We start from the raw sequence: 57,671 nt of genomic DNA, 5'->3' as shown, positions 1-57,671 counted from the left end.
TCTCAAATTTGGTATCCTCAAATTTACCGACCTGCTTGTGTTTAATTTGTTGTATCATTTCGTACTAGCCTTACTTTTAATTTACTTAATAATGGTATTTTACTTTGTAAGTATTATGTTTTATTTTATTACTTCAATATTGTTTTTTGTGCTATATTGTAATTTTAACACTTGTTTTTACTTATTTATTGATAATATACTTTCCATATTTTTAATATTAATTACATTTCCTTACTATTGTGATGCTAATTGCTGATGTGCACCATGTATAATTTCCATGTGGGAATTATACATTGCACCAATATTCAATTTGGTTTTTAACACCTCAATTTGGAATTCATCGAATAAAAGGTAAAAATTACTTTAAGATAGGTAGTTTAAAAAGCTTTTTATACCAACAGCACAGAAAAGGCAACGAACAACATTAAAAAGGAGATAACAGTTTTTATGTTTTTGATTTTTAAAAATTATTTTGGTTATTCTTTCGAATAGTTATATTTTTTCACAATAATTGTAATCTGATATAATAAATAGATGTATAGAAGCTACTGATGAATAAACAGGGAACCATTGCAAAGAATACTATTGCTTTTAAGTATCATTTCTTTTTTTGGGTAAGTTATTTTCTAATTAATTTTGTGAGATGGGGTAGTTATTTTAATGATTATGCCTACTCTTTGAAATCTAACCTGGTAGAGTTCCCGCTCCATATTCTTATCGTATATTTTAATATCTATTATCTGATTCCAAAGTTGCTTCTAAAAAGGAAGTATCTCCCTTATTTTACAGTGCTGCTTCTTGCTTTGGGGGTGCATTATAGTGTTAGGACAGGACTGAATTTTTATTTGGTTTCTGAAGATATATGGCCGGAAGCTATAGGGGTGCAAAAGCCATTTAGGTTTAATCATATTTTGGCAGTTAGTATTGGTGAATTGTATGTGTTGAGTTTAACGGCAGCCATAAAATTTACAATAGAATTTTTAAACGAACGGACTAAAAATCAACAATTGAGAGAATTGCAATACCAGACCGAGCTCAAGTATTTAAAAGCACAGATGCAACCTCATTTCTTTTTTAATACCCTTAATAATTTATACGCCCTGACCTTAAAACGTTCTTCTGAGGCTTCCGATGTGGTTGTTCGACTATCGGATTTCATGAAATACGTTATCTATGACGCTAAGAAAAAAGAGGTGCCATTACTAAAGGAAATTGAATATATCGACAACTATATTGCTCTTGAAAAATTGAGACATGGATTGAACTTTGAAGCTAACATTAGTATCACCGGGGATATGGATGATGTTTTGGTGCCACCTTTGTTATTTTTACCTTTAGTGGAGAATGCCTTTAAGCACGGGGGCAATAATCAGGAGAGACATAAGATTGCCGTAGATTTTAAAAAGCTGGAGAAACAACTGATATTTACCATTCAAAATTATTACGATCCTGAGCTGAAGCAACAACAGCCGGGAGGGATTGGTTTGGTGAATTTGACAAGACGATTACATATGCTGTATAAGGATCGCTATACGCTAAAAAATCAAACGGATAAAAATGAATATGTTGTGACTTTAATAATTCCGATTGCATGAATATAAATTGCCTAATCATAGACGACGAACCTCTAGCGGTTGAGGTACTAGAATCACATTTGAAAGAGTTTTCAAATGCGGTAGTGGTTGGGGTTTTTAGTAATCCTATAGATGCTTTGCCGGCTTTTAAGCGACCTGATATCGATGTGGTCTTTATGGATATCAATATGCCTAGAATGAATGGATTGGAGTTTTTACGAAATCTTAATACACACCCTTTAATTATCATTACCACCGCATATAGAGAGTATGCTATTGAGAGTTATGAACTAGAGGTGTTGGATTATCTGGTAAAACCGATTCCTTTTAATAGGTTTTTAAAGTCTTTCAATAAATTAAACGCGCGCTTGTTGCAATCTAAAGGATTGAAACAGATTGGGGATTTTGATCAAGATCCTCATATCTTTTTAAAGGTTGATAAGAAACTGATCAAAATATTTTTAAGCGAAATATTGTATATCGAAAGTTTAAAGGATTACATCAAGCTTCACAGTAGAGAAGGGACTTTTATTTCCCATAAATCTCTATCGAGTATCAGTGAAGAACTTCCTGCGGAAAACTTTATCAGAGTACATAAATCATATACCATTGCTATTGACAAAGTAAAATCCATTGAAGGGAATCTTATTGAAATTGCAAATAAGAAAATCCCTATTGGTAGGAATTATGTTAAATATGCAAAGGAGCGGATATTAAACGACAAAGGAAATTTTCTAACAGAATAATAACTCAAAAGAAACTATTAACTAAGTATTATATAACTCATGACAACTACCTCACAAAAATCGAGCAGTCTAGTCCCTATGCTGATCATAGCGGGATTATTTTTTATTTTTGGTTTCGTTACCTGGATCAATGGAGCTTTGATTCCATTTATGAAAACTATTAATGAACTTACAGACGCACAGTCCTATTTGGTGGCCTCGGCCTCCTATATTTCTTTCGTTGCCATGGCCTTGCCCTCATCCTTCATTATTGCTAAATTAGGTTATAAAAAAGGAATGTCTTTAGGGTTGATTATCATGGCCATTGGAGCACTTGTTTTTATCCCGGCTGCAGAGGCCCGTACATATTGGGTGTTTTTGACCGGTATTTTTATTCAAGGATTGGGAATGACCATCCTTCAAACTGCTTCTAACCCTTATATCACAATTCTGGGGCCAATCGAAAGTGCGGCAAAACGAATTTCTATTATGGGAATTGCCAATAAATGTGCAGGTGCTTTAGGATCTTTAATTTTTGGAGCCTTGTTGTTATCTGGAATAGATGGAGTTCAAGAGAAATTAGCCGTTGTAGGTGATGCAGAAAAGAATGTGTTGCTACAAGAGATGGCTGACTCAGTGGTCTTACCTTATATTGTTATGGCAGTGGTTTTATTTGTGCTGGCATTACTGATCATCAAAGCACCTCTTCCTCACGTAGAGCCAGATGAAATTGAAGAAGATGAAACAACAGAGGGTGTGAAGACAAAAAAGACAAGTATTTTCCAATTCCCACACCTTTGGTTAGGGGTATTGACCTTGTTTTTATATGTAGGAGTTGAGGTGATCGCAGGTGACACTATTATTTCTTATGGAATTTCATTGGGTATGTCCGGTGCTGAAGCCAAGACCTTTACCTTTATGACTCTTATGGCCATGGTAGGTGGTTATATACTAGGTGTGATCTTAATTCCAAAATACCTTAACCAGACTACAGCACTTAGAATTAGTGCAGTATTAGGGATTGTATTTGGTATAGGTATTATCAGTACGACAGGATTTACCTCAGTGCTGTTTGTTGCTGCTCTTGGTTTAGCAAACGCATTGGTTTGGCCCGCAATTTGGCCATTGGCACTAAAAGGCCTTGGAAAGTTTACAGAAACTGCATCAGCCTTGCTGGTTATGGCTATTTCCGGAGGTGCAATTATCCCACCACTTTATGGATATTTGGTGGATCAAAGTAAGAACGAATTGATTGAAAGTGGCGTAGAGCAGTCTGTTGCAATGGCTGACGCTGCAACATCTAGTTATTGGATTTTATTCCCTTGTTATGCTTTTATATTGTTTTATGCCATATATGGGCATAAGGTAGGATTGAAGAAATAACACCACTAAACAGATAATTATATTAAAGTGTAGTATAAGGAGACCTCAATCATTGATTGGGGTTTTTTTTATTCAATTCGTAAAATAGGTTGGCTTAGCTTTCTCAACTCTTGCCTTCTGATTTACTTGATGATTATTTGGTGTTTGGATAATAAAGCAAGAGCTCCATTAGTAGAAAAGATCGCATTTTTCAGTTTATTCTTGTCAGGATCCATATGGATGTTATAGGAAGAGTATAGATTGGCTTTTTCAAGGTTTGTGTTTTCAAATAACGCATTTTTCAAACCACAATTCTCTAATAGGGCTTCGCTTAAATTGGCATCTGAAAAATCAGTCTGCTCCAGATTGCATTTTTTGAATCGGGTACCCTTGAGGTCTAAATTTTGGAAGGATGAATAGCTCAAATTACATTCTTCGAAATCAAAGGAAAGTAGAAAAGTAAGGCACTCAAAAAAATGTAAACCGATAAGCTTGGTTTGGAAGAAGCTTACTTCCTTAAATGAACAATTCTTAAGATGGGCTCCGCTAAAGTCACAGTTGTCAAACTCACATTCTACAAACTGTGTGTTACTCAGATAAACCTCACTAAATATGCATTTAGAAAAGCTGCAGTTGTCGAACTCTCCTGTATTAAAAGGCTTGGTTCTGAAGTCTATGTTTTCAAAGACTTCGTCCGTGAAATATGGCGATGTGGTCATTTGTATTTAAAAAGCCACGTTGGTATAACGTGGCCTTATTTTATTTTTGGTTTTTTAGTGTGTGGTTTATTGGATAACTCCTCCACAGCTAATTCTGCTACCTGCATCACCGCTTGGTTGTGATGTGAAGTCATCAGTTCCTTGGTGAACAATAACTGATTTTCCAAGAATGTCTTTTTTCTCATCTCCACATCCGATACACCATTGGTCTGTTTCAAAGGTGATGGTTCCGTTTCCGTTTGCGTCAGCTGTGAAGTTTCCGATATCACCTTTGTGATATCCTTCAGCATCTCCCCATTTACCATGTTTTTCAAAAGTAGGGTTCCAGTGTCCTCCGGCAGAGCTACCGTCTGCAGCACTACAATCAGCTTTTTCGTGTAAGTGGATAGCGTGATCTCCAGGATTAAGACCGTCAAAAATTGCGGTCATGGCTACTTTTCCGTTTTCTTCTTTAAAAACTACGTTTCCGCTTACATTAGAATCGCTCTTAGATTCCATTGCAACCTTAACTTTTTTAGCTTCTGCTTTTTTCTCAGGAGCCGCCGCCTCTGTGGTGGTGCTTTCTGTTGTTACAGAATTGTCCTCTTTTTTGCTGTTTTGTTTACAACTTACACCTAGAACTAGGATCGATGCCAGTAGTAATAGTTGTGTTCTTTTTAAAATCATAGTATTTAAAATTAAAATTATTTAGTTGTTTTAAATGGTTGTCTTGCTTTAAGCTGTTTTTGGGCTACTGCCCTAAAAACGAGCGTATACAATAAAAATCAAATGTTAAATTTAATCTAAAGTAAGAAGAAGTTAAGAGTTATTAAAATTTCATGCGCAAATTAACGAAGTTTTCACAGTGTACTATGGTTGATTTCACTGATTAGGCCACGTGTTTACTTGGGTTAACGAGCTGTTGACATGGATGATAAATGGTTTTATACTATTGGTTTATGTTTTTTTCGTTTTGCTTTACTGATTCTGTGTACAGGGTTTATTCCCCCCAAGCCAAAATGTTTAATACAAATTTAATTTTGAGGCAATTGACTTTAAAACAATCTACAATGGATTAGTGATAGATTTTACCTTAAGATCAGTTTCAAACTTTGGTATTGAGATTAATTAAAATTTAGTAATTAACTTTAACTGAAAATTCGATTTCCATGAAATATATAGTGTGTCAAGAACCTTCCAGTTTTGAATTAAAAGAAAAAGACTTAACAGCTAAAAAGCCCGGGGAGGCTCTGTTGAAGGTTCGTCGCGTTGGTATTTGTGGAACCGATTTACACGCCTATGCCGGAAATCAGGCATTTTTTAATTATCCTAGAATTCTCGGACACGAACTGGCTGCGGAGATCCTTGAAATTGACCAAAATGACAAAGGTTTAAAACAAGGGGACAAGGTAATTGTAATGCCCTATGTAAGTTGTGGAAGCTGTATTGCATGTAGGCGAGGTAAAACCAATTGTTGTTCTAATATTAAAGTGTTAGGTGTTCATACCGATGGTGGTATGCAGGAAGTCATTTCTGTTCGCACTGATCTATTAATTCAAACCAATGAATTGGAATATAATGAAATGGCTATAGTAGAGCCGCTGGCTATTGGGGCACACGCGCTTAGAAGATCCGATGTGCAGGCAGGAGATTATGTTGTCGTTATCGGTTGTGGTCCGATAGGGATAGGACTTATGAAGCTAGCTCAGCTTATTGGGGCTAATGTTATCGCCTTAGACGTGAATGAAGATCGTTTGCGTTATACCGTGGATCAGATTGGAGTTCAACATGCCTTTAATGTACTTGAAGATCCGGTAGGAAATATTTACAAACTTACCAATGCAGATATGGCTACTGCAGTATTCGATGCTACCGGAAACAAAAGAGCCTTAGAAACAGGGGTTGATTATATGGCACACGGTGGGGAATTTATCTTAGTAGGACTTTCTAAAGATGAGCTCTGTTATTCACATCCTAAAATTCACGCTAAGGAAACGACACTTAAATGTAGTCGAAATGCTACCTTGGAAGACTTTGAATTTGTAATCAAACACTTAAAAGAATTTCCGACTTCGTCCTTTATAACGCATGAGGTTCATTATACAGAAATGATTTCTAATTTTGATTCGTGGTTGGAGCCTAAAACGGGGGTGATCAAAGCTATGGTTCATTTTGACTGAGATTTAAGTATATACTCTTCTGTCAAAAGAATAATCATTCACATCGACCGAATTACTCTTTTGAAGTATAAAACAATTGAGGTTTAAAACGCTTTGCGAGTAAACCTGTTGCTGATTCAAGGTTAATATCTACAATTAATACCCCGGTTTGGCCATAGGTTTGATGTTCAAGGCAGTTACCATCCGGATCAATTATCGCCGTGGTGGATTCTGGATATTTTGAGGCGTAATTAACACTTGCAAAATATATAGTGTTTTCTAAAGCACGCATCATCATTGCCCGTTCGTAATATGGGTTTTCAATAGCACCAAAGATTTTCGGAATTGTGCCCTTATCGTTACTTCCGCTGTAGTGCGGGTGAAAGACGATCTGTGCCCCATTAACGGCACACCATCGCACGGATTCCGGATAGCGAAAACCTTCATGACAGATGGTAATACCAAATTTTAATCCATCTATTTCGAAAATCTGTCGTTTTTCCCCGGCAGCCCATATTTCATCCTCACTGGGATCCAATTGATTTTTTGTCTGGTATCCAAGTACTTCTCCATTTCTATCTATCACATATGCTAAATTATAGATCCTATTATTGATATATCCATCCATTGGCAGTATTATGGCTATATGGTTTGTCTTTGCAATGTCTTTTGCTGTATTTAATCCCTGTTGTAAAGCCTTAGGGGACCGATCTTCTATGGGGTACCCCATACCAGGGTAACCGGGAAGAAAGGATTCTGGAAAGCACACAATCTTCGCTCCCCCCAAAGAAGCCTCACGAGAGAGTGATTCGAGTAATTTCAACCCATGTGCAATGGAGTAGGGGAATGGCGGTGATGCGAGCGCGATTTTCATTGGTTTTAATTGGTATTTAGAATTTTATTATCTTTTGTGTGAAAAATTACAACTCTCTTCGCTGAAGGTCTGTATGCAAACCCGTTGAAAACCTGAACTTTCATTAGGAAAGGAGTATGTAGATCAAGATCGTTAAAAAGATTAGCGTTATGCCTGTGATTTTGACATAAGGCCATGATTTTTCCTCTATACCTGCTTCCATCGCCGGGTGGAATTGTTTAACCGGAAATAGTTTAGAAACTGTAAACATGATTATAAAGTTTAAAACAAATTCAATACCCCACAGGTGTACAAAATGGATATCGGATTTAAGAATAAAGGTAGTCAAAATGTAAAAAGTAAAGCCGAAAAATAAGCCGACTTTCGCGGCCAAAGCATTAATTTGTTTGAAAAATATTCCTGCGATGATTATGGAGGAAATCGGAATGAAAAATATTCCATTTAGCTGTTGTAATAGCTGGTATAAACCATCTGGAGCATAGGCCACCAATGGAGCAACCGTAATAGCGATGACAGCTAAAATCACAGATGACAATTTTCCGTATTTTACTAGTTTGGTATCCGATGCATTTTTATTTATTATTTTTTTATAGATATCAAGGCAAAAAATTGTGCTCGCTGAATTTAAAACACTGTTAAATGTACTGAGTACGGCCCCTAGTATGACAGCAGCAAAAAGACCGTAGAGGTAGGTGGGCAATATCTTTTTTACCAAAAGGGGGTAAATTAAATCAGGAGTGTCGTAGTATTGATCTTGAAAATAATAATACGCAATAAGACCGGGTAAAACAATGATTGCGGGGACAAATAATTTTAATACACCTGTATATATAAGGCCTTTTTGAGCCTCAACTAAGTTTTTAGCTCCAAATGCCCTTTGTATAATGGACTGATTCATTCCCCAGAAATAAAGTTGATTAATCATTAAGCCAGTAAATAAGACAGAGAAAGGCAACACTGAATCAGGTTTCCCTATAATATCAAATTTATCGGGTGCAAAATTATAAACCGTGCTTAACCCGTGAAACATGTCGCCATTACCGATTTCTAAAAGTGCAATTATGGGTATTAACAGCCCCCCTAACATCAAACCAATCCCATTTAACGAATCCGAGTAAGCTACAGCTTTCAGGCCTCCAAAAACAGCATATAAGGAGCCTATCACACCAATAACCAAAACGGTATAAATAAGAGATTGCGCTTTGGAAATGCTGAACATTGTAGAGAAGTCAAACACACTCTCTATATTAATTGCTCCAGAGTATAAAACAATTGGCAATAGTGTAATTACAAAGGAAGACATTAACAAAAATGCAACGATGGATCGGATAGTACTGTCAAAGCGTTTTTCTAAAAATTCAGGGATTGTAGATAACCCCATTTTTAAGAATTTAGGAATAAAAAATATGGCTGCAATAACAAGTGCTATGGCAGAAGTAACTTCCCAAGCAATAATAATAATCCCGTTTTTATATGAACTTCCGTTCATTCCTATGAGATGTTCGGTGGAAATGTTGGTCAATAACATTGATCCAGCAATAATAGGACCTGTCAAACTTTTTCCTGCCAAAAAATAACCTTTCGTGGTTGTAAATTGATCCTTTCTGAGCTTATACGTGGTATAAAGTATAACCAAAAAAGTAAAGCCGAAAAAGCCTAGATAAGTATAAAGCATTTAAATTAAGTTCAGTTAACCTCCAGGAGTATGTTTAGAATTTTAATACATTAGGAAGGTATTTTTTAACAAGTTCTTGGTAATATGGTTTAAGAGACTTGACATCCGGTTTTACAGGTGCTTTGGTGTATAAATCATACGGATTAAATTTTTTAACCCATTCAAACATTTCAATGTCTTTTTGATTCATCAAATGCATATAAGCATTTTCACGATGTTGCGAATAGAAGGAGTGATAGCGTATTATATATAAAGCCGACTCCGGTAAATAGGGTTTCATTATTTGGTATAAATACTCGTCATGGCCCCAACTCATTTTTACATTATCTAAACCACAATTTGGTGAATAAACACCGTACTTTGTGTTGTACCTTTTATCCGTTGAATCTGGATTTTCAGAGAAAAATTCGGGATAAACTATTTTTTTCGAAAATCTGCAACCCACCGGAAAGGTATCTCCAACAACGGCCCATTGCGGCTCTCCAAATAGGCACAGGACTTTGCCTACGTCATGTAAAAGCCCCGTGAGGACGAACCAATCCGGGTGACCATCCTTTCTAATAGCCTCAGAGGTCTGTAATAAATGTTGAAGTTGATCTAAATCTATATCGGGATCACTGTCATCTACTAGAGTATTTAAAAAATCAACGGCTTCCCAAAGGGACATTTCTTTTTTGTTAAACTGTAAAAATGTGTCTTCTTTTTGGCAAACAAAATCGTAGGTTTGATACTTATGGTTTAATTTATAAAATTCCCTGACGGTCTGCTGTCTATCAGAATCGATATAATTTCTGAATTCTTCTTTTTCTTTTATTGAAACTTCAGGATCCGGGTATCGTTCAATTAAATTGTCTTCCCAATCGTCTACATTGTGCATTGGGTTTGTTGAACTGTTATCTATTATTTTTCCCATGATTTTCAAGTTTATTTTACTTGGGTTAATGTATTTTAGAGACGGCATGAGAGTCGTCGGCTATAACAGCCTTCAGGCATCTTTGTATTTCTCTTAATATAGCCGGTAGTATAACTAGTAAATCGATTTACAATAAATTAAATACCGTTAGACCTTTTGGGTGTTCCATACCCTATGGGTCAACATCGATTGCTTATATAAAATGAACATAACAAACAGAACATTACTGTAAGTTTAATAAAAAAAACACAATAAAAATAGCGAATTACTATAAAATACATTAAATGATTGCTAATAAATTAATATGGAGTTCAATATTTTAGACCATTACAATTTAAACAGTATTTTAAGCAGGACTAGGATTCAACTGCCTGCAAATCAAGAGGTAAGGTTTGTTTTCTTACCCAAATGATTGATTGAGCCACAAATCTTATGCTTTTAGTTGGGTTCTTTCTTTAAAAGGAGCTAAAAAGCATTATTTAAATTAGTAATTTTATGTCTATATTTCTGGGAGCAGCGATCCATCAGCCGGAAAATTAATTAATAGCTATTTACAACACATTTGAACATGTTTGAGTTTCTACAAAAAAAGATCAATGAAACCATCGATATAACGGACCAGGAATTTGAACATGCCAAAACGCTTTTTATTCCCAAAAAACTTCGCAAAAGGAGATTTCTTTTACAGGATGGAGATCCTTGTATTTATACTTGTTTTGTTGAAAAGGGTCTGCTGAGGAGTTTCCGAATAGACGACAAGGGAAATGAACATATCTTACAATTCGGGATGCAGGGTTGGTGGGTAGCCGATCTTTATAGTTTTCTTACCGGTGAATCTTCAGAATATAATATTGAGGCCCTTGAGGATAGTGAGTTGCTTTTGATCACTAAACCATCGTGGGACTTGCTGTTAAAAGAAGTGCCTGCCTTCGAGCGCTATTTCAGGATACTAATTCAAAATAACTTGATTGCTACCCAAAACCGATTAATGAGAAATATGACTCTCACCGCTGAGGAACGTTATTCTAAATTGATCCGTGAATTCCCCGACATTATCCAAAGAGTACCTCAACATATGATTGCTTCATATATTGGTGTTACACGAGAAACACTCAGTCGATTACGCGGTCAAATCAGTCATCAATAGTCAGGAATTAGATCTTCTCGCGTTAGCTTCACTTTGTATTCTTAATATCGCTGTATTCGGCTTCTCATAGACTGGGTCTGGGGTACACCAACTTCGTTAACAATCCTTTAAGTAAAAAGTGTGACATAGATCACGCTCATTTATTAACACAGGTCATTGGCCAAGGAGCTATAAGGGGCTAAGTTTGCATTGTAATTATTATTAATCATAAAATCAAATATATTATGGCACATTCTAAATGGACAATCGACCCAACACATAGTGAGGTAACTTTTAAAGTAAAACACCTTATGATTTCAACAGTAACCGGAAAATTTAAAGCATTCGAGGGATCGCTTGAATCAGAAGGTGAAGGGTTTGAAAAATTGCAAAATGTCGAATTCAAAGCAGATATTTCTTCCATTGATACCAACAACGAACAAAGAGACGAACATTTACGTTCTGCAGATTTCTTTACAGTAGATCAACATCCTGAGTTGACTTTTAAAGCAAGTCAATTTGATGTGAAAAATGAAACCTTAGATGGTGAACTAACTATAAAAGGTATCACTAAACCTATTACCCTAGATGTAGAATTTGGAGGCGTTGTCGTAGATCCTTACGGACAAACAAAGGCTGGATTAACCATTAACGGGAAACTAAGCCGAAAAGAATTTGGATTAACTTGGGACGGGGTGACCGAAGCAGGAAGTGTTGTGGTTAGTGACCAAGTAAGATTGAACTTAGAAGTTCAATTTGTAAAACAAGCATAAAAAGTAGCATAGCAATCTCAGGGATTTAAAGATTTTAGGTCTCTGTGATTGTTTTTAAAATCAATATCAATGTTGACAAAAACAATCGCAATATTAACAGGGCAGGAAGAATGTCCACTAGAGCTATTAAAAGTTTTAGGGGAGCAAAAACTTCAGTTGCTTTTTGTTTGCTCAGATCAGCAAAGGAAATTGAGGCTTACAAAACAATTCGAAGAGTTGGATACTCAGGCGGAGCTCGATTTTATAAGTTGTGAAAAGGAAGGATGCTGGGAGGCGGATGTAATCATACTCTATCAGCCAGCGGAGTTTTCATCGGAGATAATTGAAAGAATTAGGGAAGTAGCCACACAAAAAACAGTACTGGTAGTTTCACAAGGGCAGTCAAAAAAAGATACTCATAATTTTGAAGCGCTTCTTCCTCACTCAAAAGTGATAGCTATTGAATTAGCCGAACTTTCGGATGGGAATATAAATTCTTATTTTGAATTAACTGAACATAGAATCTCTGAAATTTTGGGTCATCAATAAAAATAAATTAGAACTATGGAAATTAAAATATGGTCGGACGTTAGATGTCCTTTTTGTTATATAGGAAAGAGAAAGTTTGAATCAGCATTAGAGAATTTTACACATAAGAATGATATAAAGATAAGCTGGAAGAGTTTTCAGCTCGATCCCAATTTAAAGACAGATCCTACGATCAGCACTATTGATTATTTCGTAGAGAATAAGGGAGTATCCGCTGAGCAAGCTGAACAAATGTTAAGTGGCGCAGCACAAATGGGTGCGGAGTCAGGATTAATACTTGATTTTGAAAATTCAGTATTGGCAAATTCCTTTAATGCCCATCGTCTTATTCAAATGGCAAAATCTAAAGGTTTAGGCAATGAGATAGAAGAAGCTCTTTTTAAGGCTCATTTTGAACAGGCAAAGAATATTGACAGCCAGGAAGAACTGATTGAAGTTGGTAGTTCCATAGGATTGGATTCAAAAGAAGTTGAGAAAATGTTGAAATCAGATGACTTTGCCTATGAGGTTAAGCAAGATGAATTAGAGGCTAGAAACATAGGAGTTCGTGGTGTACCTTTCTTTGTGTTTAATGACAAGTTTGCGGTATCCGGGGCACAATCTCCAGAAGTGTTTCTTCAGAACCTTGATAAAGCTTGGGAAGAGTTCTCTAAAGATAATAGCGGTCTCGAAATAACCGAAGGAGAATCTTGTTTTACTGACGGAACTTGTAACTAATTACTTAGATAAAAAAAAAGCATGAAAATAGCATTAATAGGCGCCACCGGGTTTGTAGGCGCAGAAGTATTAAAAGAAGCCCTAGATCGTAAACACAAGGTTGTTGCAATAGCCAGAAATACTGATAAAATTCAAATTAAGGATGATCTTCTTACTACCGAATCAGTAGATGTGAAGAATGTCGATGAATTGACAAGGGCAGTTTCGGGAAGTGATGTGGTTGTGAGTACATTTAATCCGGGGTGGACCAATCCCAATATATACGATGATTTCCTTGAAGGATCTAAAGCGATTCAAGAGGCAGTAAAAAAATCAGGTGTAAAAAGATTTATTGTAGTCGGTGGCGCCGGTAGTTTGTATCTCGATGAGAACACCAGAGTGATAGACGATCCTAATTTTCCGGCAGCAATTAAACCAGGGGCTTTGGCAGCCAGTGAGTATCTTGATATCTTAAGGAAAGAAGAGGATTTGGATTGGACCTATTTTAGCCCGGCCATTAGCATGGCTCCTGGAAAGCCTCAAGAAAGAAAAAACAAATACAGAACAGGACTTGAACATCCGGTTTTTGACCAGCAAGGTAACAGTGATCTTTCTGTTCAGGATACTGCAGTAGTTTTGGTTGATGAAGCAGAAAATGCTGCTCACATCAGACAGCGCTTTACTGCTGCTTATTAAGTCACTATAAGTGGACAAGGATTCTTACCGAATAATAATAACTTTTCATTATTGCTTGGTTAGTTTTTGGTCGGTTTATTTTCTGATGGACCCCTCAATGATGGGGTTGTGATACCAATGCAGCATCAATGGTTCAGTTTCTAATGAAGTCCACTTTTGATTCTTATATTCAAAGGCATACATCCGCTCTAGGGCGGATGTTGTTTTTCCATAGAAGAACAGCACAAGTTGATCTTTTTTGCGAAAATCAACCTCAAAGTATATTCCTAATTTTGAGATCATTGATTACTCTCACGAGGATAAAGTGGATGCGCCAAGTGGGACAGCCAGAGAATTAGCATATCGTCTTTCAAAAGTTCAAAAACCTAACAAATTTGTTACCGAAGAGGAATTGATTGGCGAAAAATCAAGTCGGGGAGCAAATATAAATGACGTTCAAATCCATTCTATCAGGCTTCCTGAGCACGTTATTTCTATAGAATCTATATTCGGTCTTAAAGACGAAAAACTGTCTTTACGACACGATTCGGGAGCAAGTGCGGTTCCGTATGTAAAAGGAGGGCTTTTGGCCATTGAAAAAGTTGGGACATTTAAGGGCTTGCCAAGAAGATTGGATAGTGTGATGGACTTTTAAAAACACCATTGCGTAATAAAGTTCTTTGAACAAGAGGATTCGCCAACAAATGAGTCGATTGGTACGATAGTTTATGATTTAGGGGTTGAATATCCACGACCTTTTGGTTAAGTGTTCAAAACCATAACCAAATAATTGCCTTTGGAATTCGGGGCTAGTTTTAATGGGTGTGCTTTTTACCAAATGGTAAACTATGGCCCAAGCCTTTCTTAACTTTGTATTAATGGAAGAATTGATAGCTTATATTTTACAGTTTGGCAATTTGAACGAACAGCAAATCGACCTTATCAAAAACAAAGTGACAGTGATAGAACTTCGCAAGGATGGGTATTTCTCTGAAGCCGGACAAATCCCTCGACAGGTTGGTTTTGTTGTGGACGGTGTTGTTCGCGGTTACTACTACAACTAACAGGGCGAAGAAATTACACGTTGCTTTATTTGTGAAAATAATTTGATGGTTGATTATGTCAATTTTGAGGCTAATGGTATTTCATCTGAATATCTAAAGGCTTGTACCGACTGTAAACTTGTTGTTTTTTCTAAACAAAACTGGGAGGATCTTTCCCGGATTATTGTAGGTTGAGATCTTATCAAAAACAAGATGGTACAACTGAGTATGTATCAAAAGTCCAGGAAAGGACCTGTTATTTCCCAGGACGCTACTACACGTTATCTTGAATTTATGGAAAACTACCCTTCGCTCATTAACAGGATTTCATTGACCTATATCGCTACTTACCTGGGCGTTACTTAACAATCATTAAGTAGAATAAGGAAAAATATCCGTGAGTAGCACTTCTTGCCAAATGGCAAGTCTTAGAGGTCCTAAATTATTGTTCTTTGTAACGGAAATTAAAAAATAAAAAAATGAACAAGACAATTTTTATTACAGGAGCCTCGTCAGGTTTAGGTAAAGTTACCGCTAAACTATTTTCAGAAAAAGGCTGGACAGTAATTGCAACAATGCGAAACCCTGAAAGGGAGACCGAACTTTCACAATTACCCAATGTACATCTTTTAGAATTGGACATTTGCAATGCAAATCAAATTATAGCTGTTGTTGCAAAAGCTGAGCAAATAGCTCCGATTGATGTATTGTTTAATAATGCGGGCTATGTTTTTGCCGGAGCATTAGAAGCTACTTCGGATGAACAATTAGAGCAACAATTCAACACGAACGTTTTCGGAACAATACGTCTGACCAGAGCATTTCTTCCTTATTTAAGAGCTAGGAAAACAGGAACAATAATAACGACAACTTCTTTAGGTGCCTACATTCCAGATCCATTTATGGCACTCTATTCAGCAACCAAAGCAGCATTAGAGAATTGGACTGAGGGAATGTCTTATGAATTGGACAGGATAGGTGTCTGTATCAAAACTATTGTTCCCGGATTTATGCAAACAAGTTTTGTCGGCAATGCTCAAATGGCACAACCTGGAGCCGCCTATCAGGAAGATTGGGAAAAAGTACTCAATGTTTATGCCAATCCAATTACTGCTGCCAATGCAGACAACCCTTCAGATATTGCCAAAGTTGTCTATGAAGCTGCAACAGATGAAAAAAAATCATTACATTATATTGCCGGAAATGACGCTACAACTAGATATAGGGAATTAAGCTTACAGGGAATAGATTCAATACTGGATACAAGAAAGAAAGTTTTTTTCGACAATTAGAAGATGGAAGAATTAATCAGCTATTTATTACAATTCGGTCATTTTAATCAAAAACAGATTGATTTGATTAAGGCTAAAGCGGAGGAAAGACTTTTACCGAAAGGGGAGTGTTTTTCCGAAGCTGGAAAAATTGCCAAACATCTAGCATTTGTGCAAGAAGGTGTTTTGATGATCTGCTATTACAATAATAAAGGCGAAGAAATTGTACATCATTTCGTAGATGAAAATCATTTTGTGGTAGACCTGGAAAGTTTCAACCACAAAATTTCATCTATGATTTACATTCGGGCAGTTACGGATTGTAAATTGGTTTCATTTACGTTTGAAAGTTTTAAAGAACTATCGGAAATTATAATGGATTGGGATAAGGTCGTCAATAAAATCACCATAAAAACACTGTTGGATAAAGTAAATGTAGAACAGCCGAAGTTAAATACCGATGCCAAAACCCGCTATTTGGATTTTTTGAAAAACTTTCCAAATTTAGCTAATAGAATACCACTGGTTCATATTGCATCATATCTAGGTGTTACGGCCACTTCTTTGAGCAGAATCAGAAAAAACATCCGTTAGCATCACTTTTTACCAATTGGTAAATGACTTCATTTTTAACCGGGCGACCTTTGTGGCGTAACATTAAAAAAAAATGAAGTCATCATTTATCGCGGGCGCCAAGCTGAAAGGAAGAAGCTCTAGACGGTTACAGCAAGAGTTTCCTAAGTTTGTTGAACAAACGCTATTGGGGGCGTCATTCTGGGCTATAGGATTTGAATATTGGAGTACAGGGAATATTACTGATAAAATGGTGAATGAGTATTTGGAGCATCATAGGAAATCGACTTTAGTCAGATTTAAAAACCTATGGAACTATAGTTCATAGTGGTTTAGTCGGTTATTCTTTTCCTTAAATCTATTCTTTCATGCAATATTCTCGTTATTTCAACATAATTTTTATTCAAAGTTCTATAGAATAGTATATGTCGATTTGCCTTCATTCCGAGAAGTTGCTTTGATATTCCTTTGTATATTTTTCCTAAATCTGGGATTTCCGCAATTTCTTGACAATTAGAAATTAATTCACCATAATATTTGTCTGCTTGATTTTCCGACCAAATCTCAAATGTATAATCCCAAATCTTTGATAAATCCTCGACCGCTTTATTCGTCAATTTATATTCAGCCATTCGAGCGCTTTTCCGCTTTTAGAGATTTAAGATGTTTCTTAGGATCAAAGTCGTGAGCAATTCCACTGTCAATTCCTTCTTGAATAGCTTTTTTCAGTGCAATCACTTTACTTTCCTCCTCTTCTAATAGTCTCAATCCTGCACGAATGACCTCACTAACGTTTTTAAACCTTCCTTCCCTTATGCTATTTTGTACAAATTGGTCAAAATAATTTCCGAGTGATATCGATGTGCTTTTATTCATTTGAATACAAATTTAGTTCTAATCAAATATACCAAAAACTGGTATAATAAAACAAATTTCTCAAATCGCACACAAAACAGAGCTATAATCATTGATTGTAAGTATTTTATTTAAACCCCTATATATCAAGTTTTTAATATCCAAATAGAGCTATGGTATACGACAAAAATTATGTTTAATGGATTTTTGTCGGTTTTCTACTCCCTGCCCTAAAGCCGGCCCGAATGGCGCAGTTGGGTAGGGGTGGAACGCGGGAATTCAGACGTCTTATGAAGTGAGGTGCAAACCGATTTTCCTGGAATTATACCAAATTGATTTAGTCGGTAAAAAGGCGACTGAAAAGGAGCCAATACCTATGGAAGAAGGAAAAACAATAGAACAGATTGGGTTTGTGGCAGAAAGCCTCCTAAAGGGTTCATTATCACAATAACAAAAGTGATAAAATAACACGGTTCTTCATCACTGACAAGCAGTTGATTTTATATGGTTACGATACTGTTTTAGATTATACCACTGCTCACCAAGTATACCTTGTAAGGCTCGGCAATTTTAGCTAGAGCTCTACATAACCTAGAGGCTGTGATCTACAATCTATATTGATGGATTCTCTTCGAAACTAATTTTTTATCTTATATTAGGCTAGACCTAATTTAAATGATTCGTATTGAAGCTTTTTATACCCTACGTGCTACTGTTGTTTTGTTGGGGAATGTTCGCTCAAGAGCTTCCGCCAATACAAAATTATACTCCGAAGAACTATAATGGGGAGTATCAGAATTGGGGGATATCTCAAGGCTCCTCTAAAATTATATACATAGCCAATCATTCTAATCTTTTGGAATTTGATGGCATTAAATGGCGTAGTTATAAATTACCATCCGCATCTATTATTCGATCAGTTGAGGTCGTAGGAGATCGTATTTATACAGGCTCCTATAGGGAATTTGGGTTTTGGACCAAGGGGCAGAGTGGTCAGCTGAGTTATACATCGCTTTCTGACCTTTTGGAATCACCAGTTTCCCAGGACGAGGAATTTTGGGATATTTTAGCTGTTGATCATTGGGTTCTATTCCAATCCCTGGATCGAATTTACATCTATGATTTAGTAGAACAAAGCTTCAAGATTATTGAGGCAAGTTCGGCTAAAGCAAAACTTCATTTAGTTAAGGACAAGGTATACTTTCAAAAGGCTAGACAGGGTCTATTTACTTTAGAAAAGGGCAAATCCATTTTAGTGAGTGACCATCCTGTGCTTAGAAACCGGTCTTTGATCGGGCTTTATGATTACAAGGGGAAACTATTGCTTATTACGGATCAGGCAAAATGGTATCTATACGATTTTAAAACTCTTACTCCATTTGAAACAGATATAGATAGTTTTGATCTCAGATTGTACAGTAGTATTCGCCTAGATGATGGAACATTTGTGCTTGGCAGTATTTCAAATGGATTTTATCGTTTAGACCACAACGGAAATATGATCGGAAATGTAAATCAATCCAAGGGTCTAAATAACAATACAGTGCTTTCGCTTTTTGAAGATGCAGATCACAATTTGTGGTTGGGACTTGATAACGGTATTAGCGTTGTCAATCTGTATTCTCCCTTTAAAGAATATATTGATAAGCTTGGGAAATTGGGAGTTGTGTATGCCGCTTTGAAACATGAGGATTATTTGTATCTGGGTACAAATCAGGGATTGTTCGTAAGAAAAACAAATGGGTCTGAAGACTTTAAAATGATCAAGGGTACTCAAGGGCAGGTTTGGAATCTTCAACGTGTTCATCAAACCCTATTTTGCGGCCATAATAGTGGGACTTTTGTGGTTCATGGTGACCAAGCAGAATTGGTCTCTGATTTTAGGGGAACTTGGGGAGTAAAAGCTGTTGCACAGCGTGAAGACCTTGTTTTGCAAGGAAATTATAATGGATTAAGTGTCCTGGAAAGCGTAAACGGGCAATGGTCCTTACGCAATGTAATAGAAGGGTTTAATACCTCTAGTCGCTTTTTTGAAATAAACGCTCTGGATGTAGTAGTGAATCACGAAAAAAAAGGACTTTTCCAACTTGTTTTGGATTCCACGCTGCACAAAGTTTTAAAGGTTGATAATGTGCCGGCAATAAGTCACAGTTCTAATATATTCCAATTTGAGGATCTATTGTATTATAAAACTTTTACCGGTATTTATTCCATAGGCGATCAGTTGACGGATATCACACTAGATAGTACAATGACAACTATGGCCTTTAAGGAAAACCAAAAACCCATTAGTATAATAATTCCGGACCCCTCATCACAACGACTTTGGTACTTCACGGAAAACAATATAAAATATTTCTCTCAGAGTAGTCTGAGTGGTACATTAAACGATTTTAATATTTCCATACCTAATACCCTAAGCAATAATTTAGGAGTCAGTGGATTTGAAAACATTTCAAAGCTCGCTGAGGATGAGTATCTTATCGGAAGCTCAAACGGGTATATATCATTAGATCTAGAGAGAGTTTCTCCTGCAATATACCATATTGCCATTAATGAGATTCAATACGGGAATTACCAAAATGTTTCTAGCCCAGCGCTGCTTAATGAAGAAGGAGTATTCAAGTATACACATAATAACTTAAGATTTCAGTACAGTGTTCCGGAGTTCGACAAGTATACCGATGTGCGGTATCAGTACAGGTTAGAAGGTCAGTATGAACAGTGGAGTCCATGGTCGGAAAAAGCAGAGGTTAGTTTTATGAATCTTCCATTTGGGGATTATACCTTTAGTGTTAGGGCTTTGGTAGGGAACAATCTTAGTAAGAATACCGCGAGCTATAGTTTTACCGTTGAAAGGCCTTTGCTTCTGTCTAATGTAGCGTTAATACTTTATGCGCTTAGTTTAGGGCTGTTGTTTTTCCTTATACACCGGATCTATAAAAGATACTATAGAAAAAAACAAGAAACGCTAATTCAAAACAACCAACAAGAGTTAGAACGCCGAAACCTTCAAGAGAAGGAGCGCATTAGTCATATTCTTAATGAGAAGTTACACAATGAGATTGAAAACAAAAACAGAGAACTTGCTATTTCAACGATGAGTATCTTGAAGAAAAATAAGTTTTTATCATCCCTTAAATCTCAACTCAATTTGATTCCTGAAAAGGACAAGAGGATTAAACTCGTACTCCGAGAGATTGACAACAATATCAACAGCGAGGATGATTGGAAATTCTTTGAGGATGCTTTTAATAATGCTGATAAAGATTTCCTTAATCGTATCAAAGCCAAACACGATAGTCTGACCAATAACGATCTGCGACTTTGTGCATACCTAAGGTTAAATCTATCTTCAAAAGAAATTGCGCCTCTGCTGAATATTTCAGTGAAAAGTGTGGAAATGAAGCGCTATAGGATTCGGAAAAAATTAGACCTTCCTCATCAAGACAATCTAACAGACTATATTTTAAACTTCTAATCCAAACTACTTTGGACAGAAGCATCCTCTACAAATGTAAAATCAACCTCTACATTGACTCTACAACGAGTATATATTTTTGTTTTTCACTGCGGTGTTATGATACTTCTGAACTCTTATGTTTTATGGATTTATTGCATTTTCATAGGCTTTTCTGAGGATAATTAATTTTTACTCCCCTCTAAATGCTTTATGTAGGTTTTTTATAGAGGTCGCTTTTTGAGTAACAAAATCTTTAGCAGCTATATTTACCTCTCTAACTAAAAACTCTAAAAATCTAAAAGATGAAGTATGGCATTCTAACCATAGTACTATTACTATGTACGGCCTTTGGTTTTTCACAAACTAAGACTGTGAGTGGGACAGTATCCGACAATACTGGACCAATACCTGGAGTGAACATCCTTGTTAAAGGAACCACTACAGGTGTTGTAAGTGATTTTGATGGAAATTTCACTATTGATGGGGTTTCCGAAACTGATGTTCTTGTATTCAGTTATATTGGATTCGTAACACAAGAAATAACTGTGGGTGACAAGCAAGTCATCAATCCATTGCTGGTGGCGGACTTTCAAGCCTTAGACGAGGTCATCGTCGTAGGCTATGGTACGCAACGAAAAAGCAATGTAGTAGGCTCTGTGGCCAGCGTTGAAGTGGAGGAGGCGACAACCGTTCCCACCACCAATGTTTCCGAAATGCTTCGTGGAAGGGCAGCTGGTGTACAAGTTAATCTTGGTGATGCCAGACCGGGAGGAAATTCTGACATTGTTATTCGTGGTAATGTTTCAGTAGCTCCCGGTGGAAATAGCCCGCTTATTATTGTAGATGGACTGCCTTATGATAACCTTAATGATGTAGCTCCGGATAATATTGCCAATATTGAGATTCTTAAAGATGCTGCTTCTACAGCAATTTACGGATCTAGAGCTTCCAATGGTGTTGTCCTTGTCACTACAAAGAGAGGTAAGGTGGGTAAACCTAAAATCGAATACCATGGTTATACTACCATTCAGAGCCTTACCAAAAATTTCAATCAATATAACGGACAACAGTATATTGACTTAAAAAGAGAAGCCAATAGAAATAGGTTTACAGGAGATTACCTGAATGATGAGAATATCTTTTCTCCTTTTGAACTGGAGGCCATAGACAACAAAAATTTTGTTGACTGGGAAGATCTCGTATTAAGAGATGCCGTGATCCAAAGTCATTCTCTTAGTTTCTCTGTAGGAACGGAGCAAACCAAAATATTTTCCAGTGTTAATTATTTTGATCAACAGGGGATTATCCCCAATTCGGGCTACAAGAGAGGATCTTTTAAATTGAACTTGGAACAACGACTCACCGATAAGCTATTGTTAAGAGGGATTTTGAATTATCAAAATGCCAAACAAGATCGTGAAACCGGAGGACTTAATTTCACTACTATTACGCCTTTAGCAAAACCTTTTAACGATGAAGGAGCATTAGAAAAATATTATTTAGGACCTACTAACACAGCGGTAAATCCACTATGGGATCAACGAGAGTCCATGGATGAGAGTAAAATTAATTTAACCGATGTGAGCCTTAGTTTAGTATATGATATTGCACCTCAATTGAGTTATACCTTAAAAACATTTTTAAGGAACAGAAATACCAATAGGGGAATATATAGAAGTTCCTTGCATTCAGCAGGAGATGAAGGTAATGACGGTATTGGTGTCTTATCCAACACGCTATTTAAACAAGTCTTGGTAGAGAATATCGTGAACTACACCCCTGAGATCAACGAAAATCATTCGTTAGACTTTACTGCTGTGCAGGGATTTGATGAACAACGCACCGAATATACCCAACTGGATAAGTCAGGGTTTACCAATGACGCCTTAGGTTTTAATGGTAATGCCACTGTACTGCTCAACAGTATTAGAGATGTTTCTCAGCGTAGGTTACTCTCCTTTATGGGAAGGGTTCGCTATGGCTACCTTGATCGCTACTTACTCGAAGCTACAGCTAGGGCTGATGGTGCCTCCGTGTTTGCAGAAAACAACAAATGGGGTTACTTCCCGGCAGTTTCTGTAGCTTGGAAGATGCATAATGAACCTTTTATGCAAGGCGTTGATGCGATAGACCAAATGAAGTTCAGGGTCAGTTATGGTAATACAGGTAACCAGGGAATTAATCCGTTAGAATCGTTGGGGGTTGCAGACGATGTCCCTTATGTGTTTGGAGGTGAAACTGTGGCAGGATCAACGCCTTCCTCTCGATTGCCTAATCCTAATCTCAAATGGGAGACAACTACAACTTTGAATGCTGGGGTGGACTTTAGATTGTTCAACAACCTGTTTGAAGGTACATTTGAATATTATAAATCCAACACTAAAGATCTGTTACTGGATCGATCTATCGCTGGAACTACTGGTTTTAACGTCATGCGTTTTAATGCAGGAGAACTCGAGAATAGAGGGATAGAAGGCTCTTTAATGACCAATTTTTTTAGAGATGGTGACTTTAGATGGACCTTAGGTTTGATCTTCTCTAAAAATGAGAATGAAATCATTGCGTTAACTGGAGAACTTGACGACCAGGGTAATCCAATCGATATGACAGATACTTGGGGAAGAAGACTTTCTGTCGGTCAATCAATAAATAATATCTGGTTACCACAATATGATGGAATCTACCAAGAAGGAGATGATATCGCTAGCACAGGAAATCCACTGGCTCAACCGGGAGATGTTCGTGTGGTGGATCAAGATGGAAATGGACAAATCGACGATAGGGATAATGTTTTTACCACAGCAGATCCTGATTGGTATGGATCTATTACCAATACAATTTCTTATAAAAACTTTGACTTATTTGCAGATATTTATATTGTACAAGGCGCTACAAAGCTCAATCCTGTACTGGCCAATGGAGAACTTTGGAAAGGTGCAATAAATGGAATTCGTACCAAATATTACACTCCTGAGCACCCTTCTACAGCATACCCGCGTCCAAAACCGGATACGCATTTACATCTGTATTCTTTTGCAGTAAGAGAAGCTTCTTATGTCAGACTGAGAACCCTTTCCTTGGGATATAATATTCCCCATGAAAGTCTTTCAAAGTTTGGTATTCAGAGTGCCAATGTATACATCACGGGTACCAATCTATTTACTTCCACGGACTTTAGGTCGTATAGTCCAGAACAACCGCCTGTATCGGGCTGGGAGTCTGAATTCCCTGAAACACGGAATATCACTTTAGGCGTAAAACTAGGATTCTAAAAAAAACATCATGAAAAACAAACATTATATAGTATCATCAAAAGGGGTTTTTGCAGTACTGCTGTCCCTTGTTTTATTCACCTCATGTGAGAAGGATTTTTTGGAGGATAGTTTGCATTCAGACACCTCTGTTGATTTTCTATACTCCACAGCTGAGGGATTGGAATCAGCAGTAGTTGGCTTGTATTCCCTTAATAGAAATATCTACCAGGATCAAAGTCTCAACGGAACATACCCGCTAATTCTTCAAGCAAAGAGTGATTTGGGTGTCGGGATTACCGGTGAAGTTTCCCTGTACAGTAGATTACTTTGGGGAGCTAGCTTAGGAGATTATGGAACCACATCGGGAATTAACGCGCATTGGGTACATTATTACCGCTTAGCCGATAGAACTAATGCTATTATTAAGAGTGCTGAAAACTTGACTGACATTGGCCAAGATAGAAGGGATCAAATCTTGGCAGAGGCCAAGACCATGAGGGCACATGCCTTTTTCTCACTTTATCGCCTTTTCAATAATATCTATATTACCACTGAGCCAACAACACCGGAGAATGCCTTTGATGTGCCTCAGGATAAATCTTCGCCAGAAGAGATTTTTGCACTTTTACGATCTGATCTGGACTTCGCAATTCAACACTTAGATTATACGCCTGAACAGTTTGGACGATGGGGGCAAGGAGCTGCAAGACATCTCAGAGCTAAAGTAGCCATGTGGGAAAATGACTGGGCAGAAGCTGCAGCTCAGACTGATGCTGTGATCAACAGTGGATATCATTCACTGGTACCGACAGAACAAGTGTTCGCAGGAAGTTTAGATAATTCTGAATCACTTTTCACCGTCAATTTCATGAAAGAGACCATTGGAGGAGGTAGTCCTCATATTATGAGTTGGAATGTGGTTGCCGGTTATTCGGATGCTCCTGGAATGATACAGTCTGTAGAAAATGGAGGTGCAGGTGCTGGATTTATGTCGTTAAACCAGTATGTGATCGACCTTCTAAACGAAGATCCGGATGACAATAGAAAAAATGGCACCTATTATGTATTCGAATATGCCTATAATGATCCAACGGCGCTTCCTCCAGGAAAGGAATTAGGAGATCCTCTAGACTTATACGAGAACCACCCAACGGACCAAAATGAGTTTATGCTCTATTACAGAAGACAAAACCCGGGAGTATTAAAATTCTTTGATGAGAATGTGGAGCCCACAGATAGAAATCATTTCAAGAATATCATGATTTATAGATTGGCAGAAACCTATCTTATCGGTGCTGAGGCTCATATGATGTTAAACAACACCACTAAAGCTTTAGAATATCTCAACCAGGTTAGGGAGAGAGCAAATACAGACCCTGTTAACACAATCGATCTACAGGCAGTTTTGGATGAAAGAGCTCGGGAATTAGCCTTTGAAGGGCAGCGTTGGTTTACCTTGAAAAGAACAGGTAAGCTATATGAATTCTTATTGGATCATATGAATAATGATAATATGAATGAGTCTTATCCTGAAGGGAACCCTAAAGAGCTCTTGAGAGAGTACATGAAAAACTGGCCTATCCCTCAGCAACAGATGGATCTTTTAGGTCCAAACTATCCTCAAAATGAAGGGTATAACTAAGGGAATAACTCAGGATTAACTTAAATTCAAAAAAAAAATGAACATCCATAAAAACAATTATATACCAAACCAAAGCAAAGCAATTTTATCGCTGCTGTTGCTCTTTGGGATCCTTGTAAGTGTAGGGTCCTGTGATACTATAGATGATATGCCACCTCCATCAGCCTATGTTCCCCCAACTCCCGCACCTGAGCCGGAACCAGGGGCTCCATGTGAATTCGAGATTTATGTACCACTTTTAAGTGATGGCATCGATTTCGAATGCAAGGGAGCAGAGCCTACTTTTTTCGGAGAAAAGGATGGTTCCTTTACCCATGAGTTTGTAGCGAATCCGGATCCTTCCGGAAGCAATACTTCGGCCTATGTGGTTGCGTATAGCCAAACTGAAGGGGTAGAGCCTTGGGCTGGTTTCTTTTATGATTTGGCAGCTAAAGTTGATTTTACTGCCTTACAGACCATTAAGGTAAAAGTGTATGCTCCTGCTGCTGATCAAATCGTCCTTTTGAAATTTGAAAATTCTGCTGATGGATCAATAGCTAAAGAAGTTCAGGCAACTACAACGGTTGCAAATCAATGGGAGGAACTTTCTTTTGCTTTCTCACCAAGTGATACGGATAAATTCGATCGGATTGTTCTGTTCTTTGGTTTTAATGGTACGAAGGAGGCTCCATCTACTTACTATTTTGATGATATTACATTGGCTGAAGGAGCAGCCGAAGAACCGGGAGATTCTGATGCTCCAACTAGTGCTGCGCCAACACCAACTGCTGACGGCGCCCAAGTGATTTCAATTTTCAGTGATGCCTATACCAATGTGGAAGGAACGGATTTTAATCCAAATTGGGGACAATCAACACAAGTTACACAGGAACTCGTAGCGGGAGATAACACCCTTAAATTGGCAAATCTAAATTATCAAGGAGTAGCTTTAGCTTCAAGTATTGATGTTTCAGCAATGACTATGTTACATGTGGACTACTGGACAGCGGACTCCTCCACAATTAATTTATCACTAATAAGCACCGGTCCTGCTGAAACGCCTTATAGCTTTGCTGTCACAACAGGACAATGGGTGAGCCTTGATATTCCACTGAGTGAATTCTCAGAAGTGGTAGATTTGAAGGATATTATTCAGTTGAAGCTTGATGGTAATGGAACGATTTATCTGGACAACATTTATTTTCATGCACCCCCCGCAACAGGACCAACAGCTCCGGCTGCAACACCGACACTTGCAGCAGCGGATGTAATCTCACTATTCAGTGATGCCTACACCAATGTTAGTGTAGATACCTGGAGAACGGACTGGTCTGCAGCCACTTTAGAAGATATAGACATAGATGGCAATGCAGTCAAAAAATACAGTGATTTAAATTTTGTAGGCATAGAAACGGTAACAAATCAAATTGATGCCACAGAGATGACTCATTTCCATACAGATGTCTGGACAGGAGATGCAACGCAGATCAGGATAAAACTTGTTGATTTTGGGGCCAATGGAGCCTATGATGGCGGAGATGATGTGGAACATGAAATAACCATAGAAAGCCCAGAACAGAATACTTGGATTTCTCTTGATATTCCACTCAGCGACTTTACGAACCTAAGCACAAGAGCAAATATCGCCCAGTTGATCTATTCAGGCCAACCAGCTGGAACTATGACTTTGTTGGTAGATAATATATATTTTTACAAGCAATAGGTAAGATTAGGTTCCTTGAATACTATGGAATATTAGTTTAGAAAAGCTTAAGCTCTCTTCCAAAAGGGGGAGAGCTTAATTCTAAAATTTATAACGATGAAAAAAAAGAATAATTCACCTATTTATCAAATTTTTAAAATGAGTATATTCAGTATATCCCTTTTGACCCTGGTCTTCTCCTTAGCTTGCAGTTCTGGGGATTCTCAAACCGATGAGCTGCCATCTGACTTGGTACTTGAAGTCGCTATTCTTGGCGCCAATGATGCTAATGCTTTAGGAGATGGCTCTGGAAAAGTCACCATAACTGCAAGAGCAAATAATGCCACTAAATATGCTTTTAGGATTGATAGTGGTGACCTGATAGAAAGCCAAAGCGGAACTTTAGAACACCAGTTTAGTGAAATTGGTACCCGTTCCCATAATATAGCTGCATGGGCTTATTCCGCAAATGGGAAATTTATCACCAAGACCACAAATGTAGAGGTCTTTAAAAGCGATGAGAAATTTACAACCTTAATATTCGCTGATGAGTTTGAGTATGAAGGACGTCCCGATACCGAAAAGTGGCATCACCAAATCATCCCACCTGATAATGGGAGTTGGCATAATGGAGAACTTCAACACTATACCGATAGGGCTGAAAACTCTTTTGTAAGTGATGGTTCTCTTAAGATTAAAGCATTTAAGGAACAATATACATATCAGGGTTCAACCAAAGCCTATACTTCTGCACGTTTGAATTCTAAAATTGCCTTTACTTACGGTAAGATAGAGGTGCGTGCGAAACTTCCAAGTACTGCCGGTGCTTGGCCAGCAATCTGGACTTTAGGTGCAAATTCAAATGAGGTAGGGAATTACTTTGGTGATAAGTATGGTAGTGTAGGTTGGCCACTGTGTGGTGAGATCGATATAATGGAACAAACCGGTTGGGATAAAAATTCAACAATTTCACATTTTCATTGGGGTGATCTTAACACCAAGGAATATAATGACGAGGGAGGAGAGACCCCTATAGTAAATGCTTCGACAGAATACCATATCTATGCTTTAGAATGGGATGGCGAAAGCCTTAAAACCTATGTGGATGATACCCTGGTTTATGAATTTATCAATGGCTCTAATAGACCTTTTAATCATGAGCATTATCTTTTACTTAATATTGCCATTGGCGGCAACTTGGGTGGGGAAGTGCCGGAAGATTTTTCAGAAGGTACCTTTGAGATAGATTATGTAAGGATTTACCAGTAATTATTTAAAAATTGGATACTGGGTTTTGGCATCTGCTATAATCCTGTATCCAATTTCTAATATCGAAGTATAGACATTTCCGCTTCTTTTAACTTTTGGGAGTTATGAATTTGGTTATGGTGAACTACCCGCACATCGTTTTATTGTGTGGGTAGTCACATATTGATAGCCAACAACCTTGAGATCTTTAGATTTATGGTAAGAAGCACCGGATTGGATATATTGAGAATTGTTATCCTGCCCGATTTAATTTATTTCAAAAGTTCTTATTTTTCTGTAGAAGTGATTAATGGAATTTTGTCAGTTGGCCACTTACCGTCAACGATAGGGTAAGTAGTAAGCTTTTCTGGATCTACCACCACATGCTTTATGCGTTTTCTATGCCAGGTATATGCGATGTGTACCAATCCGTCTGTTGTTTGAATAATGGCCGGATATGAAAATTGTTTTCCTGGTTCGTCCAAGTAATCTATGACTAGGGCTGCTTCCCAATTTTTTCCGTCTTCGCTTACGGATAGATTTAATACCCCTCTTCCCTTGTGTCCCATTCCTTTTTGTTTTCTGGTTGAATGATTGTAGATTAATAACTGTCGACCATCTTTAAGTGTAACTGCATCGAGGCCTGAATTATTATTCGGAAGCTCTGTCAAGCTCATTTTTGACCAGGTTTTACCCTTGTCTTTTGACCAGGTTTCACTAATGTATTCTACTTCTGTTCGGGTTCGGCATAACATTTGAATACTTCCGTCTGTATAGGTTAATAAGGTAGGTTGAATAGCGCCTATGGTTTCAGCATCGTTTAGAGGACCTATAATGTTCCATGTTTTTCCGGCGTCAGTGCTGCGTTCAATATGGACTTTCCATCCACTATCTTCAGTACTCGATCCGGAAAGTATGGTACCATCTTCAAGGGTTATTGGTTTGTTTTTAACCGGGCCTATGACGTTTTTATCCAATCGCTGTGCTTGGCTCCATGTGTGTCCTCCATCGGTGGAAGTTTTTTGCATTCCCCACCAGGTGCTCGGACTTGGCCCTATTTTATAATATAAAGTAAGGGTGTCTTTTGAGTTTTGGAACAGCACGGGATTCCATGTAGGTAAGCGTTCTCCATCCTTTTGTACGCCATCTGCTATGCTTCGTGGAGCACTCCATGCTCCTCCTGGCTTTTTCCGTGAAAGTTTGATTTCCACGTCTGGATGTCGTTCTTTGGTGCCTCCGAAAAAGCTACATAGGAGATCACCGTTCTCAAGTTCCAGCATAGTTGCAGAATGGGCTGACGGAAAATCTGCAGTGTTGTATACAAATTCTTCTAATACAATACCATCTCGGTGTTTTTTTGGATTTTGAAGTTCCTTTGTATCTTGTTGCTCCTGAGTTTGTTTTTCGGATTTTTTAGTGGTCTCACACGATATGATTGCTGCTGCGGGTATGAGCATGCCGGCGATGAGACTAAGTTTTTTAAACGTTTTCATTGTAATTGTGTATTGGATTATCTTAACTATTTATTTGCGTGTTACTTTTATAATTCGGAACTCAATATATAATTTCCGGAAACGAGTTTTAGGTGAACGCGATTACCCTTAACTTCTTTAAGTTCTATACCATCTATTTTAGCTATAGGTTTTCCGTTCTCTTTGATGTTTTTGAGGTCTTTTGTCGGGAAATAGACCTCAGCAGAAGTGTTTGGAGGAATACGAATCTCCCATATGAATTTTTTATTGTTTTTCTTCCAACGACTTACTATTGGACCATGGATGGAGTTATAGCTGGCATTGACATAATTAAGCTCATTCACCATTATGGGATTCATCTGAATTTCTTTAAATCCTGGTTTTTTTGATTTGATTCCTGCTAGGTTTTCATAATACCAAATGATAAGATCTCCTAGAAGCATTACGTGATTGTAGGAGTTCATATTAGGTGCTGCGGTGTTGCCGTTCCACAGTTCCCATATGGTTGTGGCACCGTTTTCCACCATGTACCCCCAACTTGGGTAACTCGTGCTTGTGGCTAGGGTATAGGCAAGGTCTGCACGGCCATTTTCAGTGAGACATCGCATAATCCATTGGGTACCTATAACACCTGTGTTGAGGTGCCCATTATTTTCTTTTGTTATTTGATGGATAATGCGGTTAAACACTTCCGTTTTTTTGGGTTCGGGAACCAGGTCAAATTCAATTGCAAGAATATTTTCAGTAAGGCTTCCGTAACTGTTTTTATCCTTATTAAAATAATGCTGGTTAAAGGCTTTTTTTACTTTAAGGGCGAGTTGTTGGTATTCAGAAATATCGTTGTGATTTTCAGTTAAAGCCGCAAATTTACTCATCAGTTGTAGGAAGTAATAATGATAGGCGGTGGAGATGATTTTGCTGGGATGTTTAACATTTCCGGTCATTCCTCTTCCTTCTTCAATTGTAGCCGGGGGTGCTACCCAGTCACCATAACTGTCCTTGGTAAGTATATAATTTTCGTCCATGTATCTTTCTCTCATATATACCAGCCATTTTTTCATATGAGGATAATGGTCCTGAATTGGAGCCACAGTTCCAAATTGTCGATGGATCATATCCGCAATCATAAGGTAGGTTCCGGGCCAGGTCATATTATCACTATAATACATCCAAAAGGCCGGAGCCACATCCGCAATGGCGCCGTCGCTTTTTTGTGAATATCGGATATCATCCAGCCATTTACTGTATAATTTTTGATTGTCAAATATGAAACTTTCTCCATAGGCACTGGTGGGTCTGTCTCCCAACCAAGGCTGTCTTTCGTTGCGCTGTGGGCAATCTATAGGCATGCCCTTATAGTTTCCCCGTATTCCCCAATAGGCGTTTTTATAGACCTGATTTATAATTGGATTTGAGGTCTCAAAAGTGCCTGATTCTTCCAAGGCATCATTGACTACCCTTCCTTTGAAATTTTCAAGTGTAGGAGTATTTGGGAATCCGCTAATCTCCACATAGCGAAACCCGTGATAAATGAATGAAGGTTCCCAGGTTTCTTCTTCTCCTCCCTTAAGAATATAGACATCTGTAGATTTTGCGTCTCTTAGGTTGTCAACGTTCAGACTGCCGTCTTTGTTTAAGACCTCTGCAAAACGAAGCTTTATCTGATCTCCTTTTGAACCTTTTACTTTTAATTTTAACCAACCGACCATGTTTTGACCCATATCCAAGATGTAGGTGTCCGGTTTAAGCGGAGTTATGGAAATAGGTTTGATGGTTTCTACAACCTTCATATATTCAGTCATCTGAGCCTCAATGTTTCCCGAGGGCGCTAATACATATAGGGCGTTTGTCCAGCTGCTGTCATCGAAAGTTGGAGTGGACCATCCCGGCATTTCTTTTCTGGCGTCATAATGTTCCCCATCGTATTCATTATTGGAGCGGATGGGACCCTCAGCTGTCATTTTCCAGCTGTTGTCTGTTCGAAGTACCTCTGAGCTTCCGTCTGTGTATTCTACCAATACATTAAGTAGCATTTTTGGGTAGCCAAAATCTTTTATCTTATAAGGTTTATAATCTTGTCGCATGGTATAATACCTTCCGTTGCCAAGGATAGTTCCTATGGTATTCTCCCCGGTATGAAGGGCATCGGTAACATCAAAGGTATTGTAGAGTATGTTTTTAGAATAGTCGGTTGGAGCAGGCGCTAATACATGGTCACCTATTTTTTCTCCATTGATGTAGAGTTCATATAGTCCTAGGCCAATGATATAGGCTTTTGCACGTTTGATCTGTTTTGGGAGTTGGTAGGTTTTTCTGAAATATCGTGCTGACAGTTTTGAGAATTTTTCATCACGATCGCTGGGTGTAAGCGAATCCATACCGATCCATCGCCCTTTCCAGTCTTTAAAATATAGTAATCCCATGCTCCAATGCGATGCGGTACTCCAAGTATCTTCACTATTGCTTGTCCAAACTTTTACTTTCCAATAAACATCTTGGCTGCTCTGGAGGTTTTTTCCGCGGTATTGTATACCATTTGTCTCTGAGGAGTTTTGTTTCCCTGAATCCCAAAGATCAGCGGTATCTGAGGCTAGTTTTTCGGCTGATGAAGCGACCAGTATGCGATAGGCGATTTGATGGAGTCCACGACTTTCTCCTGCAATTTTCCAACTTAGTCGTGGATTTAAAGCGTTGATGCCTTCCGGATTATTCAGCATTTCAGTGCGAAGGTCGTATATTCTTATACCGCTTTCACCTTCAAAGGAAAAACAAGGTATAGAGCTAAACAACGCCAGGCTAAAGAGTAGAATCCTTAATTTCATAGTTTGTAAACATTAATCTTTAGATGGATTTATCTAATTTCCAACACAAGAATACTGAAATAACCCAAAAGACCTATCCTTGTGTGTCCTATGTAATGGATGGGAGTGCGAACAACTAAACAATGCGCATCAAGTTAAGATGAACGATGATTGATGTGACAATTTCGAGCTTTGGATGTTTTAAAAAGAGGAGGCGATATGTATGTTTAGTAGGTTAATCCAAAATGCCATAAAGGAATGACATTTAAAAAGCCACGTTCAATATCATCTTTAACCACATAGCTATTTTCAACAGATTTAAGTTGTTGATGACCTTTATTTTTACCGCCAAGTTCAAAGGTTGTTCCATGGACCGAAAAATCAGAACTTTTGGAGGTCAAAACGGTATATTTCACACGTAATTGATTTAAGAAAAAGGTTTCTCTTATATTGCCAATGTTCGGTTCTCCCTCGGATAATTGGTAAATCAGATTTGAATTGTCTAGATAAATTTTATCGACTTTCCCCAGTCCTCGGATACCTGCTGTATCACTTCTTAATTGAGCGATCATTCCTGCTTGTTCTATGTAATAGCAATAGTCGGATATGTTATTTCGACTAGCGGATAACATTTTGGCAATTTTGCTAAAGTTGGGTTTAAAAGGAACTCCATTGGAAATGATGGCTAATAATTGTTTTAATTTTCTACTAGTTGAAGCATTCATTTTGGCATATATTGGAATATCCACTTCGAAAGTATGATTAATGATTTGATTTAATCGAATCTGAAAATCCCCTTCCAATACGAAAGGATAGTACCCCTGTTTTAAATATTTTTTAAAAAGAGGAAGTGGTTTTTTTAATTCTGGGATGGCTACTTTGTGTACTAATATCTCTTCTGAAGAATAGGTTTTGGAATCAATTTTATGAAATAGTTTTAAGTACTCGCGAAATGACAAGCCTTGCATGGAATAAATTACGGCTCTTCGGCTCAAATCTGCCACACCTTTTTTGATGTCGAGAACAGAAGAACCTGTGAAAATAACTTTCAAATCTTTATGGTAATCATAGAGGAGTTTTAATTCCCTAGACCATTCCTTATATTAATGAATTTCATCAATTACTAATAATTTACCACCGTGGTAAATAAAAATGCACTATTTGAGTGCGTTTCTATTGATTTTTTGCATTGTGATAGTGCAATTTTAACCATATTTTGCACTGTAAGAGTGCGAATTGTGTTTTTTTATGATGTTTCGTGAAGTCACTTGGGTACCTACAGGATAGCGGGCTAAAAAAATAATTGGATATTGCCCCTATATTAACTTTGAGATCATGACTTTTAAATTAAAACTACTACTTTTTTGTGTTACGGCCTTTGTTTTTCACAGCTGTAATACAGCTGTGAAAAACAATAAAACGTTGACGGAAAGTTTAAATCACTTTCCACTGGACAGTCTACTGACTAAGGACCAAGTAGGTGCTGCGCATTTACCTGATGAAATCGCTCCGGTGGATGCTCCTTTTGATATGCCCGAATTTAAAAAGCCTGTATTTCCTGACCTTCGGGTATCCATCGCCGATCATGGCGCTATTGAAGATACTAAAGTTACTCAGATTATTCAATCTTTGATTGATTCGGTCAGTGATCAGGGTGGTGGTATGGTTGTTATTCCTAAAGGGAAATGGAAAAGTGGTCGAATTTCTTTAAAATCTAATGTGAATCTTCATTTGGAATCTGGTGCGGAACTTTATTTCAGCGGAGAATTGGAGGATTATCGCCCCGCTGTATTTACAAGACATGAGGGCGTCGAGGTAATGTCTCTTGGAGCTTGTATTTACGCCTACAAACAGGATAATATTGCGGTAACTGGTTCTGGAACTATCTATGGCCCTGATGAGGGATCGGTAAGAGCGCAAATGATGACTGAAGATGTTACAGAAAAATTTGTTCCCATCGATAAACCGGTGTCTGAAAGAATTTATGAAGGGTACAATGGTTCTTCTATTTTTCTTCCCATGATGATCTCACCGACCAGCTGTACCAATGTTTATATTGAAGGAGTGACGCTGGAGCGGACTGCATTTTGGAATATCGTTCCTGTGTATTGTGATGGGGTTATTATCCGTGGGGTTACCGTGAACTCTGTCGGAATTCCTAGGGGAGATGGTATTGATATCGAATCTTCAAAAAATGTGTTGATCGAGTATTCTACTTTAAATAATGGGGATGATTGTTTTACCATGAAAGCCGGTAGAGGTGAGGATGGATTAAGAGTAAATAAACCTACGGAAAATGTTGTAATTCGTTATTGTCTAGCCAAACAAGGGCATGGTGCTGTTACTGTGGGCAGTGAAACTGCCGGAATGGTTCGAAATATGTACATTCACGATTGTGTCTTTGATAATACCGGTGTAGGTGTACGTTTTAAAACACGCCGACCCAGAGGTGGCGGAGGTGAGAATCTATATTACAAGCGCCTGCGGATGAATCTGCACGGAACAGCTTTTAAGTGGGATATGTTAGGGCAACCGTTGTATGTTGGAGAATTGGCAGAGCGAATGCCTCCAAGACCTGTAAATCCTTTAACCCCGCAGTTTAAAAACATCTTTATGGAAGATATATTGGTTGAAAAAGCGGAAACTTTTGTTAAAATATACGGAATTCCGGAATCACCCGTGGAAAATGTAAAGATGGATCATATTAGGGTTTTGGAAAGTGATAAGCTGTTGACAATTAATGATGCTAATGGCATAGAGTTTAAACATATCAGGGTGCGGAGCTCGGATTCGTTAATGAATTTCTTAGATGCTCGTAATATAAAATTCAATGATGTTATTTTTTATGTGCCTGGAGATACTTTAATTGTGAATAAACAGGGAGATTTGACAAAAGGTATTGAGTTTGAAAATTCTCCCAATGTGATTAAACAAGACTAATGTCTAGTTTTACTGACTAAAAAAATAAATCAAATCTTATAATAAATCAATTATAAATGGGGCTTTCTTTTCAAATTAAACTCTTTATATCTGCAATAATACTTGTTATTACAGGGTGTAATCACTTGCTTGGTCAAGAAACAGAAACACTCTATTTATCAGGAACCGGAAGTGATCATACTGTCGAGTGGGACTTTAAAGTATCCAATGGAAGAAATTCCGGAAAATGGGCTCAAATTCCGGTACCCTCGAATTGGGAGCAATTCGGGTTTGGTACGTATAGTTACGGACATACCGATGAGAAGGATAGGGGAAAAGAGGTGGGCTTCTACAAACATAGTTTCAGCGTCCCAAAGGATTGGAAGGATAAAAAGGTGGAGATTGTTTTTGAGGGCTCTATGACGGATACCCAGGTAAAAATAAACGGTAAGCTTGCAGGAGCAATTCATCAGGGGGCCTTTTATCGATTTAAATACGATATCAGCAAGCTTTTAAACTTCGACGATTCTGAGAATTTGCTGGAGGTTCGTGTGGCAAAACATTCTGAAAACGAATCTGTGAATACCGCTGAGCGCAAAGGGGATTTTTGGATTTTCGGCGGGATATTTAGACCAGTATACCTGAGCGTAAAACCTGTCAAAAATATTGAGCGAGTGGCTATTGATGCCAAGGCGGATGGAATGCTGACTGCTCAAGTTTTTTTAGATGGTTCTATAAAAAAAGGGGAAGTAGTTGCGCAGGTTTTCGACGCAGCACATAAGGCTGTCGGTCCGGAGTTTTCAGCGGATATATCATCTAAATCGACTTCGCTTATACTGCAGCAGCAATTCAAAGGAATAAAAACCTGGAACCCCGAGGATCCTAATCGTTATTCCATTGTCTTTAATTTGCGCATTGATGGGGAAGCCGTTCATGAATTTGACGAAAAATTTGGATTTAGAACCGTAGCGTTGCGAAAAGGTGATGGCATTTATGTCAATGGGGTTAAAATTAAATTTAAGGGCGTAAACCGACATACCTTTTGGCCAACCACCGGCAGAGCCTCCAGTAAAAAGCGAAGTATAGCAGATGTGAATCTGATAAAAGATATGAATATGAATGCGGTGCGTATGTCGCATTATCCACCAAATACGCATTTTTTGGATGTTGCAGATTCTCTAGGCTTGTTTGTGTTGAATGAACTTGCAGGCTGGCATGGTTCTTATGATACGCCTACAGGTAGCAGATTGGTAGAGGCGATGGTTAATAGAGATGTAAACCACCCTTCCATTGTGTTTTGGAATAATGGTAATGAGGGTGGACACAATACGGATCTTGATGCTTTATTTCAGCATTTTGATATTCAAAAAAGGGACGTTATTCACCCCTGGCAGCATTTTAATGGTATGGCTAATGAACATTACAGACCTTATAATTATGGAGTGGGTACATACTGGAATGGACGTGAGGTTGTTTTTCCTACTGAATTCTTACACGGTTTGTACGATGGGGGATCCGGTGCAGGTTTAAACGATTATTGGGAGCTCATATGGGATAACCCCAGAGCAGCCGGAGGATTTTTATGGGTCTTTGCTGATGAGGGTATAGAGCGAACGGATACTGGAGAGATCGATACCTATAACGGTTCGGCTGCGGATGGTATTCTGGGTCCTTTCCATCAAAAGGAGGCAAGTTTTTACACCATTAAAGAACTCTGGGCTCCTGTACGTTTTCAGAATCTATATCTAACTAGTAGTTTTGACGGGAAATTGCCTTTGGAAAATCGTTATTTATATACTAATCTCAAGGAACTTAGTTTTAGTTGGACGTTGAAGAAACTACCCTTACCGAATAATAAGGGTTTATCAAAACAACTTCGCGGTACGATTGCTGCTCCTGATGTAGCGCCAGGACAAAAAGGCAAGCTTTCGTTGGAGCTTCCATCAGACTGGTTAGATTATGAGGTTTTATATGTGAATGCTACTGATAAACATGGTAGAGAACTATTTACCTGGAGTTGGCCTATTAAAACGCCTAAGGATGTTGTTTCTAGTCTTAATCCTACGGATGCTACCGGATTGGCTAAGGTGAAATGGAAAGAAAGTTCCAAAGAAATAACGGTTAATTCCGGGGAGTTCACCTTTGTGATCGGAAAACAGGATGGACAACTAAAGAAAGTCGAAAATAAAAACGGAGAAATTCCTTTTAACAATGGCCCTCACTTGAGTGCCGGTGTGGTCGATTTTAAATCGTTGCATACGGAACAATTTGGAGATAGCCTTGTGATTCGATCCTCTTTTGAGGAAAAATCTCGTATGAAAGAGTTTAGCTGGGTTTTTTATCCTTCAGGATGGGTAAAGCTAGAGGTGTATTATAAGCCCGAACACTATGATGTTGATTTTGATTATATGGGTGTGGATTTTTCATATCCTGAAGAACTGGTGGAAGGCATTGAATGGCTAGGTGAGGGACCTTATCGCGTATGGAAGAACCGGATGCACGGCACTAACTTTAATGTGCATCAAAAGGCATATAACAATACCGTTACTGGGGTGTCTCCTATGGTGTATCCTGAGTTTAAAGGCTATCATGCCAATCTGTACTGGGCAAAAATTAATTCCAAATCTCAGTCTTTTGTGGTGGCTACTGAAACTCAAGATGTTTTTTTGAGACTTTTCACCCCCGAATATGCGCAAAATGTTTATGAGGAGCGTACTTCGCCACCTTTTCCATTTCAGGATATTTCATTTATGCAAGCCATTCCAGCCATAGGAAGTAAAACCAATCAGCCTGAACGCCTAGGTCCTTCGGGTCAAAAGAACATTTTCTTCGATTATGGGACCTTTGACAATTGGAAACTCAGAAGTAAAAAAATGACCTTGTATTTCAACTTTTCATCTGGTTGGTAAAAGTGTTTTGCAATGTATATTCATGTAAGTAAAGGATAGGGTTCACTTAGGTTCTTCCTATTATTGGACTCTATTTTAAAATTAAATTTTCATAAACCATTGGTATCACCTATGTTTTTTAAATCTAAATATTGTATCGCGCTCGTGGCGTTGTTATGTTGCTTATCTGTAAATGCACATGAAATTTATGTTTCCACCAGTGGAAATGATTTAAACTCCGGAACTAAAGATCAACCGGTAGCTACCCTTGCCACTGCTTTGCGTAAGGTAAGGAATTTACGAAGGTTGCATAAGATAGCACCAAATGAACCTGTGGAAATCATCCTAAAGGCTGGGGTATATCAGTTGTATGAACCTATTTTAATTCGGAGTGAGGACTCTGGAACTCCAGGATCTCCAACAATTATAAGATCTGAAAGCGAGTCAAATGCTGTTTTGTCTTCAGGTGTGGAGCTTAGTAACTGGAAGCCTAACACTGCTCAGGTTCCAGGGATTCCTGAATCCATCAGTCGAGAGTTGTGGGTTACAGATATGCCTAAAACAGGGGGACGTACGCTTGATTTTAGGCAGCTTTGGGTGGATGGAGAAAAAGCCAAAAGAGCCACCAATCTTGGAGAAGAAGAATTAGACCGGATTTTGTCTGTAGACAATGAGAATGAAATTCTTTGGATTCCAACGCCAAAATGGGATTTTTCAAATGTGGAGGACCTGGAGTTTGTCATCCATCAGTGGTGGGCTATTGCGAATCTTCGCGTAAAGTCATTAGAGGTAAAAGGAGATCGTACGGCAGTGCGTTTTCACCAACCTGAAAGTAAAATTGAATTTGAACATCCTTGGCCGGCACCTTTTATCGACGATAAAAAGGAGTATAATGGAAACTCTGCCTTTTACTTTATGGGAGCGGCTGAACTTTTGGATCAGCCTGGAGAGTGGTATGTGGATTACAAGGCCTCCAAGCTGTATTATTATCCCAAATCTAAACAGCAGATCAACAGTTCTAAATTGGTGGTTCCTTCTCTTGAAACTCTTGTGGAAATAAAGGGAAACAGCAGTGTAAAGGTATCTAATGTTTATTTTAAAAATATAAGCTTTCAGCACAGTACCTGGATGCGTCCTTCTGAAAAGGGACATGTTCCTTTACAGGCGGGCTGGTCATTGGTGGATGCGTATAAACTTCAACAGCCGGGTACTGAGGATAAGGCGAGTCTGGAGAATCAGGCTTGGGTTGAAAGACAGCCTGCCGCAGTCGAGGTTTCCAATGCCGAGGACATAAAATTTGAGCGTTGTGAATTTAAACATATGGCAGCCACCGGACTTGATTATATTGTCGGGGTGTCAAATAGTAAGATTATCGGAAACGTTTTTAACGATATAGGCGGGACTGCTATTCAGGCAGGTTTTTTCGGTAGCCCTGATTTTGAGGCACACCTTCCTTATGTTCCAACTGATGAAAGGGAGGTCGTACATCATTTGGATATCGAAAACAATTATATTGAGGATGCAACCAATGAGGATTGGGGTTGTGTAGGCATTAGTATAGGCGTTGCTCATGATATTAATATATCTCATAATGAGGTCTTTGATGTGAATTATAGTGGAATCTGTGTCGGTTGGAGTTGGACAAAAACGATTTCTATAGCAAAGAACAATCGTATTTATGCCAATCGCATTCATCGCTTTGCCAAACAGATGTACGATGTTGGGGGTATTTATACCTTGTCAGCACAACCCAATACAGTGATTAGCGAAAATGCCATTTATGATTTAGAAAAGGCGCCGTATGCACATATGCCTGATCACCATCAATATATTTACTTTGATGAAGGCTCCTCTTACATTCTTGCGGAGAACAATTGGACGGAAAGAGATAAATTCTTTTCCAACAGTCCCGGTCCCGGAAATGAGTGGAAAAATAACGGTCCCAAAGTATCTAAAGAGATAAAGAAAAAAGCCGGTTTACAACCTGAATTTCAAAATATTAAGTTTTAATACCCATGGAAAATAAGAAATTAAGACTGGGCATCCTTGGTCTTGGAGAAGGAAGGAGTACCATGTCTGCTGCACTTTCAAGTCCTAAGGTCGATTTAGTTAAGATATGTGATCGCAATCTGGAGCTCTGCAAGCAAAGAGCTAAAGAGTTTGATTTTCATCAGTACACAACTGATTTTCAGGATTTGTTGGATGATGATTCTATTGAAGCCATAGCGATTTATACACCTGACCATTTACATGCAGCGCATATTAAACTTGCTCTGCAGCACCACAAACATGTGGTTTGTACCAAACCTTTGATAGACGATTTGAATCAGGCCGTTGAATTGCTTGAGTTACAGCAAAAGGTAGGGAAAAGAGTATTTGTAGGGCAAAGTAGCCGTTTTTTTGAACCGATGCGTAAACAGCGTTTGGATTTCGATGCGGGTCTTATCGGTGAATTGGTTACCGTTGAATCATATTATAATGCAGATCACCGTTGGTTTTTAGCAAAGCCATGGGCGCGGGAAGAACGCTTTAAATGGTTGTATGGTGGATTGAGCCACCCAGTAGATTTTATCAGATGGTATTTGCCGAATATTGATCAGGTGATGGGTTATGGGATGCTCAGTCAAAACGGTAAAGAAGGTGGATTAAAAAACGCCGATACAATGCAGTTTATTTTTAAATCTACTGATGGAAGAATTGCGAGAGTCTCGGGTGCATACGGCGGACCTGTTCAACCGGTGCAACGCGATAGTGAAATGAGCTGTATTTTGCGCGGTAGCCTTGGTTGTAGTCAAGGAGATTATATGGATCTTCGCTATGCCATAACGAATAAAAACGGAGAGGAGCATATTCAAACCTGGGAACACAAACTCAAGCATTTTTTTAGATTTGAGGGAAAGAGTCATCACGCAGGGGAGTACGAAAATTACTTAAACTATTTTGCTGATAGTATTCGGGAGGGCTTTACGGCATATCCGGATCTTAAAGAAGGTATTGGTACCATTGTGCTTCTCAAGGCCATGGAAAAATCACTAGCCTCCGGAGAACCTGAAAATATAGCAGCTGTCAGAGACCAATATCAACTGGAGAACTATCTAAAATAATTCACTTATATGAATGTTCATGAAGAATTAACCATCACTGATTTCATTGTTGTAGGGGCTTATATTTTAATTTTGGTGGGCATTGGGTTCTGGGTGAGTATCCGTCAAAAAAACAGCGGAGACGGTAATCTTTTTTTAGCCGGAAATTCATTGAATTGGACCAGCATCGGATTTACCATGTGGGGAACCAATGTAGGACCTTCCATGCTGATAGCTTCTGCCAGTATTGGATATACAACCGGAGTAGTGGCTGGTAACTTTGCCTGGTACGCCTTTATATTTATTTTTCTACTTGCGGTGGTTTTTGCACCCCGTTATATGGGCGCCAGGGTTCAAACTTTACCTGAGTTTATGGGGAAGCGCTTTGGGGATACCACTCGTGGTATTTTGGCCTGGTACACCATTGTGACGATTTTAATTAGTTGGTTGTCACTCACACTTTTCGCCGGAGGTATTTTGATTCAGCAGATGTTGGGAATTCCGATGTGGCTCTCGATCATAGTTTTGATTATCATAGCGGCGTTTTTCACCATTGCCGGAGGTCTAAAGGCAATTGCCTATACCAATGTATTTCAGATGGTATTATTGATTGTGGTGTCTTTGGCATTAACCATTACCGGTGTTTTTGAGGTGGGTGGACTGGACGGACTTTTGGCGAAAACTCCTGACCATTATTGGAATTTGTTACTACCCACAGATGATGCGAGTTATCCCTGGCATGCCATTTTGTTAGGTTACCCTGTAATGGGCGTTTGGTTTTGGTGTACGGACCAATCCATGGTACAATCAGTTTTGGGAGCAAAAAATAATAAACAGGGACAACTGGGATCTAATTTTACGGCCTGGTTAAAAATTTTGGATGTTCCCTTATTTATTCTTCCCGGAATACTTTGTTTCATACTCTATCCTGATCTTCAAAATCCGGATGAGGCTTATATGACCATGGTCACCAGTATGTTTCCGCAAGGAATGATAGGGCTGGTTATGGCAGTGTTAATTGCTGCATTGGTGAGCACCATTGATTCCGCCCTCAATGCTTTGAGCACCGTATTTACTATGGATGTTTATGTGAAGAAATACAAACCGGATGCCACCGGAAAACAAGTGGTAAAAATCGGTAGGGTGGTTACGGTTATCGGAGCGGTTATTGCCATTTTTATTACACTTGCCATCAATAGTATTAAGGGACTGAATCTTTTTGATATTTTTCAATCAATATTGGGCTTTATAGCCCCTCCAATGTCTGTGGTATTTTTATTTGGGGTATTGTGGAAGCGTTCAACTACCAAGGCTACAAATTTTATTTTACTGTTTGGAACCTTTTTAAGCCTTGGAGTCGGTGTCTTTTACCTCTGGATTTTTCCAGCGGCAGATTATCCTTTTTGGCCACATTTTCTAATGCTTTCTTTTTACATTTTTGTGCTGTTATCCATACTAATAGTGGTGATCTCACTACTTGATAAATCGCAACATCAGTTCAAAAGTACATTGGACTATGGTACACTGCCAAAACTGTCTCCTACAGCCAAGGTGTTATGGGTGAGTTTGTTTGTGGTTATGATAGGTCTTTATCTATTGTTTAACGGTCATTAGTACAGGAGCGGTTTTGATATCTAATAGAACTTTATTTTACCTAATTATTTTTATTGCCGAATCTTGGTAAACGACGTGTATATTTTATTTACAAATAACCTTCTTATTATATCTAAGTACATGATAAAAATTGTAAAATATTGATATTAAATTTTTTACACTCTGTTAATTGCACTCTAGACAAGCTTTGCACGGTATGTTAGAGCGTGTTATTACAAGTTCACATGTTACCGTAGCAGTCTTTGAATACCAATACTACCCTAGCCAAGGCTAAAAAGGGCGCTTACATCCCATCGACACTCCGTGATCAATGGGTTTTATACGCCGACTTATAAATCATGTCAGTACATTTAAATAGGCTGTGGAAACAAAAAAATCAAAGACAATTAATTTTACGTAAATAATTAATATATTTGTACGTAAATAATTTTGTAATGGATAAAAAGCTCACATTAAGTTTAAACGAAAATATTATTGAGACCGCTAAACTTTATGCTAAGTCTAATAATACGAGTCTATCGAAATTAATAGAATCCTATTTAGGAACTCTTACTGAACGAGAAAAAAAGAAAAATGAAATCACACCTTTGGTGAAAAGTCTAAGTGGAGTTATTTCAATAGATGATGATTTGGATATAAAAGATGAATATGCTAAATATTTAATTGAGAAATACAAATGAAAAAAATATTGATTGACACCAATATAGTAATTGATTTGCTATCACAAAGAAAAGATTTTTATAATGATGCAGCAGATCTATTTTCTCAAGCCGATAAAAAAGAATTGAAACTTACAATCTCATCCATAACATTTGCTAATACAAATTACATTCTCACAAAATTAAAATCAGCTAAAGAAGCGAGGGAGATTTTGAGAAAATTTAAAGTGCTCGTTGAACTATTAAGTTTAGATGATAAAATCACCGAACTTGCATTAAGTGATGAAAGTTTTCCAGATTTTGAGGACGGACTTCAATATTATTCAGCAATTGAAAATGAAGTGGATATTATTATAACGAGAAACAAAAAGGATTTTAAAAACTCCAAGTTACCAATTTTAACGGCTAAAGAATATTTAGCTAGCAAATAATTCTTATGGCTAACAGCGGAAATGAAAGTCTAAAATTAAACTCCCTAAAGCTCTGTTTGATTGGCTATTTAGAAAAAATTATTGGTGACCGCTGGTCTAGCCCTTAGTCGTACTCGACAGTTGTTTCATGAACAGGTATTTGAAGAAGTGGAGTGGCGATGTGCACAGGGCGTCAGTCTTTTTTTTAAAGCTATCATGCAACATATTTTGACCGTTTTTAGCTTACTATTTTTAACCTGAAACTAAGCTACATTGTAATTTAAAAGCCCTTAAAAGGACGTATATAAATAATTATTTTTACAGTGAAAGATAATAGCTTTCAGAATGGAATAAGCGGAAACAAAGGATATTTAATGCTTCACAAATTAAAACAGCAATAGATCATATTAAAAATTATTCTCATTTAGAGCAGCTAATTTTGAGTTCTGAATTGACTTTAAGAATTTCAAAATAACGACTCCAACTCAATTGGTCAGACACCGTCTGACCAATTGGAAATGTAAGGTAGAGCTTGCGAAATGTTTTAAGATTTGTTCGACTAAAACCTTTGCCAAACTCTAAGCTTAAATCTTTGGATAACTTATTGACTAGTTCACTTCCATACTCGACTTATTATCACCCTTTTGTTTAAACTCAACAATATACTTTCCGATATACCAATAGGTTTGTAGTAAAATAGTATTTATTGCACGAGCGGATTGCGTCCTCCTAATTTGTTGCAATAATTCTGCAATGGATGATTTTAATAATTCGTTAAGATTTGTTTTTAGGAATGATGTCTTTTTTATTCATTTGATTTTCGAATTAGTCTCAGTTCTATTGACTTCTCAATGCGTAGATAATATCATTATTACTTATTGCTTTAACCTCACACGTGTTTCTTTGTTAATTGTCGTTTCCCTAAACCCCCAAAACAATAGCTGCATCAATGTCCAGTTTTTTGCTGATTTCTCTAGCTACCTTTAAAGTGGGTTCACTTTTTCCTGTAAGGTATTCGCTAACTCTGGACGTACTAACTCCAATAAGTTCAGATAATCCTTTTTGATTCAGGCTCTTTTCAGCCATACGTAGTTTTATAATCTCAGCTAATGTAGGCTTTGCAACAGTATAGGTACGTTCTTCATAATCTGCAATAAGGTCAGATAATATGTTGAGTTCAATATAACCGCTTTCATCAGAATTTTCTATATTATTGCTGTCTTGTAAATGCACTTCCATGCGTTGCACGATAGTTTTGTACTCCTTCTCTGTTTTTATCATATAAACTTTTTTAGCATTAAATGAAATAACAGCCACGAGCCTATTATTGTTTCATTTTATGTTGAACACGAACCGGTGGTTTCCTACATAATCAGCACTATTAAAATCCTGCCTTAAATCATTGATATTATCCCAGTTTTTCCAGAGCATCCTTTCCTGTCTTACCAAACCAAATACAAAGCCCAGTACTATACCTTTAAATAGTACAAAGGCAAAGCTTGCAAAAATAATGCCCAGTTAGAAGTGAATGCACCACTTCTAAGTTCAACGATAAAGTACTGCAAACCATCCCTTAGCTGTAGAACAAACTTATGTGAAATTAATTTGTTTTACACCCCAAATCCAACTATTTTTAAACTATAATCGGTAGTTTTAAGGTAGACTGCCGCCGGTACCAACCTAGAAACAAACTATGAGACTACAAATACCATTCTTAGTTCTATTCTTATTTTCAGTAAAAACATTTGCTTGTTCCTGCTCATATAATCCTGATTTTAAAACAAAAGAAGATTTAAGCGATTATGATTTCATTGCTCACGTGAAAATTACTGAAATCAAAAAAGCCGAAAATATCGAAACGGACTTTTATATACACCTAATGGGTTTCGAAATTTTGGAATTATATAAAGGCGAAAATATAGAAAGCATTCTCGTATCAGGATCTCATCACTCCTTAGAAATAGGTTGGACATCCTGTGATTTAGGAGAAAGTATAGGTGATCAATGGATCATTTTCGGTTATTACAATGAGAATTTTAAAAAGTCTATTACTGGCTATTGCACTCGTTCCAAAAGGATAAAAATGTTTAATGGATATGAAAATGTTAAATATCCGAATGAGTTGACCTTAAAGAAAAAATTACAACAATTATTTGATAAAGAACAAATTGAACCGGAATACCAGGGGAAAAGATTAGAATATTATCAAAATGGAAATAAACAGTTAGAAGAATATTATGAAAACGGACTGCTAAATGGTAAGAGAAATATATGGTATCCAAATGAAGTTGTTCAAAGTACACAAAGCTATCTGAAAGGAAAGAAAAATGGGGTTTTTAAATGGTATTCAGGCAAAGGAAATTTAACTAAAATTGAAAAATTCGATAACGATATTCCCATTGACACTACAATTTTTTGGAGAGAAATAGATACTTCATATTTGCATTTGAAAATATATTCAGACTTAAATGGCGTTGACTTAAAACAGGCTAAAGAACTACTTTCCAAAAGAAAAATTTGGATAGAAAGAGTTTACAACGATAAAGGGCAGATATTGTCAAATATTGTCTTTCGTCAAAATGGAGAAAAGCAAGAAGAAACAATTTATTACCCCGACCAAGACAAGGAAATTGTTAGGTATTTTCATAAAAATGGAGTTTTAAGCTCTGAAATGTTTCGTGAAAAGGGAAAAACAACAGGGATTTATAAAGATTGGGACGGAAATGGAAGATTATTGAGGTCTTGGCAATATGATGAAAATGGGGAAATAATTGAAGAAACGAGGAAAAGATATTAAAAAGCTATGTGATTTTAAACCAGCATACGGCTTTATTTATAGAAACAACTCCTAAATTTAGAGAGCTTAATTGGGTTGAAGATAAAGGTAAATTTCGGATCCATATATATAAATATGATTTTCTCCCAAATCGGGTAATCCCCAATATTGACCAAGAACCAGCATGCTTCAGTGCATCCAGACACTGTACTATTTATGTCATACAGGTAGGTAGAGGATAAGCATCCATTGAATTTTTAGCAATTTTAGCGCTTAACTCTATATTGATGCGAAATTTTATTAAAAAATTAAAAGTTGAGTATTTACTTGGTATGATTTTACTAGCACTGTTTGTGGTGCCTACAAGTCTAAATGCTCAGGATAATTCTAAAAATACTGATGCGACCTGGATTTGGTATCCCGGTGATTATGAAATTTGGTTGAGTAATCAAATGCAAGCCAAAAGAACGGAGCGTGGGGCATTTTTCCCGCCGCTATGGCGTTATTACAGTCCTTATTCCCTGGTGACCTTTCGTAAGAAACTATCGCTTGATCAAAACGATGTGGTAGAAATCCATACAGAGGGTCAGGCTAAAATCCAATTGGATGGAAAAATGTATTACGGAGATCCTAAGGCGCTCGAAATCCCCGCAGGTGATCATATACTAACAATCAAGGTTTACAATCAAGAGGCAACACCCTCTTTATTTGTAAAAGGAAATAACGTGATTACCGACGCTTCCTGGGAGGTTACCTATGAGGATAAAGAATGGATTGATGCCAGTGGGCGAACCTCAGGAGAATCCGGTACCCACTGGGATCAGGTAGGGAGCTGGGATTTTGACAATAAGGAGGATTTGCCTTCAGAGTTCCGTTTGGAAACCAAACCTAAAAAGGCTGTTAAAATTACACCGCATAAGAAAGGATATCTTGTTGATTTTGGAGAAGAAACTTTTGGTTTTGTAAAACTTCACGGTCTGGAAGGCTCTGGCGATCTGAATGTATATTACGGAGAGTCAGAAGAAGAAGCTCGCTCTGAGGAGTTTTGTGAGACCTTGGATCGATTGGAATTTGATGGCAGTCAGGCTTCGGATTTTCTTATCGATCAAAGCAGGGCTTTTCGTTATGTCAATGTACAACCCGAAGACGGAATTCAATTGGATTCTGTATCCATGCTATATGAGTACTTGCCTTTAGAGTACAAAGGAGCATTTAACTCTTCCGATGAGCTGCTCAATGAAATCTGGGATGTTTCGGCCTATACCATGCATCTGACTTCCAGGGAGTTTTTTATAGACGGTATTAAACGAGATCGTTGGATCTGGTCAGGAGATGCGTATCAGAGTTATTTGATGAACTATTATTTATTTAATGATAACCCTTCGGTTAAAAGAACTACCTACGCCTTAAGGGGCAAGGATCCGGTGAACAGTCATATCAATACGATTATGGATTACTCCTTCTATTGGTTTATGGGGATCTACGATTATTATCTGTTCTCGGGGGATGAGGATTTTATAAAACAAATCTATCCTCGAATGAAATCCCTGATGGAATTTTGTTTAGAGCGACGCAATGCAAATGGAATGGTGGAAGGTTTGCCTGGAGATTGGGTATTTATCGATTGGGCTGATGGTCTGAGTAAGGAAGGAGAGGTAAGTTTTGAGCAACTTCTTTTTGCAAGATCTTTAGAGACTATGGCCATATGTGCTGAGATTAACGGGGAACCTGATGCTGTTAAGCGGTATAATGGTTTGGCTGAAGATTTAAAACAGAAGATTCAGACTGAATTTTGGTCCGATGAGCAGCAGGCATTTATTCATAACCGTGTTGAAGGGGAACTCACCGATAAGGTGACGCGATATACCAATATGTTTGCTATCTTTTTTGATTATGTGAATGCTGAAAAAGAGGCACAGATCAAAGAACATGTTTTACTTAATGACCAGGTGCAACAAATCACTACGCCTTATATGCGTTTTTATGAGTTGGAGGCTTTATGTGCCTTGGGCGAGCAGGAATATGTTTTGGATGAAATCCGAGATTACTGGGGAGGCATGCTAGAATTAGGAGCGACTTCGTTCTGGGAAAAATATGATCCCACAGAAAAGGGTGTTGAGCAACTGGCCATGTATGGACGTCCATTCGGTAAAAGTTTATGTCATGCATGGGGAGCAAGCCCGATCTATCTTTTCGGTAGGTATTATTTAGGTGTTCAACCTACAGCTCCAGGGTATGCATCCTATGAAATTCGTCCGAATTTGGGCGGTTTGAAATGGATGGAGGGAAAGGTACCTACACCTAAGGGACCTATTTCTGTATATGCGGATCGACGAGAAATTAAAATAAATGGTATAAAGGGAGCGGGTAAACTGATTTTTAAAAGTCGAAACACACCCAGTGGAGCTGCCGGAATTCAATCCCTTGGAGATGATGCTTATGAACTTGCCATTGAGACTGACCGGGAATATAAAATTAAGTACAAGGCGCTATAGTGCCTTATAAAATACGATTACATGTTTACAAAAAAATATTTTGAAGAATTTGAGGTGGGACAGACCAGATCAACTTTGGGTCGAACCATTACGGAGACTGATATAGTGATGCATGCAGGGCAGACAGGAGATTTTTTCCCGCACCATATGGATGCTGAGTGGTGTAAGACACAGGCGTTTAAACAGCGTATTGCTCACGGAACTTTAATTTTTTCGGTGGCTGTTGGTATGACGGCCAGTGTTATTAATGAGGTTGCTATGACCTATGGGTATGAACGACTGAGATTTATTAGACCTGTTTTTATTGGGGACACTATAAGAGTTCAAATTACGATCTCCGATAAACAACCTCATAAAAAACCTGCATTTGGATTGGTTACTGAAAAAGTAGAAGTATTAAATCAAAATGATGAGCTGGTAATGGTTTGTGAACATCTTTTACTAACAGAAAAAAGCGCTGATGAGTAAAGCACCAAAAATATTAAAAGGGATCACATGGGGACACAGTAGGGGCATACTTCCGCTACAAGCCTGCTCACAACGGATCAAGGAGCTGTATCCAGATGTAGAAATTCAGTGGAAACAGCGTACTCTACAAGAATTTGCTGATTATCCTATTGAAAAACTTACAGAACATTATGATTTGTTGATCATCGATCACCCCTGGGTGGGGTGTGCAGCCGACAACAAATGTGTGTTACCTTTAGATCAGTATCTATCCGCGGATTTTATGCAGAATCAACAAGACCACCAAGTAGGAGGTTCTCATGACAGCTACAACTATAAAGGACATCAATGGGCTTTGGCGATTGATGCGGCTACACCTGTAGCAAGTTATAGAGCGGACTTGCTTGAACAATATGAGACGCCTGTACCTACCACCTGGGAGGATGTATTACAACTGGCCAAAAAAGGAAAGGTGGCTGCGCCTTCAATACCGATTGACTTACTGATGAATTTTTATATGTTCAGCCAAATTCATGGAGAAAAACCTTTTACCGATACAGATAAAGTGGTCCCAGACAGTACCGGAGAATTGGTACTGGAAAGTATGAAGGAATTTTACAGTCTGTTAGATGAAGAGCTCTTTACTGCCAATCCTATCAAGGTAGCTGAGCTGATGAGTCGCACAAATCGGTTTTGGTATTGTCCTTTTGCATATGGGTATTCCAATTACTCCAGGGAGGGCTATGCGCAATATCCATTGCGGTATGCCAATATTGTCAGCTATAATGATGTTCCGATGCGAAGTACCTTAGGGGGGACAGGGCTGGCAATCTCCTCTTTTAGTTCCTATAAGGAAGAAGCGGTGCGCTTTGCTGAAATGCTGGCCAGTGAAAACTATCAACGCACTGAATATGTTATGCATGGAGGTCAACCTGGTCATCGGAAGGCATGGTTGGATCCTCGAAATAACATCCTTACAGCTGATTTTTTCCAAAGTACCATAGCTACGCTGGACAATGCTTATTTACGTCCTCGCTATCACGGGTATCTTGATTTTCAGGATGAGGCCGGGGATTATGTTCATGATTATTTACTGGGTAAAATATCGAAGGTCAAGTCATTGGAAAAAATAAATACTGCATATAGAAATAGCAAGAAATTAATCTATGGCAATTAAGCAGAATTCAAAGCCGCTAGATGGTATTTTGGTACTGGAGTTTTGCCAATACCTTTCCGGACCTTCTGCAGGATTACGTCTGGCGGATATGGGGGCAAGGGTGATTAAAATTGAAAACCCAAACAAAGGCGATCTTTGCCGGATATTACCCATAAAGGATCAATGGGTGGGAGATAATTCATTGCTCTTTCATACCATAAATAGAAATAAAGAAAGCTATATAGCCAATTTAAAGTCGGATACAGAGCTGGAATCAGTCAAAAAATTAATCGCCAAGGCGGATGTGCTTATTCACAACTTCAGACCTGGGGTAATGGAGAAACTCGGACTGGGTTTTGATCAACTAGATGCCGTAAATTCCAGACTTGTGTATGCAGAAATAAGTGGTTATGGATCTCATGGACCATGGGCTAAAAAACCGGGTCAGGATTTATTACTTCAGGCTATGAGCGGTTTGATGTATGCCAGCGGTGATGATCAGGATGCGCCAACTCCTTTTGGTTTGGCCATTGGAGATATGTTGTGTGGAGCTCAGGTTGTACAGGCTGTTTTGGCAGGCTTACTATATAGAAATCGAAAAAATAAGGCTGTTAAGGTTCAGGTGAGTCTTTTGGAATCTTTAATCGATTTTCAGTTTGAACTTTTTACCACCTATTTTACCTCTGGAAAATTACCGCAGCGCTCGGCAAAAAATAATGCACATTCCTTATTGGCTGCACCCTATGGGATATACCAGACTAAGGACAGCTATATCGCACTGGCTATGATACCGCTCGAGGATCTCAAAATTACTCTTAATTGCGCAGGGCTTATGGCCTATGACCAGTCCATGGCATTTTCTAAACGGGATGAAATAAAAGCGGTATTGGCCATATTTTTCAAACATGAGACTGCAGGTTTTTGGATGGAAAAATTCCTTAGAGAGGGGATTTGGGCTACGGAATTAAAAAATTGGAAAACCTTAAAAAAAGAAGAGGGCTATAAGCAAATGGAGCTTGAACAGCTTATTGAAATCGCTAAAGATAGAACGATCAAAACTAATCGTTGTCCCATTCGAATTGATGGAGCGGTATTATGGGGTGCAAGCCCTGCTCCTGAACTGGGGCAACACACAGATCAAATTCAAAAAGAGTTTGCATTGTAATGGAAACAACGAAACGATTAAGACAAACATCATGAAATTATTGGAGGGCATTACAATTGTAGATTTTTCTCAGTTTTTATCAGGGCCATCTGCGAGTCTTCGTCTGGCGGATTTTGGTGCTCGTGTGATTAAGATTGAAAAGCCTTTAACGGGAGATATATGCCGTCAGTTATATGTGTCGGAAGTAGAGGTTGGTGGTGATTCTACTTTATTCCATACCATTAACCGAAATAAAGAAAGCTTTGTGGCTGATCTGAAAGATGAAAAGGACCGGCAGAAGGTATATCGGCTGATTGAAAAAGCTGATGTACTGATCCATAATTTCCGTCCAGGTGTTATGGAACGTCTGGGGTTTTCATATTCAAAAGTAAAAAGCATTAAACCGGATATTATTTATGCTGGCATAAGTGGTTATGGAGAGCAAGGGCCATGGAGCGGACTCCCTGGTCAGGATTTGTTATTACAATCCATAACGGGAATCCCTTATTTAAACGGAGAAGCTGATAAACTGCCAACGCCTATGGGGGTTAGTGTGGTAGATATTCTTGCCGGTGCACAGTTGGTACAAGGAATACTGGCAGCACTTTTAAAAAGGGATGCGACATCAAAGGGTTCTCTGGTGCAGCTGAGCATGCTGGAAACCTCCCTAGATTTTCAGTTTGAGGTGTTTACCACTTTTTTAAACGATGGGGAGGAACTTCCGCAGCGTAGCCATAAAAATCACGCGCATGCCTATATCGCAGCGCCTTATGGGGTATATGAAACCAGTGATGGTTATTTGGCGCTTGCCATGGGAAATATAACCCAACTCGCCAAGCTCCTCAATTGTCCGCCTCTTGAGAGGTATGATGATCCTGAGCGCTGGTTCCGAGAGAGGGATGCGATAAAAGCAGTGTTGGCAGATCATTTAAAAACCCAATCCATTACATATTGGCTGGATATCTTGGAGGCTGCGGATATTTGGTGTGCTAAGGTGCTTACTATTGAAGAGCTTACTAATGAACAGGGGTATAAAGAACTCGATATGGAAATGACCGTTAGTACTACTCAGGGGTTAAACCTTAAAACAACGCGATGTCCTATCAGGGTTAACGGAGAAAAATTAACCGCTACTCAAGGGGCACCTTTGTTAGGGGAACATACCGATGCAATTACCCGAGAATTCGGGTTAAAAAATATTTAGATGAAAATAATAGATACACATATCCATTTATGGGATTTGGAAAATGGCAGTTACCCGTGGCTGGAAGGGGATAGCAGCATTCTAAACCGCTCCTATTTCATGGAAGAATTGGAACAGCAACGCAAAGGCACAACTGTGGAATATGGAATTCTTGTACAGGCTGCGAATAATGATCAGGATACGGCTTATATGCTAAAAGTAGCAGAGGAATCTGATTGGATAAAAGGCGTGGTCGGTTGGCTTCCACTGACGGATCCTGGGCAAAGCGAAAAATTGCTTGAGCAGAAGTACCTTCAAAACTTATATTTTAAAGGGGTAAGACACCTTATTCACAATGAATCTGACCCTAAATGGCTATTGCAAGCCTCTGTACTGGAAAGCCTAGGAATATTGGCTGATAATGAGTTGCCCTTCGATGTGGTAGGAGTGTTGCCGGAGCATTTAGAAACTGCCATAAAAGTGGCAGAGCAACTACCCAATTTAAGCCTTGTGCTCGATCATTTAAATCAGCCACCTATAGCACAAAAATTAAAGTTTGGCAGCTGGGGTACGCTCATGGAAAAAGCTTCCCGGTATCCTAATATACATGTAAAGATATCCGGCTTGGGCACCACAATCGGTCGTCCATTTCAGTGGCTGGCTTCTGATATTTACGAGTACCTGGAGTTTGCTATTAGTAAATTTGGCTACAAACGTTGTTTTCTGGGTGGGGATTGGCCGGTTTCTCTACTGGCTGGAAGTTATACCCATACCTGGAAGCAGTATGAGAATGCCTTGGTTGACTTACTTACGGAAAATGAATTAAAGGGCGTGTGTTTTGAAAATGCTGCGGAGTTCTACAATTTAAAATTAAAATTATGAGTGTTATAGCTGGTGTTGCATTTCATGCTATTGGAGCTGCCTTCGCCGCCCTTTGTTATACCCCACAAAAAAAAGTAAGACAATGGTCCTGGCAAACCTATTGGTTGGCACAGGCATTTGTGTGTTGGTTTTTGCTTCCCATCATAGTTGCTTGGATAACCATTCCAAACCTTATGGAGGTGCTTGAGCAAGCTCCAACTGATGCTATGTGGAAATCTTTCGGTCTCGGGATGGCTTATGGTATCGGTGGTACCGCTTTTGGACTTACGATTCGCTATTTGGGTTTTTCCTTAACCTATGCCATATCCATCGGAATTTCTTGTGTGGTTGGAACCTTGTTGCCACCTCTGGTCAGAGGGGAACTGGCATGGGTATTACAACAATCTGGGTCGATTTGGATAATTGTTGGAATGCTGTTGGGTGTTATTGGAATTACCCTTTGTGGTGTAGCAGGCAGGTTTAAAGAATTGGATTTACTAAAATTTAAAGGTACCAAAGATGAAAATTTTTCAGTGGCTAAAGGCTTGCCTTTGTCTATATTGGCTGGGGTGCTCTCTGCACTTTACGGTTTTTCGATCGACCAGGGACAACCTATAGCCGATATTGCATTTGAACATGGAGCCGGAGGGTTTCAGACCAATGTGGTGTATTTGTTTTCTAACACGGGCGCCTTCGTAACTACGGCAGTGTATTGTATATTTCTTCATAATAAATCCAAAACCTGGAGGGAGTTTAAAACCATAAAAGCACCGAAATTGCATTGGAATTATTTGTTTGCCATACTCACTGGAATGTTGTGGTACTCACAATTCTTTTTCTATGGACTGGGTCATGTACGAATGGGAGCCTATAAATTTACTAGTTGGGCCATCCATATGTTGATGCTGGTACTTTTCAGTATGCTAGCGGGTCTTGCACTGAGAGAATGGAAACAATCCAGGCGTCCCACCATAATGATATTGCTACTGGCTATACTTATTTTAATACTGGCGGTATTTTCACTGACCTTAGGAAATTCATTAACTTCAGGATGATGAACATAAATCCCATAGAAATCATAAGTATAGGCGCCGGAGGTATTGTAAAGGATGCCCATTTACCGGCCTATAAAATTGCAGCCTATCCGGTTGTAGGAATCTATGATATTGATTTGCAGAAGGCAACTCTTCTAGCCGAGGAATTTGATATTCCTCTGGTATTTGAATCCCTAAAACATGCTGTTCAGGCTGCAAATAAAACCACGGTTTTTGATTTGGCGGTTCCCGGAAAGCAAGTTTTGGAAGTATTACAGTCCTTACCTGATCATGCGTCGGTGCTCATTCAGAAACCTATGGGTGAAAATTTGAAAATGGCCAGAGAGATTTTGAGCTGTTGTCGGGACAAAAATTTAAATGCTGCTGTAAACTTTCAACTGCGTTATGCACCTTTTATTACTCGAGCCAAGGAATTGATTGCGGAGCAAAAAATAGGCACCATATGTGATATTGAAATTATAATAAATGTGTACACGCCGTGGCATTTTTGGGATTTTTTAAAAACAGCAGAACGAGTTGAGATATTATATCACAGTATTCATTACGTGGATTTGGTTCGATCCTTTCTTGGCAATCCACAAAAGGTTTATGCAAAATCCATAAAGCATCCGAAAAGTCGTGAACTGGAATCGGTGCGCTCGGCTATATTAATGGATTACGGAGAATTTACTCGTGCAAACATCCTGACCAATCACAATTGTGGTTATGACCAAAAACATCAATGTTCTACGATTAAAATTGAAGGCACTAAAGGAGCCATCCGCATAGAAATCGGATTATTGAAAAACTATCCCACAGGCATGGAAGATACCTTTGAATACATCTTATTTGATGATCAAAAGGGGTGGCGAGAAGAAAAAATACAAGGGACTTGGTTTCCTCATGCCTTTATAGGTTCCATGAGAGAACTTACAAAGTCTACATCTAATGCGCAATATCTTATGGATAACAGTGTGGAGGATTGTATACATACCATGGCAGCTGTAGAGGCTGCTTATATATCAAGTCGGCAAGGGGGAATTACTCCTGATAAACTTTAATTTATTTATATGAATATTTCTAAATGGCTAACAAAAATTGTAAGTGTAGCTTTAGCCTTACTTTTTTTTAATTGTGCTGAGAAAGCGTCTACTACGAGTATAGGAGCTTCGGTGAATTTGGAAAGTTTACTAACCAAAGATCAGGTAGGAGCTGCTCTTTTACCCGATACGATTGCTCCTATTAACGCTCCATTTGATATGCCGCAACTCAAAAAACCGGTTTTTGCGGATTTTGTGCTTTCCATAACGGAAACCAGGGCTAGACAAAACAGACTAAGTACACAAGAGATTCAGGCGGCAATCGACCAGGTACATGAAAGCGGAGGAGGTAAAGTAGTAATACCTGCTGGAGATTGGAAAAGCGGTAGGCTTGCGTTAAAGTCGAATGTAAATCTTCATTTGGAGGCAGATGCGAATTTGTATTTTAGCGGGGAAATCGAGGATTTTCTTCCTGCAGTTTTTACCCGACATGCTGGGGTCGAAGTCATGTCCTTAGGGGCTTGTATTTATGCGTATAAACAAGATAATATAGCCATAACTGGTCAAGGCACATTGTATGGGCCGGATAAGGGGTCTATAAGGGATCAGGAGATGACCCAAAACGTCATTGAGAAATTTGTGCCGCTAGAAAAGCCTGTCGAAGAGCGGGTTTATGAAGGAGATAATGGCTCCCCTGTATTATTACCGGCATTTATTTCGCCCACGAATTGTACCAATGTCTATATCGAAGGGATTACCCTTGAGCGTACTGCATTTTGGAACATAGTGCCGGTCTACTGTGAGAATGTTATTATCAGAGGAATTACGGTGAACTCTGTTGGGATTCCTAAAGGAGACGGAATTGATATCGTTTCTTCTAA

48 protein-coding genes and 3 pseudogenes (2 of these 51 running past the window's edge) are annotated in these 57,671 nt (G+C 38.4%); 37 read left to right on the top strand and 14 right to left on the bottom strand.

Going from position 1 to position 57,671, the window contains the following annotated elements:
* A protein-coding gene (gene nagB, locus ACN0TV_RS06715; protein ID WP_417361366.1) for a glucosamine-6-phosphate deaminase crosses the window boundary here: on the bottom strand, positions 1 to 58 show its start. 1,859 nt of this gene lie to the left of the window's left edge; only the first 58 of its 1,917 coding nucleotides appear in the window; the start codon lies at positions 56 to 58; its stop codon lies beyond the left edge, outside the window.
* Between the two features lie 493 nt (positions 59 to 551).
* On the opposite strand from nagB, the gene ACN0TV_RS06710 reads away from it, so the two are divergent.
* From ACN0TV_RS06710 to ACN0TV_RS06700, 3 genes are read left to right on the top strand one after another with little or no spacing between them, the layout of a single operon-like run.
* Positions 552 to 1,595 (top strand): sensor histidine kinase, encoded by a 1,044-nt coding sequence (locus tag ACN0TV_RS06710; RefSeq protein WP_417361364.1) that lies wholly within the window; start codon positions 552 to 554, stop codon positions 1,593 to 1,595.
* Positions 1,592 to 2,320 (top strand): LytR/AlgR family response regulator transcription factor, encoded by a 729-nt coding sequence (locus ACN0TV_RS06705; protein WP_417361362.1) that lies wholly within the window; start codon positions 1,592 to 1,594, stop codon positions 2,318 to 2,320. The genes ACN0TV_RS06710 and ACN0TV_RS06705 overlap by 4 nt, the downstream gene beginning before the upstream one ends.
* A gap of 39 nt (positions 2,321 to 2,359) precedes the next feature.
* On the top strand, positions 2,360 to 3,682 hold the full coding sequence (locus tag ACN0TV_RS06700) for a sugar MFS transporter (protein WP_417361360.1): 1,323 nt from the start codon (positions 2,360 to 2,362) through the stop codon (positions 3,680 to 3,682).
* Positions 3,683 to 3,804: 122 nt separating this feature from the next.
* Here ACN0TV_RS06700 and ACN0TV_RS06695 read toward each other — a convergent pair whose 3' ends face one another.
* Positions 3,805 to 4,380 carry a pentapeptide repeat-containing protein gene (locus ACN0TV_RS06695; RefSeq protein ID WP_417361358.1) on the bottom strand — a complete coding sequence of 192 codons (576 nt, stop codon included), beginning with the start codon at positions 4,378 to 4,380 and terminating at the stop codon, positions 3,805 to 3,807.
* A gap of 66 nt (positions 4,381 to 4,446) precedes the next feature.
* Positions 4,447 to 5,046, bottom strand: coding sequence for a superoxide dismutase family protein (locus ACN0TV_RS06690; RefSeq protein ID WP_417361356.1), 600 nt, complete (start codon positions 5,044 to 5,046; stop codon positions 4,447 to 4,449).
* A 482-nt stretch (positions 5,047 to 5,528) separates the two neighbouring features.
* Between ACN0TV_RS06690 and ACN0TV_RS06685 the strand changes: the two genes are divergently transcribed.
* On the top strand, positions 5,529 to 6,539 hold the full coding sequence (locus tag ACN0TV_RS06685) for a zinc-binding alcohol dehydrogenase family protein (RefSeq protein WP_417361354.1): 1,011 nt from the start codon (positions 5,529 to 5,531) through the stop codon (positions 6,537 to 6,539).
* A gap of 52 nt (positions 6,540 to 6,591) precedes the next feature.
* Here ACN0TV_RS06685 and ACN0TV_RS06680 read toward each other — a convergent pair whose 3' ends face one another.
* The 3 genes from ACN0TV_RS06680 to ACN0TV_RS06670 form a co-directional block, all read right to left on the bottom strand.
* The gene (locus tag ACN0TV_RS06680) at positions 6,592 to 7,392 is read right to left on the bottom strand and encodes a carbon-nitrogen hydrolase family protein (protein ID WP_417361352.1); all 801 of its coding nucleotides are present in this window, start codon (positions 7,390 to 7,392) and stop codon (positions 6,592 to 6,594) included.
* 103 nt (positions 7,393 to 7,495) lie between these two features.
* Positions 7,496 to 9,067 (bottom strand): solute:sodium symporter family transporter, encoded by a 1,572-nt coding sequence (locus tag ACN0TV_RS06675; protein ID WP_417361350.1) that lies wholly within the window; start codon positions 9,065 to 9,067, stop codon positions 7,496 to 7,498.
* Between the two features lie 34 nt (positions 9,068 to 9,101).
* Positions 9,102 to 9,980, bottom strand: a complete 879-nt coding sequence (locus ACN0TV_RS06670) for an inositol oxygenase family protein (protein WP_417361348.1) — start codon at positions 9,978 to 9,980, stop codon at positions 9,102 to 9,104.
* Between the two features lie 568 nt (positions 9,981 to 10,548).
* Here ACN0TV_RS06670 and ACN0TV_RS06665 point away from each other — a divergent pair.
* The 11 genes and pseudogenes from ACN0TV_RS06665 to ACN0TV_RS06615 all read left to right on the top strand — a co-directional run.
* Complete coding sequence (locus ACN0TV_RS06665) at positions 10,549 to 11,127, top strand: Crp/Fnr family transcriptional regulator (protein ID WP_417361346.1); 579 nt, start codon at positions 10,549 to 10,551, stop codon at positions 11,125 to 11,127.
* Positions 11,128 to 11,351: 224 nt separating this feature from the next.
* Positions 11,352 to 11,879 (top strand): YceI family protein, encoded by a 528-nt coding sequence (locus ACN0TV_RS06660; protein WP_417361344.1) that lies wholly within the window; start codon positions 11,352 to 11,354, stop codon positions 11,877 to 11,879.
* A 69-nt stretch (positions 11,880 to 11,948) separates the two neighbouring features.
* Positions 11,949 to 12,407 (top strand): hypothetical protein, encoded by a 459-nt coding sequence (locus ACN0TV_RS06655; protein ID WP_417361342.1) that lies wholly within the window; start codon positions 11,949 to 11,951, stop codon positions 12,405 to 12,407.
* 15 nt (positions 12,408 to 12,422) lie between these two features.
* Positions 12,423 to 13,124 carry a DsbA family oxidoreductase gene (locus tag ACN0TV_RS06650; RefSeq protein ID WP_417361340.1) on the top strand — a complete coding sequence of 234 codons (702 nt, stop codon included), beginning with the start codon at positions 12,423 to 12,425 and terminating at the stop codon, positions 13,122 to 13,124.
* Positions 13,125 to 13,145: 21 nt separating this feature from the next.
* Positions 13,146 to 13,799, top strand: coding sequence for an NAD(P)-dependent oxidoreductase (locus ACN0TV_RS06645; protein WP_417361338.1), 654 nt, complete (start codon positions 13,146 to 13,148; stop codon positions 13,797 to 13,799).
* A 238-nt stretch (positions 13,800 to 14,037) separates the two neighbouring features.
* On the top strand, positions 14,038 to 14,433 hold the full coding sequence (locus tag ACN0TV_RS06640; protein WP_417361336.1) for a dihydrodipicolinate reductase C-terminal domain-containing protein: 396 nt from the start codon (positions 14,038 to 14,040) through the stop codon (positions 14,431 to 14,433).
* 223 nt (positions 14,434 to 14,656) lie between these two features.
* Positions 14,657 to 14,842 (top strand): hypothetical protein, encoded by a 186-nt coding sequence (locus ACN0TV_RS06635; RefSeq protein WP_417361335.1) that lies wholly within the window; start codon positions 14,657 to 14,659, stop codon positions 14,840 to 14,842.
* A 192-nt stretch (positions 14,843 to 15,034) separates the two neighbouring features.
* Positions 15,035 to 15,187: a hypothetical protein gene (locus ACN0TV_RS06630; protein WP_417361333.1), complete on the top strand. Its 153-nt coding sequence runs from the start codon at positions 15,035 to 15,037 to the stop codon at positions 15,185 to 15,187.
* Between the two features lie 113 nt (positions 15,188 to 15,300).
* The gene (locus ACN0TV_RS06625) at positions 15,301 to 16,113 is read left to right on the top strand and encodes an SDR family oxidoreductase (RefSeq protein WP_417361331.1); all 813 of its coding nucleotides are present in this window, start codon (positions 15,301 to 15,303) and stop codon (positions 16,111 to 16,113) included.
* A gap of 3 nt (positions 16,114 to 16,116) precedes the next feature.
* The gene (locus ACN0TV_RS06620; protein ID WP_417361329.1) at positions 16,117 to 16,686 is read left to right on the top strand and encodes a Crp/Fnr family transcriptional regulator; all 570 of its coding nucleotides are present in this window, start codon (positions 16,117 to 16,119) and stop codon (positions 16,684 to 16,686) included.
* A gap of 100 nt (positions 16,687 to 16,786) precedes the next feature.
* Positions 16,787 to 16,993, top strand: a pseudogene (locus ACN0TV_RS06615) (transposase); the annotation flags it as partial.
* A gap of 4 nt (positions 16,994 to 16,997) precedes the next feature.
* On the opposite strand, the gene ACN0TV_RS06610 reads toward ACN0TV_RS06615, so the two are convergent.
* Both ACN0TV_RS06610 and ACN0TV_RS06605 read right to left on the bottom strand, forming a co-directional pair.
* The gene (locus ACN0TV_RS06610; protein ID WP_417361327.1) at positions 16,998 to 17,297 is read right to left on the bottom strand and encodes a type II toxin-antitoxin system RelE/ParE family toxin; all 300 of its coding nucleotides are present in this window, start codon (positions 17,295 to 17,297) and stop codon (positions 16,998 to 17,000) included.
* Entirely contained in the window at positions 17,290 to 17,541 is a 252-nt protein-coding gene (locus ACN0TV_RS06605) for a type II toxin-antitoxin system ParD family antitoxin (protein WP_417361325.1), read from the bottom strand. The genes ACN0TV_RS06610 and ACN0TV_RS06605 overlap by 8 nt, the downstream gene beginning before the upstream one ends.
* 664 nt (positions 17,542 to 18,205) lie before the next feature.
* On the opposite strand from ACN0TV_RS06605, the gene ACN0TV_RS06600 reads away from it, so the two are divergent.
* The 5 genes from ACN0TV_RS06600 to ACN0TV_RS06580 all read left to right on the top strand — a co-directional run bounded on the left by ACN0TV_RS06600 (position 18,206) and on the right by ACN0TV_RS06580 (position 28,829).
* Positions 18,206 to 21,001, top strand: coding sequence for a triple tyrosine motif-containing protein (locus ACN0TV_RS06600; RefSeq protein ID WP_417361323.1), 2,796 nt, complete (start codon positions 18,206 to 18,208; stop codon positions 20,999 to 21,001).
* 284 nt (positions 21,002 to 21,285) lie between these two features.
* Positions 21,286 to 24,255 carry a SusC/RagA family TonB-linked outer membrane protein gene (locus tag ACN0TV_RS06595; RefSeq protein WP_417361321.1) on the top strand — a complete coding sequence of 990 codons (2,970 nt, stop codon included), beginning with the start codon at positions 21,286 to 21,288 and terminating at the stop codon, positions 24,253 to 24,255.
* A 10-nt stretch (positions 24,256 to 24,265) separates the two neighbouring features.
* Positions 24,266 to 25,879 (top strand): RagB/SusD family nutrient uptake outer membrane protein, encoded by a 1,614-nt coding sequence (locus ACN0TV_RS06590; protein WP_417361319.1) that lies wholly within the window; start codon positions 24,266 to 24,268, stop codon positions 25,877 to 25,879.
* Between the two features lie 37 nt (positions 25,880 to 25,916).
* Complete coding sequence (locus ACN0TV_RS06585; protein WP_417361317.1) at positions 25,917 to 27,581, top strand: hypothetical protein; 1,665 nt, start codon at positions 25,917 to 25,919, stop codon at positions 27,579 to 27,581.
* 96 nt (positions 27,582 to 27,677) lie between these two features.
* Positions 27,678 to 28,829, top strand: coding sequence for a family 16 glycosylhydrolase (locus tag ACN0TV_RS06580; protein ID WP_417361315.1), 1,152 nt, complete (start codon positions 27,678 to 27,680; stop codon positions 28,827 to 28,829).
* 266 nt (positions 28,830 to 29,095) lie between these two features.
* Here ACN0TV_RS06580 and ACN0TV_RS06575 read toward each other — a convergent pair whose 3' ends face one another.
* The 3 genes and pseudogenes from ACN0TV_RS06575 to ACN0TV_RS06565 all read right to left on the bottom strand — a co-directional run.
* Entirely contained in the window at positions 29,096 to 30,301 is a 1,206-nt protein-coding gene (locus ACN0TV_RS06575) for a sialidase family protein (protein WP_417361313.1), read from the bottom strand.
* 47 nt (positions 30,302 to 30,348) lie between these two features.
* A complete protein-coding gene (locus tag ACN0TV_RS06570; RefSeq protein ID WP_417361308.1) occupies positions 30,349 to 33,102 on the bottom strand; it encodes a glycoside hydrolase family 78 protein in 2,754 nt (917 codons plus the stop codon).
* Between the two features lie 206 nt (positions 33,103 to 33,308).
* A pseudogene (locus tag ACN0TV_RS06565) lies at positions 33,309 to 34,172 on the bottom strand (AAA family ATPase); the annotation flags it as partial.
* 244 nt (positions 34,173 to 34,416) lie between these two features.
* Here ACN0TV_RS06565 and ACN0TV_RS06560 point away from each other — a divergent pair.
* The 7 genes from ACN0TV_RS06560 (at position 34,417) to ACN0TV_RS06530 (ending at position 44,675) form a co-directional block, all read left to right on the top strand.
* The gene (locus tag ACN0TV_RS06560) at positions 34,417 to 36,021 is read left to right on the top strand and encodes a glycoside hydrolase family 28 protein (protein ID WP_417361306.1); all 1,605 of its coding nucleotides are present in this window, start codon (positions 34,417 to 34,419) and stop codon (positions 36,019 to 36,021) included.
* Positions 36,022 to 36,077: 56 nt separating this feature from the next.
* Entirely contained in the window at positions 36,078 to 38,909 is a 2,832-nt protein-coding gene (locus ACN0TV_RS06555; protein WP_417361304.1) for a glycoside hydrolase family 2 TIM barrel-domain containing protein, read from the top strand.
* Positions 38,910 to 39,020: 111 nt separating this feature from the next.
* Positions 39,021 to 40,898 carry a right-handed parallel beta-helix repeat-containing protein gene (locus ACN0TV_RS06550; protein ID WP_417361302.1) on the top strand — a complete coding sequence of 626 codons (1,878 nt, stop codon included), beginning with the start codon at positions 39,021 to 39,023 and terminating at the stop codon, positions 40,896 to 40,898.
* 5 nt (positions 40,899 to 40,903) lie between these two features.
* A complete protein-coding gene (locus tag ACN0TV_RS06545) occupies positions 40,904 to 41,992 on the top strand; it encodes a Gfo/Idh/MocA family protein (protein WP_417361300.1) in 1,089 nt (362 codons plus the stop codon).
* A gap of 9 nt (positions 41,993 to 42,001) precedes the next feature.
* The gene (locus tag ACN0TV_RS06540; RefSeq protein ID WP_417361298.1) at positions 42,002 to 43,585 is read left to right on the top strand and encodes a sodium:solute symporter; all 1,584 of its coding nucleotides are present in this window, start codon (positions 42,002 to 42,004) and stop codon (positions 43,583 to 43,585) included.
* A gap of 434 nt (positions 43,586 to 44,019) precedes the next feature.
* Positions 44,020 to 44,265 carry a DUF6364 family protein gene (locus tag ACN0TV_RS06535; protein ID WP_417361297.1) on the top strand — a complete coding sequence of 82 codons (246 nt, stop codon included), beginning with the start codon at positions 44,020 to 44,022 and terminating at the stop codon, positions 44,263 to 44,265.
* A complete protein-coding gene (locus ACN0TV_RS06530; protein ID WP_417361295.1) occupies positions 44,262 to 44,675 on the top strand; it encodes a type II toxin-antitoxin system VapC family toxin in 414 nt (137 codons plus the stop codon). The genes ACN0TV_RS06535 and ACN0TV_RS06530 overlap by 4 nt, the downstream gene beginning before the upstream one ends.
* Before the next feature lie 399 nt (positions 44,676 to 45,074).
* Here ACN0TV_RS06530 and ACN0TV_RS06525 read toward each other — a convergent pair.
* From ACN0TV_RS06525 to ACN0TV_RS06515, 3 genes and pseudogenes are all read right to left on the bottom strand, one after another.
* Positions 45,075 to 45,269 (bottom strand): annotated as a pseudogene (locus ACN0TV_RS06525) (DUF1016 N-terminal domain-containing protein); the annotation flags it as partial.
* Between the two features lie 306 nt (positions 45,270 to 45,575).
* Complete coding sequence (locus ACN0TV_RS06520) at positions 45,576 to 45,935, bottom strand: helix-turn-helix domain-containing protein (protein ID WP_417361293.1); 360 nt, start codon at positions 45,933 to 45,935, stop codon at positions 45,576 to 45,578.
* Positions 45,936 to 45,986: 51 nt separating this feature from the next.
* Positions 45,987 to 46,085 (bottom strand): type II toxin-antitoxin system HigB family toxin, encoded by a 99-nt coding sequence (locus tag ACN0TV_RS06515; RefSeq protein ID WP_417361291.1) that lies wholly within the window; start codon positions 46,083 to 46,085, stop codon positions 45,987 to 45,989.
* A gap of 262 nt (positions 46,086 to 46,347) precedes the next feature.
* Here ACN0TV_RS06515 and ACN0TV_RS06510 point away from each other — a divergent pair, with 262 nt between their 5' ends.
* The 10 genes from ACN0TV_RS06510 to ACN0TV_RS06465 form a co-directional block, all read left to right on the top strand.
* Positions 46,348 to 47,451: a hypothetical protein gene (locus ACN0TV_RS06510; RefSeq protein ID WP_417361287.1), complete on the top strand. Its 1,104-nt coding sequence runs from the start codon at positions 46,348 to 46,350 to the stop codon at positions 47,449 to 47,451.
* A gap of 266 nt (positions 47,452 to 47,717) precedes the next feature.
* Positions 47,718 to 49,925, top strand: coding sequence for an alpha-L-rhamnosidase C-terminal domain-containing protein (locus ACN0TV_RS06505; protein WP_417361281.1), 2,208 nt, complete (start codon positions 47,718 to 47,720; stop codon positions 49,923 to 49,925).
* Positions 49,926 to 49,946: 21 nt separating this feature from the next.
* Positions 49,947 to 50,393, top strand: coding sequence for a MaoC family dehydratase (locus ACN0TV_RS06500; protein WP_417361279.1), 447 nt, complete (start codon positions 49,947 to 49,949; stop codon positions 50,391 to 50,393).
* Complete coding sequence (locus ACN0TV_RS06495) at positions 50,386 to 51,549, top strand: ABC transporter substrate-binding protein (RefSeq protein ID WP_417361277.1); 1,164 nt, start codon at positions 50,386 to 50,388, stop codon at positions 51,547 to 51,549. The genes ACN0TV_RS06500 and ACN0TV_RS06495 overlap by 8 nt, the downstream gene beginning before the upstream one ends.
* Positions 51,539 to 52,693, top strand: coding sequence for a CaiB/BaiF CoA transferase family protein (locus ACN0TV_RS06490; RefSeq protein ID WP_417361276.1), 1,155 nt, complete (start codon positions 51,539 to 51,541; stop codon positions 52,691 to 52,693). The genes ACN0TV_RS06495 and ACN0TV_RS06490 overlap by 11 nt, the downstream gene beginning before the upstream one ends.
* Positions 52,694 to 52,724: 31 nt before the next feature.
* Positions 52,725 to 53,876, top strand: coding sequence for a CaiB/BaiF CoA transferase family protein (locus ACN0TV_RS06485; RefSeq protein WP_417361274.1), 1,152 nt, complete (start codon positions 52,725 to 52,727; stop codon positions 53,874 to 53,876).
* A complete protein-coding gene (locus ACN0TV_RS06480) occupies positions 53,877 to 54,737 on the top strand; it encodes an amidohydrolase family protein (RefSeq protein ID WP_417361273.1) in 861 nt (286 codons plus the stop codon).
* The gene (locus ACN0TV_RS06475; protein WP_417361271.1) at positions 54,734 to 55,771 is read left to right on the top strand and encodes an L-rhamnose/proton symporter RhaT; all 1,038 of its coding nucleotides are present in this window, start codon (positions 54,734 to 54,736) and stop codon (positions 55,769 to 55,771) included. The genes ACN0TV_RS06480 and ACN0TV_RS06475 overlap by 4 nt, the downstream gene beginning before the upstream one ends.
* The gene (locus tag ACN0TV_RS06470; protein ID WP_417361269.1) at positions 55,768 to 56,811 is read left to right on the top strand and encodes a Gfo/Idh/MocA family protein; all 1,044 of its coding nucleotides are present in this window, start codon (positions 55,768 to 55,770) and stop codon (positions 56,809 to 56,811) included. The genes ACN0TV_RS06475 and ACN0TV_RS06470 overlap by 4 nt, the downstream gene beginning before the upstream one ends.
* Before the next feature lie 9 nt (positions 56,812 to 56,820).
* Positions 56,821 to 57,671 carry the 5' portion of a glycoside hydrolase family 28 protein gene (locus ACN0TV_RS06465; protein ID WP_417361267.1) on the top strand. 775 nt of this gene lie beyond the right edge of the window, so only the first 851 of its 1,626 coding nucleotides appear in the window; the start codon lies at positions 56,821 to 56,823; its stop codon lies beyond the right edge, outside the window.

Origin of the sequence: Galbibacter sp. (assembly GCF_048266365.1) — a bacterium.
GTDB lineage: Bacteria > Bacteroidota > Bacteroidia > Flavobacteriales > Flavobacteriaceae > Galbibacter.
Note: the sequence above shows the minus strand (reverse complement) of the source record. Positions and strands in the feature narration are given on the sequence as shown.

What these genes read in the sequence shown, in the direction of transcription:
- ACN0TV_RS06710 (WP_417361364.1), top strand. Translation starts at nt 552, where the DNA reads ATGAATAAACAGGGAACCATTGCAAAGAATACTATTGCTTTTAAGTAT.
- ACN0TV_RS06705 (WP_417361362.1), top strand. Translation starts at nt 1,592, where the DNA reads ATGAATATAAATTGCCTAATCATAGACGACGAACCTCTAGCGGTTGAG.
- ACN0TV_RS06700 (WP_417361360.1), top strand. Translation starts at nt 2,360, where the DNA reads ATGACAACTACCTCACAAAAATCGAGCAGTCTAGTCCCTATGCTGATC.
- ACN0TV_RS06695 (WP_417361358.1), bottom strand. Translation starts at nt 4,380, where the DNA reads ATGACCACATCGCCATATTTCACGGACGAAGTCTTTGAAAACATAGAC.
- ACN0TV_RS06690 (WP_417361356.1), bottom strand. Translation starts at nt 5,046, where the DNA reads ATGATTTTAAAAAGAACACAACTATTACTACTGGCATCGATCCTAGTT.
- ACN0TV_RS06685 (WP_417361354.1), top strand. Translation starts at nt 5,529, where the DNA reads ATGAAATATATAGTGTGTCAAGAACCTTCCAGTTTTGAATTAAAAGAA.
- ACN0TV_RS06680 (WP_417361352.1), bottom strand. Translation starts at nt 7,392, where the DNA reads ATGAAAATCGCGCTCGCATCACCGCCATTCCCCTACTCCATTGCACAT.
- ACN0TV_RS06675 (WP_417361350.1), bottom strand. Translation starts at nt 9,067, where the DNA reads ATGCTTTATACTTATCTAGGCTTTTTCGGCTTTACTTTTTTGGTTATA.
- ACN0TV_RS06670 (WP_417361348.1), bottom strand. Translation starts at nt 9,980, where the DNA reads ATGGGAAAAATAATAGATAACAGTTCAACAAACCCAATGCACAATGTA.
- ACN0TV_RS06665 (WP_417361346.1), top strand. Translation starts at nt 10,549, where the DNA reads ATGTTTGAGTTTCTACAAAAAAAGATCAATGAAACCATCGATATAACG.
- ACN0TV_RS06660 (WP_417361344.1), top strand. Translation starts at nt 11,352, where the DNA reads ATGGCACATTCTAAATGGACAATCGACCCAACACATAGTGAGGTAACT.
- ACN0TV_RS06655 (WP_417361342.1), top strand. Translation starts at nt 11,949, where the DNA reads ATGTTGACAAAAACAATCGCAATATTAACAGGGCAGGAAGAATGTCCA.
- ACN0TV_RS06650 (WP_417361340.1), top strand. Translation starts at nt 12,423, where the DNA reads ATGGAAATTAAAATATGGTCGGACGTTAGATGTCCTTTTTGTTATATA.
- ACN0TV_RS06645 (WP_417361338.1), top strand. Translation starts at nt 13,146, where the DNA reads ATGAAAATAGCATTAATAGGCGCCACCGGGTTTGTAGGCGCAGAAGTA.
- ACN0TV_RS06635 (WP_417361335.1), top strand. Translation starts at nt 14,657, where the DNA reads ATGGAAGAATTGATAGCTTATATTTTACAGTTTGGCAATTTGAACGAA.
- ACN0TV_RS06630 (WP_417361333.1), top strand. Translation starts at nt 15,035, where the DNA reads ATGGTACAACTGAGTATGTATCAAAAGTCCAGGAAAGGACCTGTTATT.
- ACN0TV_RS06625 (WP_417361331.1), top strand. Translation starts at nt 15,301, where the DNA reads ATGAACAAGACAATTTTTATTACAGGAGCCTCGTCAGGTTTAGGTAAA.
- ACN0TV_RS06620 (WP_417361329.1), top strand. Translation starts at nt 16,117, where the DNA reads ATGGAAGAATTAATCAGCTATTTATTACAATTCGGTCATTTTAATCAA.
- ACN0TV_RS06610 (WP_417361327.1), bottom strand. Translation starts at nt 17,297, where the DNA reads ATGGCTGAATATAAATTGACGAATAAAGCGGTCGAGGATTTATCAAAG.
- ACN0TV_RS06605 (WP_417361325.1), bottom strand. Translation starts at nt 17,541, where the DNA reads ATGAATAAAAGCACATCGATATCACTCGGAAATTATTTTGACCAATTT.
- ACN0TV_RS06595 (WP_417361321.1), top strand. Translation starts at nt 21,286, where the DNA reads ATGAAGTATGGCATTCTAACCATAGTACTATTACTATGTACGGCCTTT.
- ACN0TV_RS06590 (WP_417361319.1), top strand. Translation starts at nt 24,266, where the DNA reads ATGAAAAACAAACATTATATAGTATCATCAAAAGGGGTTTTTGCAGTA.
- ACN0TV_RS06585 (WP_417361317.1), top strand. Translation starts at nt 25,917, where the DNA reads ATGAACATCCATAAAAACAATTATATACCAAACCAAAGCAAAGCAATT.
- ACN0TV_RS06580 (WP_417361315.1), top strand. Translation starts at nt 27,678, where the DNA reads ATGAAAAAAAAGAATAATTCACCTATTTATCAAATTTTTAAAATGAGT.
- ACN0TV_RS06575 (WP_417361313.1), bottom strand. Translation starts at nt 30,301, where the DNA reads ATGAAAACGTTTAAAAAACTTAGTCTCATCGCCGGCATGCTCATACCC.
- ACN0TV_RS06570 (WP_417361308.1), bottom strand. Translation starts at nt 33,102, where the DNA reads ATGAAATTAAGGATTCTACTCTTTAGCCTGGCGTTGTTTAGCTCTATA.
- ACN0TV_RS06560 (WP_417361306.1), top strand. Translation starts at nt 34,417, where the DNA reads ATGACTTTTAAATTAAAACTACTACTTTTTTGTGTTACGGCCTTTGTT.
- ACN0TV_RS06555 (WP_417361304.1), top strand. Translation starts at nt 36,078, where the DNA reads ATGGGGCTTTCTTTTCAAATTAAACTCTTTATATCTGCAATAATACTT.
- ACN0TV_RS06550 (WP_417361302.1), top strand. Translation starts at nt 39,021, where the DNA reads ATGTTTTTTAAATCTAAATATTGTATCGCGCTCGTGGCGTTGTTATGT.
- ACN0TV_RS06545 (WP_417361300.1), top strand. Translation starts at nt 40,904, where the DNA reads ATGGAAAATAAGAAATTAAGACTGGGCATCCTTGGTCTTGGAGAAGGA.
- ACN0TV_RS06540 (WP_417361298.1), top strand. Translation starts at nt 42,002, where the DNA reads ATGAATGTTCATGAAGAATTAACCATCACTGATTTCATTGTTGTAGGG.
- ACN0TV_RS06535 (WP_417361297.1), top strand. Translation starts at nt 44,020, where the DNA reads ATGGATAAAAAGCTCACATTAAGTTTAAACGAAAATATTATTGAGACC.
- ACN0TV_RS06530 (WP_417361295.1), top strand. Translation starts at nt 44,262, where the DNA reads ATGAAAAAAATATTGATTGACACCAATATAGTAATTGATTTGCTATCA.
- ACN0TV_RS06520 (WP_417361293.1), bottom strand. Translation starts at nt 45,935, where the DNA reads ATGATAAAAACAGAGAAGGAGTACAAAACTATCGTGCAACGCATGGAA.
- ACN0TV_RS06515 (WP_417361291.1), bottom strand. Translation starts at nt 46,085, where the DNA reads ATGCTCTGGAAAAACTGGGATAATATCAATGATTTAAGGCAGGATTTT.
- ACN0TV_RS06510 (WP_417361287.1), top strand. Translation starts at nt 46,348, where the DNA reads ATGAGACTACAAATACCATTCTTAGTTCTATTCTTATTTTCAGTAAAA.
- ACN0TV_RS06505 (WP_417361281.1), top strand. Translation starts at nt 47,718, where the DNA reads ATGCGAAATTTTATTAAAAAATTAAAAGTTGAGTATTTACTTGGTATG.
- ACN0TV_RS06500 (WP_417361279.1), top strand. Translation starts at nt 49,947, where the DNA reads ATGTTTACAAAAAAATATTTTGAAGAATTTGAGGTGGGACAGACCAGA.
- ACN0TV_RS06495 (WP_417361277.1), top strand. Translation starts at nt 50,386, where the DNA reads ATGAGTAAAGCACCAAAAATATTAAAAGGGATCACATGGGGACACAGT.
- ACN0TV_RS06490 (WP_417361276.1), top strand. Translation starts at nt 51,539, where the DNA reads ATGGCAATTAAGCAGAATTCAAAGCCGCTAGATGGTATTTTGGTACTG.
- ACN0TV_RS06485 (WP_417361274.1), top strand. Translation starts at nt 52,725, where the DNA reads ATGAAATTATTGGAGGGCATTACAATTGTAGATTTTTCTCAGTTTTTA.
- ACN0TV_RS06480 (WP_417361273.1), top strand. Translation starts at nt 53,877, where the DNA reads ATGAAAATAATAGATACACATATCCATTTATGGGATTTGGAAAATGGC.
- ACN0TV_RS06475 (WP_417361271.1), top strand. Translation starts at nt 54,734, where the DNA reads ATGAGTGTTATAGCTGGTGTTGCATTTCATGCTATTGGAGCTGCCTTC.
- ACN0TV_RS06470 (WP_417361269.1), top strand. Translation starts at nt 55,768, where the DNA reads ATGATGAACATAAATCCCATAGAAATCATAAGTATAGGCGCCGGAGGT.